Here is a 57,671-nt window from a genome sequence, read left to right as displayed (position 1 = left end):
CGAGGACGACGGCGACCGCGACGGCGGCGCCCAGGGCCGGGCCGAGCACCGTACCGACGCTGAGGGTGTGGGTGTGCCAGCCGAACCCGGCGATGGCGGCGAGGGTGGTGACCGCGACCGCGGGCAGGGCCCAGCGCAGCGGCAGCAGATGCAGCTGGACGAAGAAGAGCGGGAAGGCCACCCAGACGCCGTCCGGGGTGAGGGCCAGCAGAACCAGCCAGACCAGGGCCACGGCGGTGAGCCACAGGGCGGCGGCGCCGGTGGAGGTGCGCAGCCGGGGCAGCCGGGGGCCGGTGACGTAGAGCGCGCACAGCACCACCGCGGCGGCGACCACGGCGGGGGCGTCCGGGGTGCGGTCGGCCACCGCCCGTACGGCGGCGAGCGCGAGCAGCGCGGCCACCATCAGATGCAGGCAGCTGCGCAGGGCACGCAGGACGGGGGTGAGGGAGGGAGCGGTCACGGCTTTTTCGGTCACGGCCCGTCCAGGCTACGGGCCCGCGATGACCGGCGGCATCAATCAAAGGGTTGACCATCGGGCGCACCTTTCGGCGCCGGCGGACCACTCCCCGGCGCGATGCCGCGGCCCCGTCCGGGAGGCGACGGTGGGGGCCAGCCGCCGGGCAGTGGAGCCCGGCGTACCGATCCGAGAGGTGCCAAGCCGGTGTTCGTCGCCTGGAGAGACCTGAGATTCGCGAAGGGGCGGTTCGCCCTGATGGGCACCGTCATCGTGCTGATCACGGTGCTGGTGGGTCTGCTGTCGGGCCTGACGGCGGGCCTGGGCCGGGAGAACACCTCGGCGATCACCGGGCTGCCCGCCGACCATCTGGTGTTCTCTGCGCCCGCCGACGGCGCCGAGCTCGCGTTCGCCGACTCCCGGCTGCCGGAGCGGACCGTCCGGGCCTGGGAGCGGGTGCCGGGCGTACGGCACGCCGAGCCGCTCGGCATCGCGACGACCCGGGCAGAGACGGACGGCCGGACCGCCGCGGTGTCGGCGTTCGGGGTGCGGCCCGGGTCCGGGCCCGCGCCGGAGGGGGTCGGTGACGGTGCGGTGGTGCTGTCCGGGAAGGCGGCCACGGAACTCGGGGTACGGGCCGGCGGACGGCTGACGCTGGGCGGCCGGACGGTCGCGGTCGCGGCGGTGTCCGGCACCGCGATGTACAGCCATACGCCCGTGGTCTGGACGTCGCTGCGGGACTGGCAGCGGCTCATGGGCGGGGCCGGACCGGCGCCCGGTTCCGGCGGGACGGGCGCGGCGGCCCGCGACTCCATGGGCGCGACGGTGCTCGCCCTGTCCACCACCGGCACGTCCGGTCTGCCCGCCGCCGACAAGGAGCTCGGCACACGGACCGTCCCCCTCGGCGACGCCGTGCGGGCCATCGGCTCGTTCACCGCCGAGAACGGTTCGCTGCAGCTGATGCGCGGCTTTCTGTTCGCTATCTCCGCGCTGGTCATCGGCGCGTTCTTCACGGTGTGGACGATCCAGCGCAGCGGCGATGTCGCGGTGCTCAAGGCGCTGGGCGCCTCGACCGGCTCGCTGCTGCGGGACGCACTCGGCCAGGCCGTCGTGCTGCTGGTGGCCGGGACCGGGCTGGGCACCGCCGTGGCGACCGCGGTGGGCGCCTCGATCGGCGGCACCGTGCCGTTCGTGCTCGATGCGCCGACCGTGCTGCTGCCGGCCCTGATCATGATCGCGCTGGGTGCCGCCGGTGCCGCGCTCGCCATCCGCCGTCTCACCTCCGTCGACCCGCTGACCGCCCTGGGAAGTGCCCGATGAGCCTCGAACTGACCGATGTCACCCTCACCTACCCCGACGGCGACGCCCGGCTGACCGCGCTGGACCGGGTCTCGCTGACCGTGCCCCCCGGCGGGCTGACCGCGGTGATCGGGCCGTCCGGGTCCGGCAAGTCCAGCCTGCTCGCGGTCGCCGCGACGCTGATCGGACCGGACCGCGGACGGGTGGTGGTCGACGGTACGGACACCACCGGCCTCGGCCGCGCCGGGCTGACGGCGCTGCGCCGCACCACCATCGGCACGGTCTTCCAGCAGCCGAACCTGCTGCCGGCGCTGACCGCGGCCGAGCAGCTGCAGGTGATGGCCCATCTCGATGGCCGTCCGCCCCGTAAGGCGCGTCCCCGGGCGCTGGAACTCCTGGCGGCGGTCGGACTGGAGGGGCTGGCGGACCGGCGGCCGCATCAGTTGTCGGGCGGCCAGCGGCAGCGGATCAACATCGCGCGGGCGCTGATGAACGCACCCGCGGTGCTGCTGGTGGACGAGCCGACCAGCGCCCTGGACCACGAACGGGGCGCCGCGGTGCTCGCGCTGCTGCGCACCCTCACCCGGGAGCAGGGCACCGCGACGGTGCTGGTCACCCACGACCGGACGCATCTGGACGCGGCGGACGAGGTCGCCGAGATGCGCGACGGCCGCCTCCGCCCGCTGCACGGCGCCCGCCACTGACCCGCGCCCCCGCGGGCCGGGTCCCCGCCCGGCCCGCGGGGCCGTGCGGAGGAACCGGTTCCGTGGAGGGCCTCAGCCGTCGGCGGAGGCCGGGGGCTGGTCGTCCGCCGCGTGCGAGAAGAGTTTGAGGACCGGGACGCCGACCTTGTGCCGGGCGCGGGAGGCCCAGTCGCGGTGGAAGAACTCCTCGACGAAGTGCGGGGTGGTCAGCACGATCACCTCGTCCGCGCTCGTCTCGTCGACCATGGACCGCAGCAGATCCAGCGGATGGTCCTCGACCACCTGCCCGACGGCCTCCGAACCCGCGTCGCGCAGCGCCTGCAGGGTGTGCGCCAGACCGGCCTCGGCGGACACCTCGGGCCGCTCACCGCCCGGTTCCCCGGCCTCCCGTACGGCGTCGTCGAACTCGCCGAGGGCGACGTCGTCGATGGCCCGCAGCAGCACGTCCTGCTTACCGCGCGGCTGCATGAGCACGACGAACGAGATCCGGTCATCGCCGTGCAGAGTGGTCACAAACTCCACGTCGGCGGGCGTCAGAGGCTTCTCGATCATCAATACGCTCGTGAACACGACGGACGCCCTTCTTCTCTTGGGGGCGCCGCATGGAACGGAGCCCGACAGACACCATCCTGCCCCGTCGCCACACGGGACCTGTTGGCTTTTAGTGTGCCCAACGGAAGCAAAGCGGAACAGATAGTTCCGCTGATTGTCAGGACCGACGGTAGCGAGTGAACAGGAACCCGGCCTCTTCCAGCGCCGAGGCCAGGGTGAACCGCTCCGGCACCGCGACGGCGGGACCGTTCATGATCCTCGGCGCGTCGCCCACCGCGACCACCGGCGCCAGCGTCAGACACATCTCGTCCAGCGCATCGGCCGCCGCCAGCTGCCCCAGCAGCCTCGGCCCGCCCTCCGTCAGCAGCCGGTGGTGGCCCCGCCCGGCCAGCACCCCGGCCACCCGGGCCGGGTCGACTCCCAGCCCCTCTCCGGCGAACAGCACCTCGGCGCCCCCCGCGCGGGCCGCTGCCACCCGGTCCGCGGGGGCGCCCGCACCGGTCAGCAGCACGGTGGGCACCAGCGGCTCGGTGAACAGGGGCAGCGTGAAGTCCAGCCCGAGACCCGCGCTCACCACGGCGATGGCGGGAGCCGGACCCTGACCGGCGGCGGCCCGCCGGGCGGCGAACGCCTCCCGGGCGCGGGCCGGCCGGTAGCCCTCCTGCCGCACCGTCTCCGCCCCCACCACCACGGCGTCCGCGAGCCCCCGCAGCACCCCGAAGATCCGCATGTCGGCGGCGCCGGACAGCGGCTGCGAGCGGCCCCCGTGATGGGCCGCGCCGTCCAGGGACGACACCATGTTCGCCCGCAGCCAGCCGGTGCGTCCGGAGCGCGCCGGGTCGTCGGCCGCCGGGTAGGCATAGGCGTCGGCCAGCTCGTCCAGCGTCCACTCGCGGTCCGTGGGGTCGGCCGTCCCCCGCTCCCGGCTGTCGAGGTCAGGGGCCGGTACGGGCGGGGCGGGAAGCGGGAACAGGCGTCGCATGGCGGCAGTGTGACATGCCTCGCCCGCCGGCCGACGGGTACCGCACACGCGATAGGCTGGACGGCTGTGTCGCCTTCCCAGCCCTCCGCCCCGCAGCCCGACCCGACCGCCGGCCCGCCGGCCGACGGGGACGCGGTGCCCGCCGCGCTCACCGCCCGTGCCCCGCAGGTCCCGGCCGACCGCCTGGTCGCCGAGATGGTGCCGCCGCCGCGCTTCCAGGGCGCCCGCTTCGACACCTACATTCCGGACGCGCAGCAGCCCAGCCAGGCCGAGGCCGTACAGGTCCTGAGCGACTTCGCGGACGGCATCGACGGCGGAGGGCCGGCCGCGGGCAAGCGGCGCTGGTTCGCCCGGAAGCCGGCCGCCCCGCAGGGCCCGCGCGGGGTCTATCTGGACGGCGGCTACGGCGTCGGCAAGACCCATCTGCTCGCCTCCCTGTGGCACGCCACCCCCGCCCCGGCCGAACGCAAGGCCTTCGGCACGTTCGTCGAGCTGACCAACCTCGTCGGCGCGCTCGGCTTCCAGCAGACCGTCAAGACGCTCGGCGAGCACAAACTGCTGTGCATCGACGAGTTCGAGCTCGACGATCCCGGCGACACGGTCCTGGTCTCCACCCTGCTCGGCAAGCTGGTGGACTCCGGGGTGGCGCTGGCCGCCACCTCCAACACCCTTCCCGGCAAGCTCGGCGAGGGCCGGTTCGCCGCCGCCGACTTCCTGCGCGAGATCCAGGGCCTGAGCGCCCACTTCCGCCCGCTGCGCATCGACGGTGAGGACTACCGCCACCGCGGGCTGCCCGAGGCCCCGCCCCCGTACGACGACGAGACCGTCACCCGCACCGCGTACCGCACGCCCGGCGCCTCGCTCGACGACTTCCCGTCCCTGCTGGAGCACCTGTCACGGGTCCACCCCAGCCGCTACGGCGCGATGTGCGACGGCATCGAGGCGGTCTGCCTCACCGACGTCCAGGCCGTGCCCGACCAGTCCACCGCGCTGCGGCTGGTGGTCCTGGCCGACCGGCTCTACGACCGTGAGGTGCCGGTGGTGACCTCCGGCAAGGCCTTCGACGAGCTGTTCAGCGACGAGATGCTGCGCGGCGGCTACCGCAAGAAGTACTTCCGGGCGATCTCCCGGCTCACGGCGCTGGCGCGCGACGCGGGCGCCCTGGTGGCCGACGACCGGTAAACGGGACAGCGGCAACACCCGGTTGGTGGCTGTCGGCTGGTTCCCGGCGGCCCGGGCGCGTGGTACACACGAGCGGGTCACGTCACCTGTCCGCCAACAGGGAGTTGCCCATGTCCGCGACACGACGTCAGATCCTGGCAAGAACCGGTGCGCTGGGGGCGGGAATCGCCTTCTCCGGCAGCCTGACCGAGCTCTTCACGGGGACCGCGGCCGCCCAGAGCATGGGGCGGCGTGGCTACGGCCCGCTGGTGCCGGACCCGGACGGTCTGCTCGACCTCCCCCGGGGCTTCCGCTACCGGGTGCTGTCCCGGGAGGGCGACCCGCTGCGCTCGGGAGAGGGCAAGGTGCCCAGCAACTGTGACGGCATGGCTGCGTTCCCCGGCGCTCCCGGCCACCGCGCGGGCACCCATCTGGTCCGCAACCACGAGAACCGTACGAAATCCCGCCAGGCCGTCCCCCGCGTCCGCGATCTGACCTACGACCCCGGTGGCGAGGGCGGCTGTACGGCCCTCGCACTCGACCGGGACAACAAGGTGCTCTCGGAGCGGGTCGCCATCGCCGGCACCTCCACCAACTGCGCGGGCGGCCCCACCCCGTGGAACACCTGGCTGACCTGCGAGGAGACCGAGCGCCGGGCCGGTGAGGAGAACTACACCAAGGACCACGGCTTCATCTTCGAGGTCGACCCGTACGACCCGCGCCGCACCGGAGCCGTCCCGCTGACCGCGATGGGCCGCTTCCAGCACGAGGCGATCGCGGTGGACCCGCACACCGGCATCGTCTACGAGACCGAGGACGCCTTCGAGAAGCCGTTCGGCCTCTTCTACCGCTTCCTGCCCGACAAGCCGATGGGCGGCCGCGGTTCGCTCCGGGCCGGCGGCCGCCTCCAGGCGCTGCGCGTCCCCGGGGTCCCCGACCTGTCGGCCATCCAGCGGCCCGGCACCACCTTCGACCACGTCACCTGGGTCGATGTGCCGGACCCGCTCGCCCGTGAAACCCCGATCCGCTTCCAGGACTTCGGCCCCCAGGGCATCACCCACGCCCAGAAGCTGGAGGGCTGTTACTGGGGCGGCTCCTGCGTCTACTTCATCTCCAGCTTCGCCCACCGCAAGGACGGCTCGGCGGCCGACCACTACGGCCAGGTCTGGAAGTACGACCCCAGGAAGCGACGGCTCACCCAGGTCGTCGTCTTCGGCCCGGACACCGACCTCCAGCTGCCCGGCGAGTCCCCCGACAACATCTGCCTCGCCCCCGGCCGCGGCCTGATGGTCTGCGAGGACGGCGAGGGCGCCCAGCACGTCTTCGGCCTCACCCGCCGCGGCGAGGTCTACGCGATGGCCCGCGGCCGCCAGAACATCGGCACCCCGGACAAGCCGGAGTGGGGCGAGTTCGCCGGCGTCACCTTCTCACCCGACCACCGCACGATGTACGTCAACTGCTATACGCCGGGGACGACGTTCGCGGTTACGGGGCCTTGGGGGCATTGAAGGGTGCTGTGGTGAAAGCCCGTGGGTGGGGGCGGCCCGTCGGGGGGGACCGTCGGGGGCCCGTCGGGGGTGGACCGTTTCGGTGAGCCGGCAGGAACAGGCGGACCGCTCCCCCCCCCACCCCCGAACCCACCCCCGCCCCCTCCCCCGAAGGGGGAGAGGGGGAGGGGGCGGGGGAGCCACCCGCGGGCCGCTGCGGGAGCTGTGATCCACGTACCGGCCGCGGGAGCTGAGGCCCACGTACAGGCCCTCCTCTTCGCCCCGCCTCAGCCGCGTCGCGCGCTGAGGGCGCACGCGGACGCGATGGCGACGGCCGCGATCAGGGCAGTGGCGGCGAGCGGCAGCCAAGGGGTGTTGATCGTCCCGTGGGCGGAGCCGGTGACCAGTCCCGAGACGGCGGCGTTGGCGGGCGAGGCGCCCAGCACCAACAGCAGCAGGGCACCGACCAGTCCCGTCGGGATGCTCCAGCCGGTGCTGCGCAGCACCGGCCAGTTGCTCAGCGCGCCGATGGCGACGCCCATGAGCAGGCACACCAGCGCGGCGAGCAGCCCGGCGAGAGCCGCGGGAAGGACCGGGACGGCCACCCGGTGGTAGGTGGAATGCGGGTCCGACAGCAGCACGGCCACCGTCGTACCGAGCACCCCCAACAGCAGCGCGGAGCCGGCCGCGGTCAGTACACAGGCGAGGTGCACCCGGCCGGGCCCGGCGGCGGCCGCGGCGCAACTACGGGCGGCCGAGGGCTCGTTGGTGACACAGACCCGGGTCAGCCATACCGCGGCCGGCAGCAGCCCTCCGGCGGCGTAGCCGAACGCATCGAGGATCGGGCCACCGCTCTGGACGCCGATCGCCAGCCAGGCTGCGTAGAGGATGACCGGCGGCAGCCAGCGGTGCGAACCGATGAGCAACGCCGTCTGATAGCGGAGAAGAGCGATCACGGAAGGGGAGCCTCATCGGATGCGGCGGCGCCACGGGACGCCGGGGTCGTGTGGGGAGCGGGGGCTTGGCGAGATGCGAAGGCGGTGTCGTCGGCACCAGGCACCGGGCCGGGAACAGCATCAGGAAAAGGACCAGGAACGGGTTCAGGGACAGGGACAGGCCCAGGCCCAGCATCCTGCGGCCATGAACCAACCGCCGTCACCGACCGGATGTGCCACGGCGGCCGGGCGCTGAGCAGGGCGCGCAGCAGGGCGTCGGAGTGGACGGCCGGAACCGTCAGCCGGGTCGTGCCGTCCGGTCCCGGCGTGATCTCCGGTCCGCCGGGCAACTGCGGGGCTCCGGCGGGCGGCAGGCTCCCCGGTGCCCCCTCGGCCTCGATGAGCACCCGGGGACCGGCGACGTCCGTCGTACCGGCCGCCGCCCCGCCCTCCTCATGGATCAGCAGCCGTGCGTCCACCACCCGGTAGCGGGCGTCGGCGCCGCCCGCCAGCCGTTGCGGGTCATGGTCGACGAACACGACGGTGCCGCCGTCCGCGACCCGTTCGGCGACCGCCCGGTCGAGCACCTCGCGCGCGCCCCGGTCCAGCCCGGTCCAGGCCTCGTCCAGAATCAGGAGAGCGGGCTCGGCCAGCAGCGCCTGGGCGACCGCGACCTTCTGGCTCGTCCCCTTGGACAGCTCGGCCAGCCGGGTCCGCGCATGCCCGGCCGCCCCGAAGCGTTCGAGCCACTCGGTGACGCGGCGGGCCGCTTCGGGGCCGCCCAGGCCGTGGATGCGTCCGAGGTGGGTGAGGTAGCCGACGGCGGTGAAGGGCAGGGCGGCCGGGAAGCGTTCGGGCACATAGGCCGTACGCGGACGGCCGGTGATCCGTCCGGTGCTGGGCCGGTCGATACCGGCGAGCAGCCGCAGCAGCGTGGACTTCCCGCTGCCGTTGGTGCCTTCGACGCGCAGCAGCGCGCGCTCGGGCACGTCGAGTTCCACATCCCGCAGCACCCACGGGCCACGCACCCCGTACCGCCGCCCCACCCCGTCCAGCCTCATACGCCCCGGCCCCTCCGCTGTCTCTGGCGGCCCCCGCCACTCACCGCCCCGACGGTAGCCGGACCGACCGCCTTGTGCCCGCCCGGGGCCGCCTCCCCTGCGCGCCACGCACGCCTCAACATCCCCCCACACCGGCGGTGTTGGCCCTCGAAGCCGCCGTACGACGGCCAGGCGCCGGGACCGGGCGGGATCGCAAGAGGACCGGAGCGTGATCGGAGTGGAATCCGGGCGGGACCCGGGCGGGACCGGAGCAGGGGCGCTGTCGGTGGCGGCTGGCAGACTTGTCGGGTGACCAGCACCGAGACCGCCGGACAGTCCGGCAACAGCGCCGAGCGCCCCGTCGAGCACCCGAAGACCGACCCGGACACGGCACCACAGTTCGTCCTGCCGCTCGTCGTACGGATCGAGCGGGACGCGCCGCCGGCCCGGACGGACGCGCTGGAGACGGCGGCGCGGGCGGTGCTGGTGCTGCTGTCGGACGAGCGGTCGGCCGGGGACGGCGAGTGGGCCGCGGCGGTGCGGGACTGGCAGGACGCCCGGATCCGGAAGGTCGTGCGGCGGGCCCGCGGCGCGGAATGGCGGCGCGCCGCGGCGCTGCCGGGCATCACGGTCACCGGCGACGAGGCCGAGGTACGGGTCTTCCCGCCGGTCCCGCTGGACGGGTGGCCCAAGGATCTGGCGCGCCTCCAGGTCTCGGGCACGGAACTGGACGATCCGCAGCCGCCCGGTGCCCCCGCCGCGGGCCCGGTGCTGTGGTTCAGCCCCGAGCTGACGATGTCGGCGGGCAAGGAGATGGCGCAGGCCGGACACGGCGCGCAGTTGGCGTGGTGGGGGCTGTCCGCGGCGGAGCGGGCGGCCTGGCGCGCGGCCGGCTTCCCGCTGTCCGTACGGTCCGCCGACCGCGCGGACTGGGACGCACTCACCCGCAGCGGCCTCCCCGTGGTGCGCGACGCCGGCTTCACGGAGATCGCCCCGGGCTCCTGCACGGTCGTCGCCGACCACCCCGCACTGCGGAGCACGCTGCCGCACACCGGCTGAGGGGGCGAGTGGGAGTGGACCGGCGGGCGACGGCGGACCGCCCTCGGCGCCCGCGCAAACCGGCAGAGGCGGCAGCGGCGACAAGGGCAGCGGTGAAGCTCAAATCAACCTCTGAACTCGGCCGGTGCAGGGTTCGGCCCGGCCGGGTGCGGCATGAGTACCGACACCACGGAGCGAGAGGGGGAGCCATGGAGCGCCTGGGGACGGGTATCGGCTGGCGGCCGGAGATCGCCGCGGAGATCGCGGAGCTGCCCGGGGTGGACTGGGTCGAGGTGGTGGCGGAGAACCTCTGTCCGGGCCATCTGCCGTCAGCCCTGCAGGAGTTGCGCGAGCGCGGCACGACCGTGATCCCGCACGGGGTCTCGCTCGGCCTGGGCGGTGCCGACCGTCCGGACCCCGGCCGCCTCGACGCGCTCGCCGAGCGTGCCGAGGCGCTCGGCGCACCGCTGGTCACCGAGCACATCGCCTTCGTACGGGCGGGCGGCCCGCTCACCGCCTCGCCCCGTATGGAGGCCGGGCATCTGCTGCCCGTGCCGCGCACCCATGACGCCCTGGACGTGCTGTGCGAGAACGTACGGATCGCCCAGGACGCCCTGCCGGTACCGCTGGCGCTGGAGAACATCGCCGCTCTCATCAACTGGCCGGGCGAGGAGCTGACCGAGGGGCAGTTCCTGGCCGAGCTCGTCGAGCGGACCGGGGTGCGGCTGCTGATCGACGTCGCCAACCTCCACACGAACCACATCAACCGGGGCCAGGACCCAGCGGCCGCCCTCGACGAGCTGCCGCTCGACGCCCTCGCGTACGTCCATGTCGCGGGCGGGGTGGAGCGGGACGGGGTGTGGCACGACAGCCATGCCCACCCGGTGAGCCGGCCGGTGCTGGACGTCCTCGCCGAACTGTGCGCCCGCGTCACCCCGCCCGGCGTGCTCCTGGAGCGGGACGACGACTTCCCCGAGGGCGGGGAACTGGCAGGTGAACTCGACGCGATACGCGCCGTGCTGAAGGAGGCCCGCCATGACCAGGCGGCTTGAGGTGGTACCGGACACCGTGCCGCCGGCGGACACCCCGCCGGCGCCGGACGCCCCGCCGCCGACGAACGCCCCATCGGTCACGGACACCGGCACCGGCACCGGCACGAAGGCCGACACCGAAGCCACCGCCACCGCCACCGCCGGCAACGCCGACGCGGCCCGCGAGCGGCTGGCACTGGCGCAGGCCGCGCTGTTGTCCGCGCTGGTCGCCGGGACGCCCGTCCCCGAGGGCTTCGACCCCGCCCGGCTGCGGGTGCAGAGCCGGGCGCTGGCCGCCAAGCGGGCCGCGGTGGTCGCCAAGGTCGCGCCCGAGTTGCCCGAGATCCTCGGCGCGGACTACCGGGCCGCCTTCGCGGACCATGCCCGCAACCGGCCCATGAGCGGCGGCTACCGCCAGGACGCGCTGGACTTCGCGGTGCATCTGCTGAGCCGGGGCCGTCCCGAGGACCCGGTCGCGCGGCGGCAGTTGGCGCGCTGGTGGCGGGAGCGGGCCGGTCCGAAGCCGCCGTCCGCGCACCCCGTGGCGCGGCTGGCACGGGCCGTACAGCGCATCTGGCGCCGGGACTGACCGCGCCCGCCCGACCCTCCGGGTGGTGCCACGTCGCCGCCCGGCCCACCCCCGAACCCATGCCCGCATACTGAGACATTTTGTGGAGGTTGTGGCGGTTGTCGTGGCCTCTCGCATAGGAATTCCGGCATGTGGCTGTCCTTCCTCCTCGTCGCCTGTTCGGCGGCGGTGCTGTCCTGTGCGCTCCTCTGCCGTGCGGCGGTCGCCGCCGCACGCGCCACCCCCGGTCCGGCCCCGCGGCGGGCGCCCGGAACCGTCCCGGACAGGGCCGGTGCGGACCACCGCGGCTCCGGGCTGACCCTGTACGAGATGGCGTACCTCTCCGGCGGCCCGCACCGGCTCGCCGACGTGGTGCTGGTGCTGATGGCCCAGCAGCGGCGGCTGCTGCTGGCCGACACCGGCTGGGCCACCGTCGTCGACCCGGTCGGCAAGGACGCGGTCGAGCGTGCCGCCCTCACCGCCATCGGTCCCGAAGGGCAGCGCCGCATACCGGCGATACGAGACGCCCTGGCCGGTGACGACACGGTGCGGGAGATGGGCGACCGGCTGGTGACCGACGGGCTGGCGGTTCCCGCCGCGGTCCGTCCGGGCGTCGGTGGCGCCGTCCGTCTGGTGCAGGGCGCCACCGTCCTGGTGCTGCTGTGTGCCGCGGCGTCCTGTTGGACGGCACCGGCCGGCGCGGACACCGGGCTGCTGCTGGCCTGGTGCTCGCTGCCGCTGATCATCACCCTCGGCAGCTGGGCCGTGGCCCGCTTCGAACTCCACCCGTACAGCGACTGGGCCACCACCGCCGGCGAACGGCGGCTGCCCCGTACCGGCCGCTCCCCCGCCTCGCCCGCCCTGCCGGCCTCCCTGGTCACTCTTGCCCTCCGCGGCCCCGCCGCCCTCACCGATCCCGCGTTGCGCGCGGCGCTCCACTCTTCCGGGGCATAGCCTCCGACACCGGAGCCAGGTGCTTTACATCGACAATCGCCGCCCCAACTATCCCTTTTGTATGCACACACGAAGGGACGGCCAGTGAGAGCACTTGCGTTGTACGGCACCATCGGGTCGCTGCTGGTGAGCGCCCTCGCCACTGCCCCGGCAGGCGGCGCCACGGGGCCCGCCGCCGCGCCACCCGCACCCGTGGCGCACCGCATCCAGTGGGGGCGCTGTGCGGCGGTGGAGCATCTGCCGTCGTCCGTCGAGTGCGGCAGACTCACCGTTCCCCTCGACTACGCGCGCCCCGACGGAAGGAAGATCCACCTCACCGTCAGCCGGGTCCGCGCCACGGCGCGCGGTGAGCGGCAGGGCGCACTGGTCTTCAACCCCGGCGGCCCCGGTGCCTCCAGCATGGAGTTCCCGCTCTACGGGGCGCTCCCGAAGTGGAGCCGGCTGGCGCGTGCCTATGACTTCGTGGGCTATGCGCCGCGCGGGGTGGGCCGTTCGGCGCCGCTGTCGTGCCAGGACCCCAAGGAGTTCGCCAAGGCGCCCACCGACAGCCGGATGCACCCTGACGCGGCCTTCAAGCGGCGCAAGCGGGCGGAGGCCAAGGAGTACGCCCGCGGCTGCGTCCGCCGGGCCGGCGGGGCCCTGCCGTACTACAACTCCGTCAACAACGCCCGCGACCTGGACATGCTGCGGGCCGCCCTCGGCGAGAAGAAGCTGACGTTCATGGGCGCCTCGTACGGCACGTACTTCGGTGCGGTCTATGCGACGCTCTTCCCCGGCCACGTCCGGCGGATGATCTTCGACAGTGTGGTCAATCCGTCGCCCCGGCAGATCTGGTACCGCAACAACCTCGACCAGGACGTCGCCTTCGAGCGCCGCTGGGGCGACTGGCTGCGCTGGGTGGCCCGGCACGACGGCCGGTACCACCTCGGCACGACCAGGAAGGCGGTGCAGCAGGCCTACGACAAGGCCGCGAGCACGCTGCGCCGCACTCCGCTCAACGGGAAGATCGGCGCCGGCCAGCTGCAGTCGGCGTTCCTCAAGACGGGCTACAACGACGCCTTCTGGCCGATGCGCGCCGAGGCGCTCTCCGGGTATCTGCACGGCAACCCCAAGCCGCTGATCGCCCAGGCGCTGCCCAGGGACACCGGTGCCGCCGCGGAGGAGAACAGCAACGCCGTCTACACGGCGGTGGAGTGCAATGACGCGCCCTGGCCGCACGACTGGCGGACCTGGAACCGGGACAACACCGAGATCGCCCGGATCGCCCCGTTCGAGACCTGGGACAACGCCTGGATGAACCTGCCGTGCGCCTACTGGCCCGGCCACTCGGCGTCGGCCGCGGCCGAACTCCAGGCCGCCGAGCACCGCGCTGACCACCCCGCCGCCGGGCAGGACCTGGCCGATGCCGCAGGCCATGTGGCCAGGACCCAGGTCGACGGCGTGCTCCACGGGCGGCGCGGTCCGCTCGATGTCCACACCGAGCCCGGTGCGCTGCCGCCGGTGCTGCTGCTGGCGGCCGAGCGGGACGCGGCGACGCCGTACCGGGGCGCGCTGGAACTCCAGCGGCGGCTGCCCGGCTCCTCGCTGGTCACCGAGAACGGGGCGGGCACCCACGGCATCGCCTTCAACGACAACGCCTGTGTGACCAAATACGCCGAGGCGTATCTGCTGCACGGGAAGGTCCCGGCGCACCGGGCGTACTGCGCGCCGCGCGCCGAGCCGGTACCGGGCCAGCAGGCGACCCGGGCCCAGCACGCGCTGCCGGGGAAGTAGCCGAGGACCCGCCGCACCGCGGGCCGTCCCCCGAGGGACGGCCCGCGGTGCCGTGTCCGGGCCCCCGGCCGGACCCCCGCGTCCGCTACGCCAGACCCGCGACCAGCTCGGCGACGGGCTTGCGCCGGCCCGTGAAGAACGGGATCTCCTCGCGGACGTGCATCCGCGCCTCGGAGCCGCGCAGGTGACGCATCAGGTCGACGATGCGGTAGAGGTCATCTGCCTCGAAGGCCAGCACCCACTCGTAGTCGCCGAGCGAGAAGGACGGCACGGTGTTGGCGCGCACGTCCGGGAAGCCGCGGGCCATCTTGCCGTGGTCGGCCAGCATCCGACGGCGGTCCTCGTCGGGGAGGAGGTACCACTCGTAGGAGCGCACGAAGGGGTAGACGCTCACATAGGCGCGCGGCTGCTCGTCGGCCAGGAAGGCCGGGATGTGCGACTTGTTGAACTCGGCGGGGCGGTGCAGCGCCATGTTCGACCACACCGGCTCCAGCGCGCGGCCGAGACGGGTGCGGCGGAAGAGGTTGTACGCCTCCTGGAGGGCGTCCGAGCTCTCCGAGTGCCACCAGATCATCACGTCCGCGTCCGCCCGCAGGCCGGACACGTCGTAGGTGCCGCGGACCACCACGTCCTTGGCCGCGAGCTGCGCGAACAGCTCCTCGACCTCGTCGGCGTAGCCGCTGCGGTCCTCCGGCAGCACGTCGCGCAGCTTGAACACGGACCAGAGGGTGTAGCGGATGACCTCGTTGAGGTCCTTGGCCTTCTTGCCGGCGTGCGGCACCTTCTCGGGCGCCGCGGGGGTCTGCGGCGCGGGAGCGGGAGTGGAAGCGTCTGTCATGTCGTCCATTCTCACTCGGCGGGGACGGAGTCCGGCGTCAGGGTGCCGAGGAGCTCGTCGGCGGCGCGGCGCGCCGAGCCGATACAGGCCGGGATGCCGACGCCGTCGTAGACCGCGCCGCACACCCGCAGCGCACCGGGCATCCGGGCGACCGCCTCCCGGATCCTGGCGACCCGGTCCAGATGGCCGACGGAGTACTGCGGCAGTCCGCCCTCCCAGCGGGTGACCGTGCTCGCCACCGGGCGCGCGGTCAGGCCGACCGCCGCGCCGAGGTCGGCGAGCGAGAGGCCGACCAGGTCGGAGTCGTCGCGCTGGAGGTCGGCGGTGTCCTGGTACCTGCCGAGGGAGGTGCGCAGCACGAACAGGCCGGGGTCGGCGGCGCCGATCCAGCCCCACTTGTGGCTGGCGAAGGTCGAGGCCTTGATGTGGCGGCCGTCGACGGGCGGGACGAGGAAGCCGCTGCCGTCCGGCACCCGGTCCAGGTCGGCACGGCGGAAGGCCATGGTGACCAGCGCCATCGAGGCGTAGTCGACGGTGTCCAGCGCGGCGGCCGCGTCGGGGCACCCGTCGCGCAGCAGGCCCGCCGCGGCGCCGGCGGGCGCGGCCAGGACGACCGCGTCGGCCGTGATCGTCCGGTCGCCGAGGCGGATGGACCAGCCCTCGCCCTCGGACCACTGGAGGGCCTCTACGGGGGTGCCGAGGAGGATCTCGCCGCCGGCCCGGCGTACGGCGTCGGCGACAGCGCCCGGCAGCGTCCCGATCCCGCCGTCGATGCCCATGAAGACCGGCGGGGTCCGGTCCGGCCCGCCCGGCGGTGCGGTGGCGGCGGCGCGCGCCTGGATGGCCCGTACGCCCTCGATCAGGGAGCGCTGCGACCGGGCGGCCTCGAAGAGCTGCGGGACGGCGGCGCGCATCGAGATGCGGTAGGCGTCGCCCGCGTAGACCCCGCCGAGCAGCGGTTCGACGAGCCGGTCGACGACCTCCCGGCCGAGCCGCGCGGCGACGTAGGCGCCGACCGCCACGTCTTCCCCGGCCTCGGTCCGCTCCAGCGTCTCGTCCTCGGTGATCCGCACCATCCCCTCCGGGGAGATCACACCGGAGGCGGCGAGCAGACCGAGGTCTCCCGGTACGCCCATGACATGTCCCTTGGGCATCGGGCGCAGCGCGCCGCGGGTCCACAGCGACGCGGTGGCCGTGGCGGGCGGCTGCAGCCGGTCGGCGATGCCGACGGCCCGTGCGAGGTCCACCGCCTCCGGGCGCCTGGCCAGCATCGATTCGGCGCCCAGATCGACGGGGACGTCCGCGATCGCACCGGCGCGCAGCTTGCCGCCGAGCCTGCCGGACGCCTCCAGGACGGTCACCCGGGCGCCGCCTTCGAGCAGACGGTGCGCGGCCGCCAGCCCGGAGATTCCTCCCCCGATGACGACGGCATGGCCGGTCCCGCGGCCCGTACGGCTCTGCGCTGTGCTCATGCCTCCACTCTCTCAGAGCCCACTGACACGACCGTGACCGGATCACGCGGCACGGAGGGCGTCCCGTACGGCCGCGGTCCGCCGAAGGGCCAAGGGGGGAAGGCCACTTCGCGGGGCCACCGGGGTGGTGCCGTCGTGCGCGGTGGCCGTGAGCCCGGGGAGGCGACACCGGGGCGGACGCGGCGGGCGCGCACCGGAGCGCCCGGTGCCGCCTCGGAAGGTGACCGAGAGCCCCGTTGACAGCGGGCAGCGGCGGGCAAAGACTCGTGGTCGGCGGGCGGCGATCTTCGTGCCGCCCCACCGACGTCGAGCCGGGACAGCGAGGACAGCGCCTGATGACCGACCCACACGTACGGGATGTGTACATCGTCGACGCCGTACGGACCCCCGTCGGCAAGTACGGCGGCGCGCTGGCCGGGGTACGGCCCGACGATCTCGCCGCCCATGTGGTCAAGGCCCTGGTGGACCGCACTCCCGGCCTCGATCCGGCGCGCATCGACGACGTCTGCTTCGGCGACGCGAACGGCGCGGGCGAGGACAACCGCAATGTGGCGCGGATGGCGGTCCTGCTCGCCGGGCTGCCGGTGACCGTCCCCGGCGTGACCGTGAACCGGCTGTGCGGGTCGGGCCTGGAGGCGGTCATCCAGGCGTCCCGCGCCATCGCGCACGGCGATGCGCATATCGCGGTGGCGGGCGGCGTGGAGTCGATGAGCCGTGCGCCCTATGTACTGCGCAAACCCGAACGCGCCTTCCCCGCGGGCCATCAGGAGATGTTCTCCTCGACGCTGGGCTGGCGGATGGTCAATCCGCGGATGCAGCCGGAGTGGACGGTCGCGCTGGGCGAGGGCGCCGAGCTGATCGCCGACCAGCACGGCATCACCCGCGAACAGCAGGACGTGTTCGCGCTGGCCAGCCACCAGAAGGCGGTGCGTGCCTGGCAGGAGGGCGCCTACGACGCCGAGGTCGTGCCGCTGCCGGACGTCGAGCTGCTGCGTGACGAGACGATCCGGGAGGCCTCCTCCCTGGAGTCGCTGTCGAAGCTGAAGCCGGTGTTCCGTCCGGCCGGCGGCACGGTCACAGCGGGGAACTCCTCACCGCTCAACGACGGTGCGGCCGCGCTGCTGCTGGTCGATGAGGAGGGGCTGCGGGCCACGGGCCGGGAGCCGCTGGCCCGTATCCGCGCGAGCGCGGTGACCGGTGTCGAGCCGCAGCTGTTCGGCCTGGGCCCCGTGGAGGCGGTGCGGCGCGCGCTGGAGCGGGCCGGGCGCGGCTTCGACGAGGTGGCGGCCTTCGAGCTCAACGAGGCGTTCGCGGCCCAGGCGTTGGGCTGTATCGGGCAGTGGCCGGATCTCGACCCCGCGGTGGTGAATCAGCGTGGCGGCGCCATCGCGATCGGCCACCCGCTGGGCGCGTCCGGCGCCCGTCTCGCGGGCTCGGTGGCCCACCAACTCGCCGCCCTGGGCTCGGGTACCGGCCTCGCCGCGCTGTGCATCGGCGTGGGCCAGGGCCTCGCACTGGTCCTGGAGCGCTGAGCCTCCGCTGCGTGCGGTTGTCGGCCCGGCCGCCCCGCGCGGACGCCGTACGGACCGTAACGTGGCGCCCGCGGCCCGGCGCACCTCCAGGTGGGGCGGCGCCGGCACACTCACCCGTCGCCGCAGCGCAGGACGCGGCGGCACACGACGAAGGGGTACCCGGATGGCGGCGGAACGGCTGGTGGTCGTCGGGGGCGATGCGGCGGGGATGGCCGCGGCATCGCAGGCACGCCGGCTGCGGAAGCCCGACGAGCTGGCGATCACCGCGTTCGAGCGCAGCCACTTCACCTCGTACTCGGCCTGCGGCATCCCGTACTGGGTGGGCGGTGAGGTCGACGGCCCGGACGCGCTGATCGCCCGTACGGCCGAGGAGCACCGCGCCCGGGACATCGATCTGCGGATGCGCACCGAGGTCACCGAACTCGACCTGGACCGCGGCCGGGTGCGGACCCGGGAGCTGGACAACGGCGGCCGGGAGTCGTGGACCGGCTTCGACAAGCTGGTGCTGGCGACCGGCGCCCGGCCGCGCCGCCCCCCTCTGCCGGGGATCGACGCCCCGGGGGTACACGGGGTGCAGAACCTCGACGACGGCCAGGCCCTGCTGGACACCCTCGCCGCGTCGGCCGGCCGTCGGGCGGTCGTCGTGGGCGCGGGGTATATCGGGGTGGAGATGGCCGAGGCGCTGATCCGGCGCGGCTACGCGGTCACCGTCCTGGAGCAGAGCGCCCAGCCGATGTCCACCCTGGACCCGGACATGGGCGCGCTCGTCCATGAGGCGATGTGCGGTATGGGCATCGAGACGGTGCGCGGGGCGACCGTGACCGCGGTGCTGACGGATGCGGAGGGGCGCGCCCGCGCGGTCACCACCGACGACGCCGAGTTCCCGGCGGATGTGGTCGTGCTGGGCATGGGGGTACGTCCCGAGACCTCGCTCGCCGCCGCGGCCGGGCTGCCGCTGGGCGAATCCGGCGGGCTGCTCACCGATCTCGCGATGCGGGTCCGCGGCCAGGACCACATCTGGGCCGGCGGCGACTGCGTGGAGGTCCTGGACCTGGTCTCCGGGCACACCCGGCACATCGCGCTGGGAACCCACGCCAACAAGCACGGGCAGGTCATCGGCGCCAATGTGGGCGGCGGTTACGCCACCTTCCCCGGTGTCGTCGGCACCGCCGTCAGCAAGGTCTGCGATCTGGAAATCGCCCGTACCGGCCTGCTGGAGCGCCATGCGCACGCCGCCGGACTGCGCTTCGTCACGGCGACCGTCGAGGCCACCAACCGCGCCGGCTACTACCCCGGCGCCCGCCCGATGCACGTCAAGATGCTCGCCGAGCGCCGTACGGGCCGGCTGCTGGGGGTGCAGATCGTCGGCCGCGAGGGCGCCGGCAAGCGGGTGGACATCGCGGCGGTCGCGCTCACGGCCGGGATGACGGTGGAGCAGATGACCGCCCTCGACCTCGGTTACGCCCCGCCGTTCTCCCCGGTCTGGGACCCGGTCCTGGTGGCGGCCCGCAAGGCGACCGGCGCCGTACGGGCCGCCGGGGTCTGACACCGCGGTACGGCGGCCCGGCCCGGCGGCCCCGTCCTTCAGCGCGCGGTCTGCGTGTGCACGTACTCGACCAGGCGGGTCAGCGCGTCCGGGTCGGTGGTGGGCAGGACGCCGTGGCCGAGGTTGAAGATGTGGCCTTCCAGGCCGGCGGCCGCGTCGAGGACCTCCCGGGCCTTGGTCTCGACGGCCTCCCGCGGGGCGAAGAGCACGGCCGGATCGATATTGCCCTGGAGCGTCTTGCCGGGACCGACGCGGCGGGCCGCTTCGTCCAGCGGGACCCGCCAGTCGACGCCGACGACATCCGCGCCCGCCTCGCCCATCAGGCCGAGGAGTTCACCGGTGCCGACACCGAAGTGGATGCGCGGGACGCCCAGGCCCTCGACGGCGCGGAAGACCTTGGCGGAGGCGGGCATCACGGAGCGGCGGTAGTCGGCGGGCGCCAGCGCGCCGACCCAGGAGTCGAAGAGCTGCACCGCGCTCGCCCCGGCCGCGATCTGCACCTTGAGGAAGGCGGCGGTGATGTCGGCCAGCCGGTCCAGGAGGTCGGCCCACAGCTGCGGGTCGCCGTACATCATGGCCTTGGTGCGCTCGTGGTTGCGCGACGGGCCGCCCTCGACGAGGTAGCTGGCGAGCGTGAAGGGCGCGCCGGCGAAGCCGATCAGCGGGGTGCCGCCCAGCTCACGGACGAGCATGCCGATCGCCTCGGTGACGTACGGGACGTCGCCGGGCTCCATGGGGCGCAGCCGGTCCAGATCGGCGCGGGTACGGATCGGGTTCTCGACGACCGGGCCGACGCCGGGCTTGATGTCGAGGTCGATGCCGATGGCCTTGAGGGGAACGACGATGTCGCTGAAGTAGATGGCGGCGTCGACGTTGTGGCGGCGCACGGGCTGCAGCGTGATCTCGGTGACCAGATCGGGCCGCATGCACGAGTCGAGCATCGCGATGCCCTCGCGGACCTTGCGGTACTCGGGAAGCGAGCGTCCGGCCTGACGCATGAACCACACCGGCGTGTGCGGCACCGGCTCACGCCGGCACGCCTTGAGGAATGCCGAGTCCTGGGTACCGGCCTGCTGCTGGGGGATGTCGTTGGCGCTCACGCCCCAAATCTTCGCACGACGGCGTACGCGCCGATCGGGGCAGGTGGCCGATATCTCCGCATGCGCCCGGGGGCACCTCCGAATGGGCGACGCGCGCACCGGGTGTCCTCCCCATATGCGGGCCCGGTTCCGCCTAATCTTCCGGGCATGGCTGCGGCTCACGAACACCTCGCGGACAGCGCGGACGACGCCCCGATCCCCTTCCGTCGGGCGGTCGAGGCGCTTCGCGCGGCACGACTGCGGCCGGAGATCGAGATCGATCCGACGCCCGCGCCGAAGCGGCTCGCCCCGTTCGCGTACGCGCTGGAGGCGGCGGTCGTCGACCGCGGCGCGGGTCCGGACGGCGAGGACCGGGATCTGGCGGACGGGCGGCTGGTGGTGCTGCACAACCCGGCCGGGGACGACGCCTGGCAGGGCACGTTCCGTGTGGTGACGCTGGCGCGCGCGGAACTGGAGCCGGAGATGGGCGCCGATCCGCTGCTGCCGGAGGTGTCCTGGTCGTGGCTCACGGGGGCGCTGGACGCGCGCGGGGTGCACTACGGCGCACCGAGCGGCACGGTCACCCGGGCCGGCTCGCACTACTTCGGCGGGCTCGCGGCGCGTGAACCCGCGACCCAGATCGAGATCCGGGCGTCCTGGACGCCGGCCGAGGGCCCCGGCGGGGTGCCGGATCTGGCGGCGCATCTGGCGGCGTGGTGCGATCTGCTGTGCCAGGTGGCGGGCCTGCCGCCGGCCCCGCTCGACATGACGACGCGCGGCGGGGTCGTCCCGCTGCCGCAGCGCCGCGGCGCACAACCGCGCTGAACTCGGCGTTTCCCCGCGGGCGGGCCCAGGTGAGGGTGCCCGCCCGCCGCCGTTCCCGGTGATCGTTCCGCTGCCCGGCCGCGCCGCGCCCGCTTCCGCCGTCTCGCCCCGACCCGGTCCGCTGACGAGGTCCGGGCGGCATCGCGTACGGCTCTGATCACCTCGGTGCGCACTGGGTGCTCACCCTGATCGATCACGCATCCGATTTGCCCGAATTGCCCCTAACTAAATCGTGATCAAAGTCTAAAGTCCCGCCGGATTGCTGCCGAAGAGGTCAGTGACCCTTCAAACACGGATCATTCCGGCTCCCCCCAGCCGGCTCCGTCCCCCGCCACTCCCCCAGGAGGCCCGGTGTCTGTTCTCCTCGAGCAACCTTCGAGCCTGGTCGCCTACCGCCCGAACAAGCCGACGGCCATGGTCGTCGTGGCCGACCCTCGCGTCCGCTCCACCGTCACCCGCCACCTGTGGGCCCTCGGAGTGCGTGACGTGATCGAGGCGTCGTCCATCGCGGAGGCCCGTCCCCGCGTCGGCAACCCGCGCGACATCTGCGTTGCCGACGTCCACCTTCCCGACGGCTCCGGCCTCACGCTGCTGTCCGAGACCCGGGCGGCGGGGTGGCCCAACGGCCTCGCACTGTCCGCGGCCGACGACATCGGCGCGGTACGCAACGCCCTGGCCGGCGGCGTCAAGGGCTATGTCGTCACCGGCACCCGTACCAACCTGGGCCTCCCCGGCCGCCCCGGTGCCTCACCGATCGGCGCCAACGCGGCCCGGATGCAGCGCCGTCCCCCGGGCGCCCCCGGTCACCCGGGCGGCTACCGGGAGCTGTCGGGGCGCGAGGTCGAGGTGTTGCGGCTGGTGGCGGAGGGCCAGTCCAACAAGGCCATCGGCGTCTCGATGGGGCTGTCGGCACTGACCGTCAAGAGCCACCTCGCCCGTATCGCCCGCAAGCTCGGCACCGGTGACCGGGCCGGAATGGTGGCGGTCGCCCTGCGTACCGGCATCATTCACTGACCATCCATACGACCGGCTCGCCCGTCGAGGGAACGTTCCCTCGACGGGCGACGTGCATACACAGATACCCTTGACTGGTGACCGACGCCCAAAAGACCGCAGCAGAGACGACAGAGACGACACTGCGAGCGACCGGAGACTCACCTCCGGACCCCCGACCGGCGCCGGTCCCTCTCCTGGAACCCCGCGAAGGCATCCCCCCGGTGACCGCCACGGACGAGGCGCTCGCCGAGGTCGTGGCCGCCTTCGCGGCCGGTACGGGCCCGGTGGCCGTCGACGCCGAGCGGGCCTCGGGCTACCGCTACGGCCAGCGCGCCTACCTCGTACAGCTGCGCCGCGAGGGCGCCGGCAGTGTGCTGGTCGACCCGGTCGGCTGCCCCGACCTGTCGGCCCTGGGGGAGGCGATCGGCGACGCCGAGTGGGTGCTGCACGCCGCCACCCAGGACCTCCCGTGCCTGCGTGACATAGGGATGGTCCCCGCCCGGCTGTTCGACACCGAGCTGGCCGGGCGGCTGGCCGGCTTCGCCCGGGTCGGCCTGGGCGCCATGGTCGAGAACGTGCTCGGCTTCGCCCTGGAGAAGGGCCACTCCGCCGTCGACTGGTCCACCCGCCCGCTGCCCGAGCCCTGGCTGCGCTATGCCGCGCTCGATGTCGAGCTCCTGGTGGATCTGCGGGACGCGCTGGAGGAGGAGCTGACGCGGCAGGGGAAGCTGGAGTGGGCCCGGCAGGAGTTCGCGGCGATCGCCGCCGCTCCCCCGCCGCCGCCCCGCAAGGACCCCTGGCGCCGTACGTCCGGCATGCACAAGGTCCGCCGGCGCCGCCAGATGGCGGTCGTACGGGAGCTGTGGACGGCCCGTGACCAGGTCGCCCAGCGGCGCGACGTCTCGCCCGGCAAGGTGCTCGGGGACGCCGCGATCGTGGAGGCGGCGCTGAGCCTGCCGCCGAACAGTCACGCGCTGGCGGGGCTGCCGGGCTTCGGCCACCGGATGGGCCGCCGGGCGCTGGAGCAGTGGCAGGCCGCCGTGGACCGCGCCCGTGCGCTGCCCGAGAGCGAGCTGCCGCAGCCCGGACAGCCGCTCAACGGCCCGCCGCCGCCCCGCGCTTGGGCCGACAAGGACCCGGCCGCCGCGGCCCGGTTGTCGGCCGCCCGCGCGGCGGTCACCGCGCTCGCCGAGGAACTGAATCTCCCGCAGGAGAACTTGATCACTCCGGACACGGTGCGCAGGCTGTGCTGGGAACCGCCGGCCGAGCCCACCCGGGCATCGGTCGCCGAGGTGCTGTCCGGCCACGGCGCCCGCCCCTGGCAGATCGAGCAGGTCGCGCCGATCCTCACCGAGGCGCTGCTGACGGACGCCTGCTGACGCGGCTGCCCCGGGCCGGAGTTCCGGACCGGGGCAGTTTGCGGACGGCCGGTCAGTCCTGGTCGACGTGCATCCACAGGACCTTGCGGTTGGTGGCGTCGATCTCGTAGGTGGTCTCGTTCCAGTCGTCGGCGGTCACCACGCCCACCGTCCACGCCACGTCGTCGTTGTCGCCGTGGTCGGCGTCGCCGAGCTCGATGGTCGTGACGGTGCCCTTCGTCTTCTCGGTCGCCGTCTGCGCGGCCTGCTGGGCCGTGACGGTGGCCTTGGACAGCCGGGCGGCCAGTTCCTGCTTGTCGCCGGGGTCGTCCGACTGGGCGCGCGGCTTCTCCGCCGTACCGGAGACCGCGTCGACCCGCACGGCGTACGCCGTCCCGTCGGTCGTCGCGACCACGGTGTCCCAATACGGGCTGGCGGGCGTCCCCTTGAGTTCCGCGGCGATCGCCTCCGAGGACGGGACGGTCGCGATCGCCGCCTTCAGCGCGTGCTCGTAGTCCGTCTTGATCTTGGGGATCAGGGCCTTGCGCTGAGCCTGGTCCGCGCTGAGCGAACCGGTCGGGGAGGCGGGGCCGGTGGCGGGCACCGCCCGTGAGGGACCCGCGCTCTTCTGGGGGCTCGCCGTGTCGTTGCCGCTGCTCCCGCAGCCCGACAGCAGCGCGCCCGCGGCGGCGACGGCACAGACCAGTCCGATCGTGCGCGGCCCCGCCGGACGCCCGCGCCGGACCACGACACCACTCCTCTTCGTATCCATATGTGCACTTTAGGTGTGTGATGGGATGAATTGCGCCAAGACCCGACGGCATTCAGCCCTTTTCGATCACCGGTTTCCACCGGTTGCGGGGCCGCTGCCGAGCCGCCGGAGCATCCACCGGGTGTGACCTTCAACGCTCCGGGCGGTGGGGGTGTGCAGCTTGGTTACCCGTAAGTAGCATGTCGGGGGGAAGCGCCCTCCGGGGCGCCCCGCAGCAGCAGTGCCATCCCGCACCTGGAGGAGAGCCAACGTGCCTCGTACCGCTAGGGACGTCGTCTTCGTCGACGGCGTCCGCACCCCGTTCGGCAAGGCGGGCCCGAAGGGCATCTACCACGAGACCCGCGCCGACGATCTCGTCGTGAAGGCCATCCGGGAGCTGCTGCGCCGCAACCCGGACCTGGACCCCGCGAAGATCGACGAGGTGGCCATCGCCGCCACCACCCAGATCGGTGACCAGGGTCTGACCATCGGCCGCACGGCCGGCATCCTCGCGGGCCTCCCGCAGTCCGTCCCCGGCTACTCCATCGACCGCATGTGCGCCGGTGCGCTGACCGCCGTCACGGCGACCGCCGGCTCCATCGCCTTCGGCGCGTACGACGCCGTCATCGCCGGCGGTGTCGAGCACATGGGCCGCCACCCCATGGGTGAGGGCGTCGACCCCAACCCGCGGTTCGTGAGCGAGAAGCTCGTCGACCAGTCGGCCCTGTTCATGGGCATGACGGCGGAGAACCTCCACGACCGCTACCCGCACATCACCAAGCAGCGCGCCGACGAGTACGCCGTGCGCTCGCAGGAGAAGGCGGCGAAGGCGTACGCGAACGGGAAGATCCAGCAGGATCTGGTGCCGGTCTCGGTGCGCAACACCAACGCGGAGGTCGGCGAGACGGGCTGGGGCCTGGTCACCGCCGACGAGCCGATGCGTCCGGGGACGACCCTGGAGAACCTCGCCGGCCTCAAGACGCCGTTCCGTACCCACGGCCGCGTCACCGCCGGTAACGCCGCCGGTCTCAACGACGGCGCCACCGCCTCGATCATCGCCTCGGAGGACTTCGCCCGGGAGAACGGCCTCCCGGTGAAGATGCGTCTGGTCTCCTACGCCTTCGCCGGCGTCGAGCCCGAGGTCATGGGCTACGGCCCGATCCCGGCCACCGAGAAGGCGCTCGCCAAGGCGGGTCTGGGCATCGAGGACATCAACCTCTTCGAGATCAACGAGGCGTTCGCCGTGCAGGTGCTCGCCTTCCTCGACCACTACGGCATCGCCGACGACGACGCGCGCGTCAACCAGTACGGCGGCGCGATCGCGTTCGGCCACCCGCTGGCCTCCTCCGGCGTGCGGCTGATGACGCAGCTGGCCCGGCAGTTCGAGGAGCAGCCGGAGGTCCGCTACGGCCTGACCACCATGTGCGTCGGCTTCGGCATGGGCGCGACGGTCATCTGGGAGAACCCGAACCACAAGGACGCCGGAGGCGACAAGTGAGCACCACCACCACCGCCGAACTCCTGAAGGGTGCGGCCGAGCTGTTCCCCGACGAGGTCGTCACGTCGGCGCACGTCCGCCACCTCGATCTGCCGTACGGCGCGGGCCGGTTCGCGCTGATCACGCTCGACAACGGCTTCGACCACACCAAGCCGACCACCTTCGGTCCGGGCTCGCTGGCGAACCTCAACGCCGCGCTCAACCAGGTCGAGAAGGAGGCCGCGGACGGCGAGATCGTCGGCGTCGGCGTCACCGGCAAGCCGTTCATCTTCGCCGTCGGCGCCGACCTCAAGGGCGTCGAGCTGCTGAAGCGGCACGAGGACGCGCTGGCCATCGGCAAGGGCGGCCACGAGGTCTTCAAGCGGCTGTCCCAGCTGGCCGTGCCGACCTTCGCGTACTACAACGGTGCCGCGATGGGCGGCGGCGTCGAGGTCGGTCTGCACTGCTCGTACCGCACGGTCTCCAAGGCCGCGCCCGCCTTCTCGCTGCCCGAGGTCTTCCTCGGTCTCGTACCGGGCTGGGGCGGCTGCGCGCTGCTGCCCAACCTGATCGGCGCGGACAAGGCCGTCTCGGTCATCATCGAGAACTCGCTCAACCAGAACAAGCAGCTCAAGGGCCAGCAGGTCTTCGACCTCGGCATCGCGGACGCGATCTTCGAGGGTGCGGACTTCCTGGAGCAGTCGCTGATCTGGACCGCGAACGTCCTCAAGGGCGACGTGAGCGTCGAGCGCCCCGAGGTCGACCGCGGCGAGGCCTGGGACCAGGCCGTCGCCAAGGGCCGGTTCATCGCCGACGGCAAGGTGCACGGCGCCGCCCCGGCCGCCTACCGGGCGCTGGACATCATCGCCGCCGCCAAGGACGGCGACCTGCAGGCCGGTTTCGACGCCGAGGACCAGGCCCTGGCGGACCTGATCATGGGTGGCGAACTCCGCGCCGGCATCTACTCGTTCAACCTCGTGCAGAAGCGCGCCAAGCGGCCGGCCGGTGCGCCGGACAAGAACCTCGCGCGTCCGGTCAGCAAGGTCGGTGTCGTCGGCGCCGGTCTGATGGCCTCGCAGCTGGCCCTGCTGTTCCTGCGCCGCCTGGAGGTGCCGGTCGTGCTGACCGACATCGACCAGGAGCGCGTCGACAAGGGTGTGGGCTATGTCCACGCCGAGATCGACAAGCTGCTCGGCAAGGGCCGGATCAACCAGGACAAGGCCAACCGCCTTAAGGCCCTGGTCTCCGGTGTCCTCGACAAGGCCGAGGGCTTCTCCGACGCCGACTTCATCATCGAGGCGGTCTTCGAGGAGATCGGCGTCAAGCAGCAGGTGTTCGCCGAGGTCGAGGCCGTCGCCCCGGCGCACGCGATCCTCGCCACCAACACCTCCTCGCTGTCGGTCACCGAGATGGCGTCGAAGCTGAAGCACCCCGAGCGGGTCGTCGGCTTCCACTTCTTCAACCCCGTCGCGATCCTCCCGCTGCTGGAGATCGTGCGCGGCGAGAAGACCGATGACGCCTCACTGGCCACCGCGTTCGGTGTCGCCAAGAAGCTGAAGAAGACCGCGGTGCTGGTGAAGGACGCCCCGGCGTTCGTCGTCAACCGCATCCTGACCCGCTTCATGGGCGAGATCCAGAACGTCATCGACGAGGGCACCCCGGTCGAGACCGCCGAGAAGGCCATCGAGCCGCTCGGTCTGCCGATGTCGCCGCTGGTGCTGCTGGAACTGGTCGGCCCGGCGATCGGTCTGCATGTCTCCGAGACCCTGAACGGTGCCTTCCCGGACCGCTTCAAGGTGTCCCCGAACCTCAAGGCCGTCGTCGAGGCGGGCAAGCGCGGCTTCTACGTCTACGACTCCGGCAAGCCGGAGCTGGACCCCGAGGTCGCCGCGCTCCTCAAGCAGGGCGATGTCGTCCTGACCGAGGAGCAGGTCCGCGACCGCGTCCTGGACGCGGTGGCGCAGGAGATCGGCCTGATGCTGGACGAGGGCGTGGTCGCCGAGGCGCAGGACATCGACCTGTGCCTGATCACCGGCGCCGGCTGGCCCTTCCACCTGGGCGGCATCACGCCGTACCTGGACCGGGCCGGTGTCTCCGAGCGGGTGCGGGGCAAGAAGTTCCTGGCCCCTGGCATCGCGAGCGTGCCCGCGTAACGGTGCACGACTGACAGCGGATTGCGCGGGCCGGCTCGGCGGAGCCGGCCCGCGCTTCCGTGTGCCGGGGCCGGCAGCGGTCCGGCGTGGGAGGGTGGCGCCATGGATTCCTTGGTCATTGTCGATGCCGCGAACGTCGTCGGCTCGGTGCCCGACGGCTGGTGGCGGGACCGGCACGGCGCGGCGGAACGGCTGCGCGACGCGCTGCCCCGCTACACCGCCGAGGGGCTGCCGGGGCTGCTGGCGCCGCCCCTGGAAATGGTGCTGGTGGTGGAGGGCGCGGCGCGTGGGGTCGCGTCCGTGGAGGGCGTCCGGGTGGTACCGGCGGACGGCAGCGGCGACGACCGGATCGTGCAGCTGGTCACGGACGAGGGCGGTGGACGCGACTGCCTGGTGATCACCGCGGACCGCGCACTGCGCGAGCGCGTCCAGGCTTTGGGCGCCCGGGTGACGGGGCCTCGGGCGGTGTGGGGGCGGGGGCGCGGCGGGGGCGGCTCGGTCTAGGCAGTCCGTCAGGCATCGAAGCTGCGGCGGGCGCCGCCGGTGGTCAACGGACCGGCGGCGCCCCGTTCCGGTCAGGAGCAGCGCTTGTAGAAATGCTGCCAGCCGTCGCCGGGCATGGCCGGCGGCTCGGCCGGGGTCCCGAACTCGCCGTACTTCACCTGCAACTCGTAGTTGTACGCCCCCGGGCCGCTGCCCGGCTTGGTCAGGCGCACGTCCCGCTCCAGCGACCCGTCACCGGCGTTGTTGAGGATCGCGAGGTCCGGGTACGCGTCGCCGCCGTAGTTGGCGATCCGGAGCTGCTTTGCCTCGCCGTGGTCGCCGATGTCGGAGTGCCGGGCCTTGGCGGAGCCCAGGTTCGACCGCTTCAGCGGGCCGGGGCGGTACTCCGCGACGCGTGCCGTCGAGGGGTCGTCCCCATCGGCCGGCGTGACGAGATTGACGACCATGTCCAGGGTGCCGTCGCGCTGGAAGTCGGCGACCGCGGCGGACGCGATCTCCCCCTTCTTGGCGCCCAGCAGTTGGCTGACGGCCTGCTTCTTGCCGAACGAACCGTCCGGGTTCCCCCACTGGACGGTCATCTTGGTGCCGGTGTGCCCGGGGTTGCTGATCTTGTCAGGGCGGCGGTCACCGTCGAGATCGCCGACCAGCGTCGTGGCATCGGCCAGGCACGGGGCCGTCGCCGTAGCGGCCTTGCCGGCCCGTGCCGCACCGCCCGAGGCGGCCGCACCGGCCTGGTGGCCGACAGCGGTCAGGGGCAGGGCGACAGCCGCGACCGGCACGGCGATCAGACGTAAATGCTTACGAAGCATCTCCAACTCCTCACATCGTTGTTGCGAGGTGAGATACCGCAAATGCCCCGGACGTTCATGCCCGGATCGGCGTATTACGGAATCGTGACGTGCGAACGGGCTTGCCGGAAAACCCGGTTGCCGGGCGCACCGCACTCGTCCGCCGCGCCGCGGTCGATGTCAGTGGTGGCTGACAGTATGGCGATCATGAGCCGGATCATTTCGTTCAACACCGCCGACAAAGCCGACGTCGTGGCCTTTCTCGGGGCCGCCGGAAAGCTGACGCCTGACCAGCAGCGCAACCTCGACGTCATGCGGGAGCTGGCGCAGGCCGATCAGCGCGACCTCGACCATCAGGGCCTCGACTGGGGTCTGTCCATCCCGGAGGCGCTCGACCATCTCGTAGCCGGTCATGCCAGTTCAGACGCCGAGTACGCGGCCGCCGCCTACTACAGCGCCCTCCAGCGCATCATCGACCGCAATGGCTCCGACCCCTCCGACCTGGGTGTGTACTCCAAGCCCAGCACCTTCTTCGGCCTGCTGGACGAGGAGCTGCGCCGGCTGGGCGTGAGCGCCGATCTGCTGCTGCACGACCACCTCTTCTCCGGGCCCCCCGAAGAGATCCCCTTCTTCATCCCGTACCCCGTGGACGGCCCGCACATCGGCATGTTCCCACTGGCCAAGGCCAAGCCCGCCGCGGACGCCTACCGCGCGGTCCTGGACCGGCTGGACGGTTTCACGTATGAACTCCAGCTGCTCATCGAGAAGTTGGAGTTCGAGCACACTGAGTGGGAGTTCGCCACGAAGAACCTCGACTGGTACACCCAGGACACCATCTTCTTCTCCATCAGGGGCTGACCCGTACGGACAGCCGGGGGCGCCTAGCATTCCCCCATGATTCCCTTACGTGCCGAACTCTCCCTCGGCGGGCGCCGCTTGTCCTACCTGGACTTCGGTGGGCCCGGCCGCCCCCTGGTCGCGCTGCACGGCCATATGTCCGAGGGGGCCGGCTTCGCCGCCGTGGCGCGGGAGCTGGCCCCCGAGTGGCGGGTGATCGCACCGGATCAGCGCGGCCACGGTGACTCGGACCGTGCCGCCGACTACACCCGTGAGGGATACGTCGCCGATGTCGCGGCACTCCTCGACCATCTCGGCCTGGCGCGGGTGCCGCTGCTCGGGCACTCTCTCGGCGGTATCAACGCCTATCAGTTCACCGCCCGTCACCCGGACCGGGTGAGCGCGCTCGTCAACGCCGAGGGGCCGGCCGAGGTGGTCCCGGACGACGCCAACCCGGTGCGTTTCGTCAGCCGGTTGCCGTACTTCGCGGCCACCCGTGAGGAACTGCTCGACGGCCTCGACTGGATGGCCCCCTACTGCGCGGACGGCCTCCGCCGGGGCCCGCACGGTGGTTGGCGGCTCGGCTTCCACCCGCAAGACCTCGCCGAGTCCGATGCGCGGGCGGTCGGCGACCACTGGGCCGACTGGACGGACGGCGGCTGCCCCGCCCTGCTGATCGTCGGCTCCCACGGCATCATTCCGGCGGAGCAGGCCCGCGCCATGGCGGAACGCCGTCCCGGCACCCGCGTCGTCCGGCTGGCGGGCGGCCACTTCGTCCACACCGAGGATCTGACGGGGTTCGCACGGGTCGTGCGGGAGTTCCTCGCCTCCCATCTGCCGGGGACGGCGTAGGGCGAGGCCTGTGGCCCACGGCGAAGCCCCCGGGTACGGCGAGTCGCCCGGCCCACGGCAGGGCCCCGCACGCCAAGCCGCCGGCACGGACGCACGGACGCACGCCGAGGCCCCGTACACCGCGCTGTCGCGGGGTACGGGGCCGGGCAGAAGACAGCGGAGACTCGGGGCCGTTGGTCGGCCGTCAGCCGCCGGGCTTGCCGTTGCGGAGGCCGAGGCGGCTGTGTGAGCGGCCGTAGAGGAAGTAGATGACGAAACCGGCCACCATCCAGATGGCGAACCGGACCCAGGTCTCGGCGGGCAGATTGAGCATCAGCCACACCGAGGCCGCGATGGAGAGCACCGGCACCAGCGGTACCAGCGGAGTGCGGAAGGACCGCGGCAGATCGGGCCGGGAGCGGCGGAGCAGGATGACGCCGACGGCGACCACGACGAACGCGAACAGGGTGCCGATGTTGACCAGTTCGGCGAGTTCGTCGATCGAGGTGAAGCCGGCGACGACAGCGACGACGGCACCCAGCACGAGGGTGGACCGATAGGGGGTGCCGTACCGCGGGTGGGAGCGGGAGAAGCCGCGCGGCAGCAGCCCGTCCCGGCTCATCGCGAAGAACACCCGGCTCTGGCCGAGCAGCAGGATCAGACAGACCGAGGTCAGACCGATGGCGGCGCCGAAACTGATCACGCCCGCGAAGAAGGGCTGACCGAGGTCCTTGAAGGCGTCGGCGAGCGGGGCGTCGGTGGAGAGCTTGCTGTATTTCTCCATGCCGGTCACGACGACCGACACGGCCACGTAGAGCAGCGTGCAGATGGCCAGGGAGCCGAGGATGCCGCGCGGCACGTCACGCTGCGGGTGGCGGGTCTCCTCGGCGGCGGTGGCGACGATGTCGAAGCCGATGAAGGCGAAGAAGACCACGGCCGCGGCGGCGAAGATGCCCATCAGCCCGAAGTTGGCGGGGGTGAAGCCGAACATCAGCTGGGCCAGCGGCGCGGCCAGTCCGCCGCCGGCTTCGACGGGCTCGCTGGGCGGGATGAACGGTGTGTAGTTGGCGCCGCTGATGAAGAAGGCACCGGCGACGATGACCAGCAGCACGACGGTGACCTTGATCCCGACGACCAGCGTCGTCACCCGCGAGGACAGCTTCATCCCGAGCACGAGGATGCCGGTGATCGCCAGTACGAGGAGGAAGGCGAGCAGATCGAAGCCGAACTGCCCCTCATGGGTGCCGGACAGCCCGACGGGCAGATGCAGCCCGGCGCTGTCCAGCAGGGATCGCACATAGCCGGACCAGCCGACCGCGACCACCGCACAGCCCAGGGCGAGTTCCAGGATCAGGTCCCAGCCGATGATCCAGGCGGGGAGTTCGCCCAGCGAGGCGTAGGCGAAGGTGTAGGCCGAGCCGGCGACCGGCACGGTGGAGGCGAACTCCGCGTAACACAGCGCCGCCAGCGCGCAGACCACGCCCGCGACGACGAAGGACAGGGCGACGGCGGGGCCGGCCTGTTCCTTGGCGATTTTTCCGGTCAGAACGAAAATGCCGGTGCCGATGACGACACCGACACCGAAGACGGTCAGATCGAGCGCCGACAGGGATTTCTTGAGCGCGTGCTCCGGCTCCTCGGTATCGAGGATCGACTGCTCCACGGACTTCGTCCGGAACAGACCGCGATTGCGGCGTGAATCATGTGGTGTGCCGTGCTGTGTGCTCATGGGCGAACCTCCGCCTGGACGACCCTCGCAACTCTCCTGAACTGACCGAGTCTCCGCAATGTGTGGAAACAGTCAGCTTCGGCGGGGCCTCCGGGCGGCGGGGAATCACCCGATGGGATGCGGCCGTACGTATGCCGATGGGCCGGGCGGCACATCCGTAGGGATGACCGGCCCGGCCCATCGTGCCGTCCGCGGGATCAGTCGCGGGTGGCCTCGGCCGGCTCGGCCGCGCCCTCGCGGGCGGCCTCCGGGGCGTCCGCGGTGTCGTCCCCGGCCGAACGGAGCGGGGACTGGGAGAGCCCGTCGATCTTGGAGACCAGACCGGTCACCTGGCGGGCGATGTCCGGCGCGGTGAGCCCGATCTCCGCCATGACCTCCTTGCGGGAGGCGTGGTCGAGGAACTGCTCAGGGATACCGAAGTCGCGCAGCGGCAGGTCCACCCCGGCGTCGCGCAGCGCCTGCGCGACGGCCGAACCGACGCCGCCGGAACGGATGTTGTCCTCGACGGTGACCACGACCCGGTGCTTGGCGGCCAGGCCCGGCAGCGCCGCGTCGACCGGCTTGACCCAGCGCGGGTCGACGACGGTGGTCGAGATGCCCTGCTTGTCCAGGAGATCGGCGATCTCCAGGCACATCGGGGCGAGCGCGCCGACCGAAACCAGGAGGACGTCGGGCCGGGTGACGCCCTCGGCGGGCTCGCGCAGCACGTCCATGCCGCCGACCCGTCCCAGCGCCTCGACGGCGGGGCCGACCGCGCCCTTGGAGTAGCGCACCACGGTGGGCGCGTCGTCGATCTCGACGGCCTCCCGCAGCTGGGCGCGGACCTGGTCGGCGTCGCGCGGCGCGGCGATCCGCAGACCGGGGACGACCTGCAGGATCGACATGTCCCACATGCCGTTGTGCGAGGCGCCGTCGGTGCCGGTGATGCCGGCCCGGTCCAGTACGAAGGTGACCCCGCACTTGTGCAGCGCCACGTCCATCAGCACCTGGTCGAAGGCGCGGTTGAGGAAGGTGGCGTAGACGGCGAAGACCGGGTGCAGACCGCCGGTGGCCATGCCCGCGGCGGAGACCGCGGCGTGCTGCTCGGCGATGCCGACGTCGTAGACGCGGTCGGGGAAGGCCTTGGCGAACTTGTCCAGTCCGACGGGCTGGAGCATGGCCGCCGTGATGGCGACGATGTCCTTGCGCTCCTTGCCCAGCTCGACCATCTCGTCGCCGAAGACGGACGTCCAGTCCTTGCCGCCCGAGGAGAGGGGCAGGCCGGTGTCGGGGTGGATCTTGCCGACGGCGTGGAAGCGGTCCGCCTCGTCCTGGAGGGCGGGCTGGTAGCCGCGGCCCTTCTCGGTGAGGCAGTGGACGATGACCGGGCCGCCGAAGCGCTTGGCGCGCGTCAGCGCGGACTCCAGCGCCTCGATGTCATGACCGTCGATCGGGCCGACGTACTTGAGGCCCAGGTCCTCGAACATGCCCTGCGGCGCGATGAAGTCCTTCAGGCCCTTCTTGGCGCCGTGCAGGGTCTCGTAGAGCGGCTTGCCGACGACGGGCGTGCGCTCCAGCAGGTCCTTGCCACGGGCGAGGAAGCGCTCGTAGCCGTCGGTGGTGCGCAGGGTCGCCAGGTGGTTGGCGAGGCCGCCGATGGTCGGGGCGTAGGAGCGCTCGTTGTCGTTGACGACGATGACGAGCGGGCGGTCCTTGGCGGCGGCGATGTTGTTGAGCGCCTCCCAGGCCATGCCGCCGGTCAGCGCGCCGTCACCGATGACCGCGGCGACCCGGTCGTCGCAGCCGCGTACCTCGTTGGCCTTCGCGATGCCCTCGGCCCAGCCGAGCACCGTGGAGGCATGGCTGTTCTCGATGACGTCGTGCTCGGACTCGGCACGGGACGGGTAGCCGGACAGGCCGCCCTTCGCCTTGAGCTTGGTGAAGTCCTGACGGCCCGTGAGCAGCTTGTGGACGTAGGACTGGTGCCCGGTGTCGAAGAGGACCTTGTCCTTCGGGGAGTCGAAGACACGGTGCAGGGCGATGGTCAGCTCGACCACGCCGAGGTTCGGGCCGAGGTGGCCGCCGGTCTTGGACACCTCATCGACAAGGAAGGTACGGATCTCCCCCGCCAGCTGGTCGAGCTGCTCCGGGTCCAGTCGGTCCAGATCGCGCGGTCCCCTGATACGGGACAGCAACGCCCTCCCGTCGCCCGCCACCGCCCCGGCCGGACGCGCTTTGCGCGGCACCTCCTGCACCCCTGCCTCCTTGCTGCTTGCTGCCGTGGATCGAGCTTGCCGATCAAACGAGTCTAATGTTGCGTCCGCCGCGGCGACGCCCGGGCCTTGCGATGTATGTCACTCGGGTGACACGGGCTCCGGCACGCCGCACGGCGTACGGCGCCGCACGCGGACCGGCCCCCACCGGATGATGCCCGGTGGGGGCCGGCGCCGTCGGACGGCTGCCGCGATCAGGTGCGTCCGGCCGTCTTCTGTGTCCGGCGGGAGACCGAGTCGATGACCACGGCGGCGAGCAGCACCGCGCCGGTGATCATGTACTGGATCTCGCTCGCCATGCCGAGCAGGTTCAGGCCCTGCTGGATCGACTGGATGACCAGCATGCCCAGCAGCGCGGACCAGATCTTGCCACGGCCACCGAAGAGGCTGGTACCGCCGATGACCGCCGCCGCGATGACATTCATCAGGGTGTTGCCGGCGCCCAGGTTCTTGGTGGCGCCGCCGGAGAGGCTGGCGATGAACAGTCCGCCGAAGGCCGCGAGCATGCCGGAGACGGCGAAGACGCTGATCCGGATCTTGTTCACATTGATACCGGCGCGGCGGGCCGCCTCGGCGTTGCCGCCGACCGCGAAGATCTGCCGGCCGTAGGTGGTACGGCGCACCACGAAGTCGGCGATGACCAGGACCGCGAGGAACAGCACCAGGGCCAGCGGCAGACCGCGGGCGCCCGGCGGCTCGTTCAGGACGTAGGCGACGACGAAGGAGAGCACCGCGACCACGCCGGTGCGCAGCAGCACCTCGCTGAGCGGGCGGGACGGCAGGGCGGCGGCCCGGCGGCGCTTGCTGTCCAGCAGCAGCGAGCCGGCGTAGGCGAGGACCGCGACCAGCGCGAGGCCGTAGGCGGCGCCCTTGTCCTCGAAGTAGTAGCCGGTGAGGTTCTCCACGACGCTGCCGCTCGGCGTGTTGATGGAGCCTTCCTTGCCCATCATCCAGATCTGCAGGCCGCTCCACCCGAGGAAACCGGCCAGCGTGACGACGAACGCCGGCACCCCGATCTTGGCGAAAAAGAACCCGTGCAGGGCGCCGATGGCCGCACCGGCCGCGATGGCGATCAGCACCGCGAGCCAGTCGTTGACGCCATGGGTGACGCTGAGCACGGCCCACACTGCCGCGCCGACACCCGCCACCGAGCCGACGGACAGATCGATCTCGCCGAGCAGCAGCACGAAGACGATGCCGACGGCCATGATGCCGAGGCCGGAGGTGTAGACGCCGATGTTGGCGAGGCTGTCGGCGGACAGGAAGCTGCTGTTCTTGAGCTGGAAGATGACCGCGATGACGACCAGGCCGATGACGACCGGCAGCGAGCCCAGCTCACCGCCGCGCACCCGGCGCTTGAAGTCGTTGAGATAACCGGCGAAGCCCTGCTCACGGACGAGCAGCCGGGGGTCGACGGCGGCCGCCTGGACGGCTTCCGCTGCGGGGGCGTCCGTGGCCGGGGCGTCCGTGGTCTCCGCGTCCTCGCCCGCCGCGGGCTCCTTGGTGAGGTCGCTCATGCGCCGGCCTCCTTCTTCACCTGGTCCGTACGCGCCTTGCGGCGGGTGACGGCGTTGTCCGAGGCGCCGGTGATGGCGGCGATGATCTCTTCGTGGGAGGTGCCCTCGACGTCGAAGACACCGTTGTTGCGGCCCAGCCGCAGCACCGCGACCCGGTCCGCGACGGCCTGCACATCGGCCATGTTGTGGCTGATGAGGATGACGCCCAGGCCGCGCTCCCGCAGCCGCTCGACGAGGTCGAGGACCTGCGCGGTCTGCTCGACGCCGAGCGCGGCGGTGGGCTCGTCGAGGATGACGACCTTGGGCTCGCCGATCAGCGCACGGGCGATGGCCACGACCTGCCGCTGACCACCGGAGAGCGCCGCGACGGGGATACGGACGCTGGGGATGCGGATGGACAGGGTGTCCAGCAGCTCCTTGGCCCGCTTCTCCATGGCGATCTCGTCGAGGACGCCGACGGTGCGGGTCTCGTTGCCGAGGAAGAGGTTGGCGACGACATCGAGGTTGTCGCAGAGCGCGAGGTCCTGGTAGACGGTGGCGACGCCGAGTTCCTGGGCGTCGTGCGGCTTGTTGATGCGGACCGTCTCGCCCTGCCATTCGATGGCGCCGTCGTCGACCGGGTGGACGCCCGAGATGGTCTTGACCAGGGTGGACTTGCCGGCACCGTTGTCGCCGACCAGGGCGACCACCTCACCGGGGTGGATCTCCAGGGTGACGTCCGTGAGTGCCTGGACGGCGCCGAACCGCTTGGAGATTCCGCGCAACGCCAGCACGGGCGGAGCGGACACGTGAATCATCTCCTTCGCCGCCGTCACAACGGCGGGAATGGTGGTGCGTGGAGCGGGGGGCTCGCGAGGGACGGTCCGGCGCCCGGGGCGGGGTGGCACGGGGCGGGTGGGGACCGGTGGGGATGTGGGGCGGGGCCGCGGGACGGTGCCGCGCGGCCCCGCCCGGCCGGGGACCTGGGGCCGGGGGGCCAGGGGCGATGGGCCCTGGAACCGGGGAGCCGGGGAGCCGGCGCCGGAGGGCCCGGGGCCTTACTTGATGCCGGCCGCCTCGCAGGCCTTCTTGGCGTCGCCGGTGCAGATCTGGCTCGCCTTGTAGACCTTGTCCTTGAGGATCGTGGACGCGATGTTGTCCTTGGTCACGATCTGCGCGTCGTACAGCTTGGCCGGGATGTCCTTGACCTCGCCGCTGAGACTGTCGACCTTGGTGTCCGTCAGGGAGTCGATCTTCCCGCCCTTGAGCAGCTTGACGGCGATCTCGGCCGTGGAGTCGGCCTGCGGCTTGATCTGCTTGTAGATCGTGAACGCCTGCTCGCCCTTGAGGATGCGCTGCAGACCCGCCAGCTCGGCATCCTGGCCGCCGACCGGGACCTTGACGCCCTTCTGCTTGAGGGCGGTGATGATGCCGCCGGCCATGCCGTCGTTGCCGGAGTAGACGCCCTGGAAGCCGTCCTTGCCGAGCGAGTCGAGGGCGGCGCCCATCTTCTTGTTGGCCTCGTCCGGCGACCAGTCCGGGATGTCCTGCTCGTACGCGATCTTCTTGACCTGCTTGTCGAGGACGCTGTGGGCGCCCTTCTTGAAGAACGGCATGTTCGGGTCGGTCGGCGAACCGTTGATCATGACGACATTGCTGTCCTTGGCCTTGTCGCCGAGCGCCTTGACCAGCGCCTCGCCCTGGAGGCGGCCGATCTTCTCGTTGTCGTAGGACACGTAGGCGGAGATGTTGCCCTCGGCCAGCCGGTCGTACGCGACGACCTTGACGCCCTTCTTGGCGGCCTGGTTCACCCAGGACTTGGTCGCCTTGTAGTCGACCGCGTCCAGCACGATCACCTTCACGCCCTGGGTGATCAGCGCGTCGAACTGCTTCTTCTGGTTCTCGGTGTCCTGCGAGGCGTTGTTGTACCGCACCTTGCAGTCGCTGCAGAGCGCCCGGATCTTCGACTCGATGAGCGGGCGGTCGAAGGTCTCGTAGCGGGTGGTCTTGTTCTCCGGCAGCAACAGACCGATCGTCTTGTTGTCGCCGCCGCCCGCCTTGTCGCCGTCACCGGCCTTGCCGCAGGCGGCCACGGAGAGGGCCATCGAGACGGCGGCGGTGCCTATGACGACGCGACGCGTCCAAACGTTCATGGGGTTGCCTCCCTGACGAGGCCGCGTCGTGCGGCCGAGGTGGCTGGAAGTCAACTCGGCCGCCCGTCGACCGTCAAGGAGTAAATCCTTAACGAGATGACAACGGTGCCATGCGTTAGCTGCGTGAACTCATTGCATTCAGGCCAGGGCGGGAGCGTCCGCCGGCTGACCGCCGTCGAGCAGCGTCGAATCGCCCATCTCGCTCAGCACCAGCGCCAGCGCGCCGAGCACCTCCGCCCGGCCCCCGAGGGTGCCGGGGACGATGCCCAACTGCCGTGCCGCGCTGGGGATCGCGTACCGCGACACCGACTCACGGATCGGCGCGAGAACCAGCTCACCGGCCTCGGCGAGATCCCCGCCGAGCACCACCCGGCTGGGATTGAGCAGATTGCACAGATTCGCCACGCCACTGCCGATATAGCGCCCCACATCCGCAATGACCCGGCGGCAGCCCGGGTCGCCCTCACGGGCCAGCTGGACCACCCGGGCCATGGTCAGATCGGGCCCGTGGCTGGGCTGCAGCAGCGGGAGGACGTACCGGGCCGCGGTGAAGGTCTCCAGGCAGCCGCGGTTGCCGCAGCGGCACACCGGACCGGCCTCGTCCAGCGTGATGTGCCCGATCTCGCCCGCCGTGCCGCCCGGTCCGCGGTAGATCTGCCCGCTGATCACCAGCCCGGCGCCGACACCGCTGGCGACCTTGATGTACGCCAGGTCGGCGGCCCCGCGGCCACCGCCCCAGACCAGCTCGCCCAGCGCGCCGAGGTTGGCGTCGTTGTCGACGTGCACGGGCACCCCGAGGCGCCCGGACAGCTCCTGGCCGGGGTTCGTGCCCGTCCAGCCCGGCAGGATCGCCGTGGAGCCGAGCGTCCCGGATTCCACGTCGATGGGCCCCGGCACGCCCAGGCCGACGCCGACGACCTTGCCGGCGTCGATCCCGGTGGCCGCGATCAGCCGGTTGACCAGCTGTTCCGCCCGGTCGAAGCCCTCTGCGGCGGAGGCGTCCACATCGATCGGCTCGGCCTCCTCGGCGAGTACCTGGTGGGCGAGGTTGCCGACCGCCACCCGCAGATGGGAATGCCCGAAATCGACCCCCACGACGATGCCCGCGTCACCCGAGAGCGAGACGCTGCGCGCCCGGCGACCGCCCGCCGAGGTCGGCGTCACCTCAACGGTTCCGCCGTCCTTCAACTCGCGAACGATGTTGGAAACGGTGGCCGCGGACAGCCCCGTGCTCCGGGCGATCTCCGCCTGCGTGAGTGAGCCCGCCATACGCACCGCGCGTACGACCCGCTCCAGATTGGCCCGGTGCAGCGAGGACTGCGAGCCAGGAGTCTCCATCGACTCATCCACTCCCGTCTGGGGCCGCGGGCGCCTCCCAGCGGCAGCTGAGGAGGCTCCACGACCGCCCGCCGACCGCACCCACATCGTCGGGGGGCGGCCATCGATTCAACATGTGAACCCTAAGCAGAACGCCAGCCGGGAAGTCTCGTCAAGGCGTTGAGTCCGGCATGATCGGGAAGCGGCTGTTCCGGGCGGCGGCGGAGGCGGCTCTTCCGCCGGGGAGCCGCCTCGGGGCCGCTGGGGAGTCGCCGTGGAGCCGCCCCGAGGTGTACACGGCGGCACACGAAGGTGGCGCGAATCTTTCGGCGGGCGGACGGAGAGGGCGGGCGGCCAGGGGGAGCGGCCGGGCCGCACCGGATTCCCGGAACGCCCACCACCGTGGATCGCCTCCCGGCCCGCTCCCCTACTTCAGCGCGCCGGCGGTCAGACCGGCCACCACCTGCCGCTGGAACACGATGTACGCGCCGAGCACCGGCAGCATCGCGATCGTCAGCCCGGCGAACAGCCCGGACCAGTCCCCCTTGTAGCCCTGACTCACCGCCAGGGCCACCAGCCCCTGCGTCAGCATCTTGCGGTCCGGGTCACCGACATTGAGCACCGTCGGCAGCAGGTACTGGTTCCACTGCCCGAGGAAGTTGAAGATTCCGACGCTGATCAGGCCGGGCTTGGCCATCGGCAGCATCACCTGGAAGAAGGTGCGGGTGTGCGAGGCGCCGTCGATGAGCGCCGCCTCGGCCACCGACGTCGGCAGCGTTCTGAAGAATCCGCTGAGGAAGAAGACCGTGAACGGCAGCGAATAGGCGATATAGACCAGGATCAGCCCGTGGTAGGTGTCCAGCAGCGCCATGTTCTTCATGACGAAGAACAGCGGGACCAGCGCCAGGATGACCGGGAATCCCATGCCGCCCACGAACAGGAAGTACACGAAGCGGTTGCCCGGGAAGTCGAAGCGGGCCAGGACATACGCCGCCATCGCGCCCAGCAGCATCGTGCCGATCAGCGAACCACCCACCACGATCAGCGAGTTGAGGAAGTACTGGCCCATGTGCGCCTTGTCCCAGGCGCGTGACCAGTTGTCGAAGTGCAGGACCGACGGCAGCCCCCAGGGCGAGCCGAAGATCTCGGTGTCGTCCTTGAAGGAGCTGACCACCGCCCAGAGCAGCGGCAGGGTGACCAGCAGGCCCCAGATCACCAGCACACCGTGCGAGAAGACATGGAGGACCCTGCCCTCACCGCTTCCGCGGCCGGGGCCGGCGCCCTCCGTCCGCCGCGTTCCGCCCCGGGGGCCCGGCAGTCGCGAGGCGCCCGGAGGCGGGGCGTCCTCCTTCGTCACCCCCGGGAGGTCCGCGGGATCTGTCTGCGCACTCATCAGAACTCCAGTCGCTCGCGCCGCCCCAGCCGCATGACGACGGCCGAGAAGACGAGGGTCACGATCAGCAGGGAAACGCCGATGGCGGTCGCATATCCGGCCTGACCGTCACGGAAGGTCTTCTGGTACACGTACAGCGGAAGGACCTCGGTGGAATAGTCGGGACCGCCCGGACCGACGCTCATGATCTGCACGAAGGCGAATGCCGATACGTCCAGGGCGAGGATGCCCATATAGATCCAGCCGGTCTGGACGGTGTCCCACAGCAGCGGCAGGGTGATCCGGAAGAACGTGTTGAAGCGGTTCGCGCCGTCCAGCAGCGCGGCCTCGTAGAAATCCTTCGGAATGGAGCTCATTCCGGCGGAGAACAGCACGACATAGAAGCCGACATTCGCCCACACCATCGCGGCCATCACACACCACAGCGCGAGCTGCGGATCGCCCAGCCAGTCCGGCTGCACCTGGTCGAGCCCGATCGCGTCGAGGAAGGCGTTGAGCGCGCCGCTCTCCGGGTTGTAGGCGAACTGGAAGAGCAGCGCGACGATCGGGACCGACAGCACCTGCGGGAAGAAATAGAGGATTTTGTAGGTGCCCGAGCCGCGCACCCCGCCGATGACCGCCTTCCTCCGGCGACGGCCACCGACGTTGAGCATGAAGGCGAAGAAGAGCCCCAGCGACAGCGTCACCACCGGCAGGAGCAGCAACAGGGTGACGCTGTTGGCCACGGCGGACCAGAAGACCCCGTCCCGGAACAGGCGCGCATAGTTGTCGAAGCCGACCATCTTCAGGTCCGGACTCAGCCCGGTCCAGTCCGTGAAGGAGTAGTAGATGGCCTGCACGAAAGGCGAGATCACGAAGATCGCGTAAATCGCCAGCGGGAGGACCAGGAACCCCGCGATGAAACGGTACTTACCGTGTTTCATGACTACCGATCCCGTTCTCTGCCTGCGGGTGCCGCCGCCGGTGCGGCATCGAACTCCTCGGTCAGCGCTTGTACTTCTTCACGCTGGAGTCGTCGCGGGTGTCGTCCGCATACTTCTGGATCTTCTTGATGGCCTCGTCGGGAGTCAGCCGGCCGGCCATCATTTCGCCCAGCGCGCCGACCCCGATCCGCTCCTTCTGGAGCGCCACATACCAGTCCTGCAACCGCGGATTGACGATGTTCTCCCCGGCCTTCTGGAGCGCGGCCTGCGCCGAGGCCAGGCCCGGCGGGAGCTTCAGCCCCTCGGTGCCGCCGTTGAGCGAGGTGAGGGAGGAGACCTGCCGGATGAAATTCTGCGAGGACTTCTTGCTGAGCATGATGCGCAGCAATTCCATACCGCCCTCGGCGTTGCGGGCCTTCCGCGGCACGATGTACGGCTCGCCGCCCGAGGCCCAGATGGTGCCGTAGGGCATCTTGTCGGAGGACGACAGGCTGGACGGCGCGCCGACCGCGAGATCGAAGTGCGGGTTCTTCGCGATCTGCTTGGCCGACTCGTTCTCCACCCAGGAACCGTTCGGGATGAACAGCGCCTTGCCCTCGGCCCATGCCTTCTGCGACTGGAGGTGGTCGAGGCCGGGCGAGCCCTTGAGGACATAGCCCTTCTTGTAGAGCTCGTAGTAGGCGTCGAAGGCCGCCTTGACCGCCGGGTCCTTCCAGGCGTTCGGCTCCAGATTGTCAATCTTCCGCAGGACCTCCGCACCACCGATCTTGGCGATGAACGGGTAGAGGCTGAAGGGAAGGTAGTACGGGTACTTGCCCGGGTACGTCCAGCCCGCGACGCCCTTCTTCTTGGCCTTCGCGCAGAGGGCCAGCATGTCGTCCCAGGTCTCCGGGTATTCCGCGTCCAGCTTCTGCAGATTGCTCCGGGAGTACCAGACACCGTAGACCGTGTACGCGTAGTAGAGAATCCAGGTTTCCTCGCCGCCGAACTGGCCCATTTCGACGACGCCGGGGCGCAGGGTGTCCCGCACCTTCTTCTTCGGGTCGTCGACGGAGGGGGCGTCGAGCAGCGCGGTGAGGTCGGTCAGCTGGTCCTTGGCGACCAGGGTGCCGAAGTCCATCTGTTCCGCACCGGAGTTGTCGACCAGGTCCGGAGGGTTTCCGCCGTTGAAACGCGGCTGGAGCGTCGACTGGATCTTCTGCGTCGACGAGAGCTTCACCTTGCCGTCGGCCTTCGGGAAGGCCTTCAGGTATTCGCCCTGCGCGTCCTTGGCGTACTTGTCGCCGAATCCGCCGTCGAAGATGACGACATCGAGACCGGCCGACTCATTGACCGCGAGCGGATTCCGGTCCGACTTCTTTCCCTTTTCCACCTTGTTGTCGCTGTCGTCGCTGCCCCCGCTCGCGCACGCCGACAGCATTCCCATGGCCGGTACGGCGACGATCCCCAGGGCCGCGGCCCGCTTGACCAGATCGCGTCGGTTGAATGCAGAGGTGGATCCCATGCTCAAGTCCTCGCCTTCTTCAGGACTCAGGCGGTGTACCGGAGCCGCCCCGGCACCGCGGGTCAGATGAAGCTGAGTTGTACGGGATGTGCACCGGGCGAGCCAGAGAAGTGCGGGGCAGTCCTGCGCCCCGCCTTCCCCTGGATCCGCGGCCTCGGCCGTACGGCCGGTCGGACGCCGACAGGTATAGTCCACTTCCGGCCGCAGGGGAAGATCGGGTGCAGCGCGGGCGGCAGTCTTTCCCTAGTTGAGACCTCCCCGGTATGCGGGGATTCGTCCGGCCGCTCCCGGGCGGGCCGTCCGGGCGACACGACCGGCACACCGATCTCGGCGTCACCCTTGACACCAAAGTCCCCACGCACCTTACTTATCTCTGTTCATCTCGGCGCCATGTAACTGACAACGATGTCAATCTCGTTGAGAGGGCTTGCGTGCGGCTCAGACACCGGCACCGTCCATCGCGGGGGATCGCCCGCCCCGTCGCCCTCGCGGCGGCCGCTCTGCTCATCATCACCGCGCCCGGCCCGGCCCAGGCCGCGCCACCCCAACCGCCCGGGGCAAAAACGGAGTTCAGCTCCTCGTTCGAGTCCGGCCAACCGCGGCCGGACTGGACCGACACCGTCGACACCGGCCCCGACGGAAAACCCCGGACCTCCGGCGTCACCCCGGAGACCGGCCCGGCGGCACCCGGCATGACCACCGGGACCGGCACCGGCCCCGGCGACTCCCCCACGGCCAAGGCGCACGCCGGCTTCACCGGCGGGCACGCGCTGCGCTACGCCGGCACCCACACCGCCACCGGCCACGGCTACTCGTACAACAAGATCTTCGACGTCAATGTCCCGGTCACCGCGGCCACTTCGCTCTCGTACAAGATCTTCCCCGAGATGGCGAAGAGCGATCCGGACTACCCGGCGACCCATGCCGCCGTCGATCTGGCCTTCACCGACGGCACGTACCTCAGCGAGCTGTCCGCCGTCGACCAGCACGGCGCGCCGCTGACGCCCCGGGGCCAGGCCGCCGCCAGGACGCTCTACGTCAACCAGTGGAACCACCGGGAGGCGCGGATCGGCGCGATCGCCGCGGGCAAGACCGTCGACCGGATTCTGGTCGGCTATGACGCACCGTCGGCACCCCGGACCGCACCGGCCTTCCGCGGCTGGGTCGATGACCTCACCCTCGCGCCGAAGCCCCCGGACAAGCCGCTCGCCCATCTCTCCGACTACGCCGTCACCACCCGCGGCACGCTCTCCAGCGGCAGTTTCTCGCGCGGCAACACCTTCCCCGCCACCGCCGTCCCCAACGGTTTCAACTTCTGGACCCCGGTCACCAACGCGGGCTCCGCCGACTGGCTCTACGAGTACGCGCGGAAGAACAACGCCGACAACCTCCCCACCCTCCAGGCGTTCAGCGCCAGCCACGAGCCCAGCCCGTGGATGGGTGACCGGCAGACCTTCCAGGTCATGCCGTCCGTCGCGGCCGGTACCCCGGACGCCTCACGCACCGGCCGGGCGCTGCCGTTCCACCACGCCAACGAGACCGCGAAGCCGCACTACTACGGCGTGACCTTCGACAACGGCCTCAAGACGGAGATCACCCCCACCGATCACGCCGCGCTGATGCGCTTCACCTTCCCCGGCGACCGGGCGAGCCTGATCTTCGACAACGTCAACAACAAGGGCGGGCTGAGCCTGGACACCGGGCGGGGGACCGTCACCGGCTATTCGGACGTCAAGAGCGGACTGTCCGTCGGCGCCACCCGGCTGTTCGTCTACGGGGTCTTCGACGCGCCGGTCACCGGCGGCGGCAGGCTGGAGGGCGGGGGAGGCAAGGACGTCACCGGCTACCTCCGCTTCCGGCCCGGTGCGGACCGCACGGTGACCATGCGGATCGCGACCTCGCTGGTCGGCGTGGACCAGGCGAAGGCGAATCTGACCCGGGAGATCCCCGACGGCGCGACCTTCGCCGGCATCAGGGACCGGGCCCAGTCGCAGTGGGACGACCTGCTGGGCCGTATCGAGGTCGAAGGCGCGAGCCGCGATCAGCTCACCACCCTCTACTCCAGCCTCTACCGCCTCTATCTCTACCCCAACTCAGGCTTCGAGCAGATCGGTTCGCGCCGCCGCTACGCCAGCCCGTTCTCGCCGCAGACCGGCCAGGACACCCCGACGCACACCGGATCGAAGATCGTCGACGGTGAGGTGTATGTCAACAACGGCTTCTGGGACACCTACCGGACCACCTGGCCCGCCTATTCGCTGCTCACCCCGAAGCGCGCGGGGAAAATGGTCGACGGCTTCGTCCAGCAGTACAAGGACGGCGGCTGGATCTCCCGCTGGTCCTCGCCCGGTTATGCGGACCTGATGACCGGGACGAGTTCCGATGTGGCGTTCGCCGACGCCTACGCCAAGGGCGTGGAATTCGACGCGCAGGCGGCCTATGCCGCGGCCGTGAAGAACGCGACCGTTGCCCCACCGCACCCCGGAGTCGGCCGCAAGGGCATGACCACTTCCCCCTTCCTCGGCTATACGAGCACCGACACCCGCGAGGGCATGTCCTGGGCGCTGGAGGGATATCTCAACGACTTCGGTATCGCCCGTATGGGCAAGGCGCTGTACGAGAAAACCAAAAAGCCCCGCTACAAGGAGGAATCCGCCTATTTCCTGGGCCGCGCCCAGAACTACGTCAAGCTCTTCGACGACAAGGTCGGCTTCTTCCAGGGCAAGGACGCCGGGGGCACCTGGCGGCTGCCGCCCGGCATCTTCGACCCCCGTGTCTGGGGCCACGACTACACCGAGACCAACGCCTGGACGTACGCCTTCACCGCGCCCCAGGACACCCGGGGCCTGGCCAACCTCTACGGCGGCCGCGCGTCCCTGGCCAAGAAACTGGATACGTACTTCGCCACACCGGAGACCGCGTCCAAGGAATTCGCCGGCTCCTACGGCCAGGTGATCCATGAAATGACCGAGGCCCGCGACACCCGCATGGGCATGTACGGGCACAGCAATCAGCCCTCGCATCACATCGCCTATGTCTATGACGCGGCGGGGCAGCCCTGGAAGGCCCAGGCAAAGGTCCGGGAGGCGCTGTCCCGGCTCTACCTCGGCAGTGAGATCGGCCAGGGATATCCGGGCGACGAGGACAACGGCGAGATGTCCGCCTGGTACGTCTTCAGCGCGCTCGGCTGCTATCCGCTGGTGATGGGCCAGGGCGAATACGCGGTGGGCTCCCCCCTCTTCACCAAGGCCACCGTCCATCTGGAGAACGGACGCGATCTCGTCGTCAACGCCCCCCGCAACACCGCGCGCAACGTCTATGTCCAGGGCCTCCGGGTGAACGGCACACCGTGGAACTCCACCGCACTGCCGCACCGGCTCCTCGCCCGCGGCGGCACGCTGGACTTCACCATGGGCGACCGGCCGTCCGCGTGGGGCACCGGGCCGGACGACGCCCCGACCTCGATCACCCGCGACGACAAGGTCCCCACACCCCCGGCTGACGTCACCGACCCGGCCGACGGACCGCTCTTCGACAACACCTCCACCACGACGGCCGCACTCACCGGCACTCCCGTGGACCTCACCCGCCCCACACGGGTCAGCTCGTACACCCTCACCTCGGCGGACCGGACCGCGGCGCCGGGCGGCTGGACGCTGGAGGGCTCCGAGGACGGGAAGCGGTGGACGCGGCTGGACCACCGCGGCGGCGAGTCCTTCACCTGGGATCACCAGACCCGCGTCTTCGGTATCAGCCGGCCGGGCAGCTACCGGCACTACCGGCTGGTGCCCGACGGCACGGGCACCCTCGCCGAGATCGAGCTGCTCGGGTCGCCGTAGTCGTCAGGCAGCCGCCGCCCACCCGAATCGGATACGCGGACGGGCCGCACCCCCTCGGTCGAGGGAGTGCGGCCCGTCCTGCTGCCGCGGAGGACTTACTTGCGGATCAGCGAGCGCAGCACGTACTGCATGATGCCGCCGTTGCGGTAGTAGTCCGCCTCGCCGGGGGTGTCGATGCGGACGACCGCGTCGAACTCGACGCCGCTGTCCGTGCTCACCTTGACCGTGCGCGGCGTGGTGCCGTCGTTCAGCTCGGTCACACCGGTGACGGAGAAGGTCTCCTCGCCGGTCAGGCCCAGGGACTCGGCGGTCTGGCCCTCGGGGAACTGCAGCGGCAGAACGCCCATGCCGATGAGGTTCGAGCGGTGGATGCGCTCGTAGGACTCGGCGACGACGGCCTTGACGCCGAGCAGCGCGGTGCCCTTGGCCGCCCAGTCGCGGGACGAACCGGAGCCGTACTCCTTGCCGGCCAGGATGACCAGCGGGGTGCCGGCGGCCTGGTAGTTCTGCGACGCGTCGTAGATGAAGGAGACCGGAGCCGCGTCAGCAGTCGCAGCCTGGGTGAAGTCGCGGGTGTAGCCGCCCTCGGTGCCCGGCGCGATCTGGTTGCGCAGGCGGATGTTGGCGAAGGTGCCGCGGATCATGACCTCGTGGTTACCACGGCGCGAGCCGTAGGAGTTGAAGTCACGACGCTCGACGCCGTGCTCGGTGAGGTACTGACCGGCCGGGGTGTCGGCCTTGATCGCACCGGCCGGGGAGATGTGGTCGGTGGTGACGGAGTCACCCAGCTTGGCCAGCACGCGCGCACCGGCGATGTCCTGGACCGGCGACGGCTCCATCGCCATGCCCTCGAAGTACGGGGGCTTGCGCACGTAGGTGGACTGCGGGTCCCACTCGAAGGTGTTGCCGGTGGGGATCGACAGCGCCTGCCACTGGGCGTCGCCCGCGAAGACGTCCTGGTAGGACTTGTTGAACATGTCCTCGCCGATGGCGTTGGCCACGACGTCGTTGACCTCGGCCTCGGACGGCCAGATGTCCTTGAGGTAGACCGGGTTGCCCTCGGTGTCGGTGCCGAGCGCGTCCTTGGTGATGTCCACCTTCATCGAACCGGCGAGGGCGTACGCGACGACCAGCGGCGGGGATGCCAGGTAGTTCATCTTGACGTCGGGGTTGATCCGGCCCTCGAAGTTGCGGTTACCGGAGAGCACCGAGGTCACGGCCAGGTCGTGGTCGTTGACGGCCTTGGAGACCTCCTCCGGCAGCGGGCCGGAGTTGCCGATGCAGGTGGTGCAGCCGTAGCCGACGAGGTTGAAGCCGACCTTGTCGAGGTACGGGGTCAGCCCGGCCTTGTCGAAGTAGTCGGTGACGACCTTCGAGCCCGGGGCGAGGGTGGTCTTGACCCACGGCTTGCGGGTCAGGCCCTTCTCCACGGCCTTCTTCGCGACCAGCGCGGCGGCGACCATGACGTACGGGTTCGAGGTGTTGGTGCAGGAGGTGATGGCCGCGACCGTCACCGCACCGTGGTCGATCTCGTAGGTCGAGCCGTCGGGGGCGGTGACCGTGGTCGGGCGGCTGGGTACACCGTTGGTGGCGGCCGGGGCGTCGGAGGCCGGGAAGGACTCCTCGCCCGCCTCGTCCGCGTCGGAGACGTAGTTGAGGACATCGCGCTCGAACTGCGTGGCGGCCTCGGCCAGGACGATGCGGTCCTGCGGACGCTTCGGGCCGGCGATCGACGGGACGACCGTCGACAGGTCCAGCTCCAGCTTCTCGGAGAAGTCGGGCTCGGCGGCCGGGTCGAGCCAGAGGCCCTGCTCCTTGGCGTACGCCTCGACCAGCGCGACCTGCTGGTCACTGCGGCCGGTGAGGCGCAGGTAGTTCAGGGTCTCGTCGTCGATCGGGAAGATCGCGGCGGTGGAGCCGAACTCCGGCGACATGTTGCCGATGGTGGCGCGGTTGGCGAGCGAGGTGGCGGCCACGCCCTCGCCGTAGAACTCGACGAACTTGCCGACGACACCGTGCTTGCGCAGCATCTCGGTGATGGTGAGCACCAGGTCGGTCGCGGTGGTGCCCGGCTTCAGCTCACCGGTCAGCTTGAAGCCGACGACGCGCGGGATGAGCATGGAGACCGGCTGGCCCAGCATCGCGGCCTCGGCCTCGATGCCGCCGACGCCCCAGCCCAGCACACCGAGGCCGTTGACCATGGTGGTGTGCGAGTCGGTGCCGACGAGGGTGTCGGGGTAGGCCTGGCCGTTGCGGACCATGACCGTGCGCGCCAGGTGCTCGATGTTGACCTGGTGGACGATGCCGGTGCCCGGCGGGACGACCTTGAACTCGTCGAAGGCGGTCTGGCCCCAGCGCAGGAACTGGTAGCGCTCCTTGTTGCGGCCGTACTCCAGCTCGACGTTCTGGCCGAAGGCGTCCTTCGTGCCGAACTTGTCGGCGATGACGGAGTGGTCGATGACCAGCTCGGCCGGCGCCAGCGGGTTGATCTTCGCCGGGTCGCCGCCCAGCTCCTTCACGGCCTCACGCATGGTCGCGAGGTCCACGACACACGGCACACCGGTGAAGTCCTGCATGATCACGCGGGCCGGCGTGAACTGGATCTCCTGGCTGGGCTGGGCCTGGGAGTCCCAGCCGCCGAGCGCCCGGATGTGGTCGGCGGTGATGTTCGCGCCGTCCTCGGTGCGGAGCAGATTCTCCAGCAGCACCTTCAGGCTGTAGGGAAGACGCGCGGCGCCTTCGACCTTGTCCAGCCGGAAGATCTCGTACGACTCGTCGCCCACCTGCAGCGTGCTGCGGGCGTCGAAGCTGTTCGCCGACACGACAGTCTCCTTCATGCATGAATTCGCGCGTACCACCGCAATGCTGCCGTCACCGTCCTTGCCCCATCCGCTAAGGTGAGCCTAAGTTAGGTACGCCTTACTGGCGCGGCCGCGGTACGCCTCTCGGCAGATATCTCGATGTCGAGATAACTCTAATACATCGACGCGTCCTGGTCATGCCCTGCCCGGGGTGATCTCTCGCAGCGGAGGCTGAGCGTTCTCAGCGAAGACCGGTGACCGCTGGGCTTTCTCAGCGAGGGCTGCGTGGCTGCCTGAGGAGGCCGTGCGGGAATCCCGTTCCCGGCGACGTCGATCCGGACTCCTTCGACGAGAGCGAGAGCCGCTCCGCCTGCCCGGTACCGTGGCTTCGCATGACCGACTCCGAGATCGACATCACCGCGGGCCTGGTCCACGACCTGCTGCAGGAGCAGCACCCGGACCTTGCGGAGCTAGCCCTCCGCGAAGTGGCGGGCGGATGGGACAACCAGCAGTGGCGCCTTGGGGACGAGCTGGCCGTGCGCATGCCGCGCACGGAACGCGCCCCGGATCTCCAGCGCAAGGAGTGCCGATGGCTGCCCTTCCTGGCCCCGCGCCTGCCGCTCCCGATTCCGGAGCCTGTGCGGACCGGTGAACCGTCCGCGCGCTTCCCCAGGCCCTGGACCATCATGACGTGGGTTCCTGGCGAGCCACTGGACCACACCTCGATCAGCCGCGGCGACCACGCGGCCGACACGCTGGCGGGCTTCCTCAGGGCGCTGCATAGGGAGGCGCCCGCCGAGGCGCCGACCAGTCCGGACCGCGGCGCTCACCCCGAGAAGTACACGGACGGTTTCGACCACTTCTTTCAAGCCGTTGCCCCCGGCAGCATTGCCGACGAGGTCCGGGCCGTCTGGGATGACGCCGTCGCGGCCCCGGAGTGGGAGGGCCCGCAGGTATGGGTGCACGGTGACCTTCATCCCGCAAATGTCGTCGTCTCGGACGGGACGCTCTCGGGCGTGATCGACTTCGGTGACATGTTCGCCGGCGACCCGGCGTGGGACCTCGCGGCCGCCTGGGTGGTCCTTCCCGCGGGCGCCGCCTCCCGGTTCTTCGACGCGTACGCGCATGCGGACGAGGCGACGATCCGGCGCGCCCGCGGGTTGGCTGCTCTGAAAAGCCTGTTCCTCATGCTGATGGGCCGGAACGGAGATCGGGGCCTTCCTGGTGGCAAGCCGGCATGGGGGCCTGCAGGCCGGGCAGCGCTCGATCGTGTTCTGAGATGCGGTTTGACGTAGCCACGGGGCGGAGGAGCGTCAGCGGGCCCCGACTCCCAGGGAGCAGATTTCGCGCAGCCGCACGCGGCGCAAACGGAGCGACCGGGGCCATCCCGGGCCCGGGATGAACTCTCCATGACCTCTCGGCGGCGGATCTGCGCGTCGCCGTCGTGCTCCCCGCCGCCGCCCGGGAAAGTAACGGTCAGGCCCCCATGTCACATCCCGCCGGGCTCAGCCGTCGTACGTGTGCAAGCACCGACCGGCATAAGGAGATCATCATGAGCGCTCGTTTGGACGTCTTCAGCAGCCCGACCGTTGGCAAGGTCTTCAAGCACATCATCGCGGCAGGCAAGGCCCTCGAGGACTCGACGCTGCCGGCCACGACACAGGAGCTGGTGAAGCTCCGCGCCAGCCAGATCAACGGATGCGGCTTCTGCACCGATATGCACAGCAAGGACGCCGCCGCTGCCGGTGAGACCTCGGTACGTCTCAACCTGGTCGCGGCATGGCGGGAGGCCACGGTCTTCACCGAGGCCGAGCGGGCCGCACTGGAGCTGGCGGAGCAGGGCACCCGTATCGCGGATGCGGCCGGCGGGGTCACGGACGAGGCCTGGGCGAACGCCGCCAAGCACTACGACGAGGAGCAGCTGGCCGCCCTGGTCTGCGGGATCGCCCTGATCAACGCCTTCAACCGGGCGAACGTCATGATCCAGCAGCCTGCGGGCGACTATCGGCCGGGGCAGTTCGCGTAGCCGGGGGTCCGGCGGGAGGTCCTTACGGGAGGTCCCGGCGGGAGTGCCTGGCCGGGACCGTCCGGCCGGGACCGTCGCCGGGGCCGTTGGTGCCCGGCGACGGTCCCGGCGGGGCGCAGCATGCACGCACCGGGTCCCCTCGCGGGTCCGGTGCGTCGCTGTGACCGGTCGGACGTGGGGGGGGCGCCCGGCCGGTCACGCTTGTCGGCGTACGCCGCTCTCCTCCCCCTCCTTCTCCCTCCTCCTCTCCCCCCTCTCTCCTCCCTCTCCTCTCCCTGCCCTCCCCAATGGCGTGCTCGGTCACATGCCTTCTATGGACGGCCTGTTGGACAATGAGCCGCGCCTTCGGGAATTCCGCACGCGGCGCTGGCTGCGGCTCCTAGGCTGACGCCGTGACGGCCACTCCGGAACCTGTGCGCCCCTGTCCGTCCTCGCCCACCGCCGGCGGCCCCCGTGCTGCCGACCCGGCGCCGGCCGACCGACCGCCTCCCTTCCCGCCCCTCTGGCGCGACCGGCGGTTCGTCCTGCTGTCCTCCGCCCGCACCATCTCGGTCCTCGGGAACGGCTTCGCCCGGGTGGCGCTGTCCTTCGCGGTTCTGGCGCTGCCGGGGGCGGGCCCAGGGCAGCTGTCACTGGTACTGGCATGTCAGGCGGTGCCGCAGCTGCTGTTCGTCCTCGCCGGCGGGGTAATCGCGGACCGGATGTCGCGCTCCCGGCTGATGATCGTCAGCGATCTCGTCGGCGCCGCCGCGTACGCCGCTCTCGCCGCGATGGTGCTGACCGGGCATGCCCCTCTGTTGGCGCTCTGCGCACTGGCGGCGCTGGCGGGCACGGCCACCGCACTGTTCGCGCCCGCGATGGACGGTGTCATTCCGCTGCTCGTACCCGCCGAGCGGCTGCAACGGGCGAACGGGCTGCTGCGGGTCGGCATGAACAGCTCGATGCTGCTCGGGCTCGCGCTGTCCGGTGTGGCGGTCGCCGTCGTCGGCGCGGGCTGGGCGCTGGCGCTCAATGCCGCGTCGTTCGTGGTGAGCGCGCTGCTGATCCGGGGCCTCCGGCTGCCCGCGCGGGCCCGTACGGGGTCGTCGGGGTGGGCCGATCTGCGGGATGGCTGGCGGGAGTTCGCCGGGCGGCAGTGGCTGTGGGTGGTCGTCGCGCAGTACTCGGTCGTCGTCGCCGCCCTCAATGCCAATGCCGGTGTGCTCGGGCCGCTGGTGGCCGAACACGAGTTGGGCGGGGCACGGTCCTGGTCGCTGATCGTCGCCGCACAGGCGCTGGGCACCATTACGGGCGCCGGGCTGGCCGCCCGCATCCGGGTGCGCCGGCCGGTGTTGATCGCCGTACTGGCCACCTTCCCGCTGGCGCTCCCGATCGCGCTGCTCGCCGTGCGGGCGCCGGTGCCGTGGATCGCGCTCACCATGTTCGGCTCGGGCATCGCCGCCGACATCTTCGGGGTGCTGTGGGCGACCACCCTCCAGCGGGAGGTCCCGGAGGCGGCGCTGTCCCGCGTCAGCTCGTACGACTGGTTCGGGTCACTGGCCTTCGCGCCGCTCGGGCTGCTGATCGCCGGTCCGGTCGCGGCACGGATCGGCATCGGTCACGCGCTCGCCGGCTGCGCCGCCCTGATCGTCGTCGCCTCGGCCGCCGCCCTGCTCTCCCCTCAGGTACGCGGCGTCCGCACACCGGGTCCGTCGTCAACGGACGGGGAGGGGCAGTGAGGAGGGGCAATGCCGGCGAGCCCCCACACTGCGACACGCCCCACCGGCCGCTCCCTACCGTCCTCCTCCGCCCTACCGCCCCGCGAGCCCCAGCCGCACCACCGTCACGATCTCCTCGTCGGAGAGCCCCAGATGGCGAGCCTCGGCGATCAGTCGCTCGGCGGTTTCGCCGAGGCGGGCGCGGGCGGGGGCGGCGTTGCCGATGACCACCGCGCCGCGGCCGCGGCGGAGTTCGATCAGGCCCTCGTCCTTGAGGCGCTGGTAGCCGCGCAGCACGGTGTGGACGTTCACGCCGAGGGACGCGGCGAGTTCGCGGGCGGCCGGCAGCCGCTCCCCGGTGGGCACCGTGCCGTCGGCGATGGCGCCGCGGACCGAGGCCGCGATCTGGTCACCGAGTGGAACGGACGACCCGGGGTCGACCTGGAAGAGCACCTCAGTCTCCTTGCTGCGCCCGCGCGCGGTCCGTATACGTGTTGAGCAGTGCGGCAGCCGTCGCGGCATCGTCGACCGTCACCGCGAATTCCCTGCCGTCGGTCAGCCGTACCACGATGCCGTCGCCCGAGCGCAGCACGAGGCCGCTGGCGCCGGACCGGATGCGGTAGCCCCAGCCGCCGAACTCGGCGAAGCAGGCGATCCGTCGGCTGCCGGCCTCGGCGATGCGGTCCAGCGGGATGCGCCGCAGACGGAGGCGGCCGGGCAGCAGCGTCGGAGCCAGGGCCAGTCCGCGGCGGTCCACGGTGACCCGTACCGAGGCCAGCGGCAGCACCGCGGCGCCGCCGAGCAGTAGTCCGGCGGCGGAGAACCAGTCGGCGAGCAGGCCCACGACGAGCCCGGCGGCGAGCAGCAGCACACCCAGCGCAACCAGGGGGGTGGAGCTGATGGTGCGTGACCAGCCCGCGGTCGTACCGTCGGGGAGGTCCAGCCGGGGTGTGGCACCGGGGGCCCGCCGGGGCCGCGCGGGCACCGACCCGGCGAGCAGCCGCCCGAGCGCACCGGCGAGCAGCGCCACACCGAGGTCCACGGCCATCTGCCACCGCGACGTCCGGACCGCCGAGGCATCAGCGACACCGGCGTTGGCGAGCAGTGTCATGCAGAGCGCGTAACCGAGCGCGGCGGCGGTGGCGTAGCAGCCGGCGATCAGCCACGGCACGTCGGGGGCGGACACCCGCAGCTGGACGAGCAGGCCGAAGACGCAGCCGAGAACGAGGAGTACGGCGAGGGAGCCGACCAGAAACCCCTGGACGGAGGAGTAGTCGTTGACACCCCCGCCACCGCCGAAGTGACTGGCCAGCGGGTCGGGCAGCCGGTCGGCCACCCCCACGTAGACACCTGCGAACGCCGCGATCGCGACCAGAAACGGGATGACGGCGACCCAGGTCCGCGCAGTGACGGTCAAGGGCGCGGCGGAGCGTATGACACTCTTCATGACCACCTCTCAATTGTTCGCATAGTAATAGAACTATTCGGCGCGCCGCAATTGCGTACCCATCTCATATCTGAGATACGGTCACCCCATGGCAGACGACTACCTCGTACGTATCGGCAAGCTCATCCGGGACGCCCGGCAGCATCGTGGCTGGACACAGACGCAGCTTGCGGAGGCTCTGGGCACCAGCCAGAGTGCGGTCAACCGCATCGAACGCGGGAATCAGAACATCAGTCTTGAGATGATCGCCCGTATCGGCGAGGCCCTCGACAGCGAAATCGTCTCGCTCGGCTACGCCGGGCCGATGCATCTGCGGGTGGTCGGCGGACGCCGGCTGTCCGGCAGCATCGACGTGAAGACGAGCAAGAACGCCTGTGTCGCGCTGCTCTGCGCGACGCTGCTCAACGCCGGCCGCACAACTCTGCGCCGGGTGGCCCGGATCGAGGAGGTCTACCGCATCCTCGAAGTGCTCGGCAGCATCGGCGTACGGACCCGGTGGATCAACGACGGCAACGACCTGGAGATCGTCCCGCCCGCCGAACTCGACCTCGCCTCGATGGACACCGAGGCGGCCCGACGCACCCGCAGCGTCATCATGTTCCTCGGCCCGCTCCTGCACCGGATGGACCACTTCAAGCTGCCGTACGCGGGCGGTTGCGACCTCGGCACCCGGACCGTGACCCCGCACATGACGGCGCTGCGCCACTTCGGCCTGGAGATCACCGCGACCGACGGCACCTACATCGCCGAGGTGGACCGCAGCGTCGCCCCCAAGCGCGCGATCGTGCTGACCGAGCGCGGCGACACCGTCACCGAGAACGCGCTGCTCGCCGCCGCCCGGCACGACGGCGTCACGGTCATCCGGAACGCCTCCTCCAACTACATGGTCCAGGACCTCTGCTTCTTCCTGGAGGAGCTGGGCGTCCGGGTCGACGGCATCGGCACCACCACGCTCACCGTGCACGGCGCCGCGCACATCGAACGTGATGTGGACTTCGCTCCGTCGGAGGACCCGGTCGAGGCAATGAGCCTGCTGGCGGCGGCGGTTGTCACCGAGTCCGAGCTGACGATCCGCCGGGTCCCGGTCGAGTTCCTGGAGATCGAACTGGCCGTCCTGGAGGAGATGGGCCTCGACCACGAACGCAGCACGGAGTACGCGGCGGACAACGGCCGCACCCGGCTCATCGATCTGACGGTCCGCCCCTCCAAGCTCCAGGCCCCGATCGACAAGATCCACCCGATGCCCTTCCCGGGCCTCAACATCGACAACGTACCCTTCTTCGCGGCCATCGCGGCCAGCGCCCAGGGACAGACCCTCATCCACGACTGGGTCTACGACAACCGCGCCATCTACCTCACGGACCTCAACCGCCTCGGCGCACAGGTCAAACTCCTCGACCCGCACCGCGTCCTGGTCGACGGCACCACCCGCTGGCGCTCCGCGGAAATGATGTGCCCCCCGGCCCTCCGCCCCGCCGTCGTCGTCCTCCTGGCCATGATGGCCGCAGAGGGCACCTCCGTACTCCGCAACGTCTACGTCATCAACCGCGGTTACGAGGACCTGGCGGAACGGCTCAACTCGATCGGCGCACAGATCGAGATCTTCCGGGACATCTGAGGGGCGGGTGCCACCGCACCCTTTCTGACCTGCGTAAGTACGGGCCAGGAGGGGGTGCGGCGGTTTCTCTTGGACTTCTACGGGACTTTTCGCTACTGACCCGGACGCCGAGGGCTGTGGGCAACCACCTGGCCGGCACCACGAGGTGACCAATGCCCACCGCGTGCTGACCTCCGAGGGCAAGGCCTCGGACGGGTTCCGCTGGACGTCTCCGGGCACGGGCGCAGCGGCACGGCGGAGGTAGTGTTCGCGCACCTCGCGGCGCGTGAGCCCTTCACCGAGCGCGGGCTGCGCACCGAACTCCTGTGACGCCTCCGTGAGTTGAAGGGCGTCGACCAGCAAGATGACAGATCCTCGATCGCCCTCACCGCCTCGTCCGCGCCCCACATCGAAGGAGCGAACCGACCCGGAAAGCAGGAAAGCCCCGCACCATAAGGTGCGGGGCTTTCCCACAATGATTGTTCGGCGGCGTCCTACTCTCCCACAGGGTCCCCCCTGCAGTACCATCGGC

The 57,671-nt window shown here is 71.2% G+C and carries 44 protein-coding genes and 1 pseudogene (1 of these 45 running past the window's edge); 23 read left to right on the top strand and 22 right to left on the bottom strand.

The features are described 5' to 3' along the window. Positions 1-403, bottom strand: partial view of a sensor histidine kinase gene (locus ACFW5B_RS08675; protein ID WP_386435761.1) — the beginning only. Its footprint begins 755 nt before the window's first position; the window shows 403 of its 1,158 coding nt (coding positions 1-403); it begins with the start codon at positions 401-403; its stop codon lies beyond the left edge, outside the window. A 258-nt stretch (positions 404-661) separates the two neighbouring features. Between ACFW5B_RS08675 and ACFW5B_RS08670 the strand changes: the two genes are divergently transcribed. Both ACFW5B_RS08670 and ACFW5B_RS08665 read left to right on the top strand, forming a co-directional pair. Next, a complete protein-coding gene (locus tag ACFW5B_RS08670; protein ID WP_386435323.1) occupies positions 662-1,774 on the top strand; it encodes an ABC transporter permease in 1,113 nt (370 codons plus the stop codon). Further along, entirely contained in the window at positions 1,771-2,457 is a 687-nt protein-coding gene (locus tag ACFW5B_RS08665) for an ABC transporter ATP-binding protein (RefSeq protein WP_386435320.1), read from the top strand. The genes ACFW5B_RS08670 and ACFW5B_RS08665 overlap by 4 nt, the downstream gene beginning before the upstream one ends. Before the next feature lie 72 nt (positions 2,458-2,529). Here ACFW5B_RS08665 and ACFW5B_RS08660 read toward each other — a convergent pair whose 3' ends face one another. Together ACFW5B_RS08660 and ACFW5B_RS08655 are read right to left on the bottom strand one after the other, a co-directional pair. Then, positions 2,530-3,027 (bottom strand): indole-3-glycerol phosphate synthase, encoded by a 498-nt coding sequence (locus ACFW5B_RS08660; protein ID WP_386435317.1) that lies wholly within the window; start codon positions 3,025-3,027, stop codon positions 2,530-2,532. A gap of 139 nt (positions 3,028-3,166) precedes the next feature. After that, positions 3,167-3,991 (bottom strand): dihydrofolate reductase family protein, encoded by an 825-nt coding sequence (locus ACFW5B_RS08655; protein WP_386435314.1) that lies wholly within the window; start codon positions 3,989-3,991, stop codon positions 3,167-3,169. A 66-nt stretch (positions 3,992-4,057) separates the two neighbouring features. Here ACFW5B_RS08655 and zapE point away from each other — a divergent pair, with 66 nt between their 5' ends. Both zapE and ACFW5B_RS08645 read left to right on the top strand, forming a co-directional pair. Continuing rightward, on the top strand, positions 4,058-5,173 hold the full coding sequence (zapE, locus tag ACFW5B_RS08650) for a cell division protein ZapE (protein WP_386435311.1): 1,116 nt from the start codon (positions 4,058-4,060) through the stop codon (positions 5,171-5,173). Positions 5,174-5,283: 110 nt separating this feature from the next. Further along, positions 5,284-6,660: an alkaline phosphatase PhoX gene (locus ACFW5B_RS08645; protein WP_386435309.1), complete on the top strand. Its 1,377-nt coding sequence runs from the start codon at positions 5,284-5,286 to the stop codon at positions 6,658-6,660. A gap of 266 nt (positions 6,661-6,926) precedes the next feature. Here ACFW5B_RS08645 and ACFW5B_RS08640 read toward each other — a convergent pair whose 3' ends face one another. Further along, a complete protein-coding gene (locus tag ACFW5B_RS08640; protein ID WP_386435307.1) occupies positions 6,927-7,595 on the bottom strand; it encodes an ABC transporter in 669 nt (222 codons plus the stop codon). Next, complete coding sequence (locus ACFW5B_RS08635) at positions 7,592-8,635, bottom strand: ATP-binding cassette domain-containing protein (RefSeq protein WP_386435304.1); 1,044 nt, start codon at positions 8,633-8,635, stop codon at positions 7,592-7,594. Before ACFW5B_RS08635 ends, ACFW5B_RS08640 begins: the two co-directional genes overlap by 4 nt. 288 nt (positions 8,636-8,923) lie before the next feature. On the opposite strand from ACFW5B_RS08635, the gene ACFW5B_RS08630 reads away from it, so the two are divergent. From ACFW5B_RS08630 to ACFW5B_RS08615, 4 genes and pseudogenes are all read left to right on the top strand, one after another. Beyond that, positions 8,924-9,673: a peptidyl-tRNA hydrolase gene (locus ACFW5B_RS08630; protein WP_386435301.1), complete on the top strand. Its 750-nt coding sequence runs from the start codon at positions 8,924-8,926 to the stop codon at positions 9,671-9,673. A 188-nt stretch (positions 9,674-9,861) separates the two neighbouring features. Next, positions 9,862-11,272, top strand: a pseudogene (locus tag ACFW5B_RS08625) (DUF692 domain-containing protein). A gap of 129 nt (positions 11,273-11,401) precedes the next feature. Next, on the top strand, positions 11,402-12,205 hold the full coding sequence (locus ACFW5B_RS08620) for a TIGR04222 domain-containing membrane protein (protein WP_386435298.1): 804 nt from the start codon (positions 11,402-11,404) through the stop codon (positions 12,203-12,205). A gap of 84 nt (positions 12,206-12,289) precedes the next feature. Continuing rightward, a complete protein-coding gene (locus ACFW5B_RS08615) occupies positions 12,290-13,978 on the top strand; it encodes an alpha/beta hydrolase (protein ID WP_386435295.1) in 1,689 nt (562 codons plus the stop codon). A gap of 85 nt (positions 13,979-14,063) precedes the next feature. On the opposite strand, the gene hemQ is transcribed toward ACFW5B_RS08615, so the two are convergent. Further along, a complete protein-coding gene (gene hemQ, locus ACFW5B_RS08610; protein WP_386435293.1) occupies positions 14,064-14,825 on the bottom strand; it encodes a hydrogen peroxide-dependent heme synthase in 762 nt (253 codons plus the stop codon). Between the two features lie 2 nt (positions 14,826-14,827). Continuing rightward, complete coding sequence (hemG, locus tag ACFW5B_RS08605) at positions 14,828-16,288, bottom strand: protoporphyrinogen oxidase (protein ID WP_386435290.1); 1,461 nt, start codon at positions 16,286-16,288, stop codon at positions 14,828-14,830. 335 nt (positions 16,289-16,623) lie between these two features. Here hemG and ACFW5B_RS08600 point away from each other — a divergent pair, with 335 nt between their 5' ends. Then, positions 16,624-17,820 (top strand): thiolase family protein, encoded by a 1,197-nt coding sequence (locus tag ACFW5B_RS08600; protein ID WP_386435288.1) that lies wholly within the window; start codon positions 16,624-16,626, stop codon positions 17,818-17,820. A 163-nt stretch (positions 17,821-17,983) separates the two neighbouring features. Beyond that, entirely contained in the window at positions 17,984-19,366 is a 1,383-nt protein-coding gene (locus ACFW5B_RS08595) for an FAD-dependent oxidoreductase (RefSeq protein ID WP_386435285.1), read from the top strand. Positions 19,367-19,404: 38 nt separating this feature from the next. On the opposite strand, the gene hemE is transcribed toward ACFW5B_RS08595, so the two are convergent. Continuing rightward, positions 19,405-20,466, bottom strand: coding sequence for a uroporphyrinogen decarboxylase (hemE, locus tag ACFW5B_RS08590; protein WP_386435282.1), 1,062 nt, complete (start codon positions 20,464-20,466; stop codon positions 19,405-19,407). A gap of 147 nt (positions 20,467-20,613) precedes the next feature. Between hemE and ACFW5B_RS08585 the strand changes: the two genes are divergently transcribed. The 3 genes from ACFW5B_RS08585 (at position 20,614) to ACFW5B_RS08575 (ending at position 23,645) form a co-directional block, all read left to right on the top strand. Next, entirely contained in the window at positions 20,614-21,270 is a 657-nt protein-coding gene (locus ACFW5B_RS08585; RefSeq protein ID WP_386435279.1) for a DUF3000 domain-containing protein, read from the top strand. A gap of 351 nt (positions 21,271-21,621) precedes the next feature. Further along, on the top strand, positions 21,622-22,284 hold the full coding sequence (locus tag ACFW5B_RS08580) for a response regulator transcription factor (RefSeq protein ID WP_018088879.1): 663 nt from the start codon (positions 21,622-21,624) through the stop codon (positions 22,282-22,284). Positions 22,285-22,361: 77 nt separating this feature from the next. Continuing rightward, entirely contained in the window at positions 22,362-23,645 is a 1,284-nt protein-coding gene (locus ACFW5B_RS08575) for an HRDC domain-containing protein (RefSeq protein ID WP_386435275.1), read from the top strand. Between the two features lie 52 nt (positions 23,646-23,697). Here ACFW5B_RS08575 and ACFW5B_RS08570 read toward each other — a convergent pair whose 3' ends face one another. Continuing rightward, the gene (locus ACFW5B_RS08570) at positions 23,698-24,396 is read right to left on the bottom strand and encodes a PepSY domain-containing protein (protein WP_386435272.1); all 699 of its coding nucleotides are present in this window, start codon (positions 24,394-24,396) and stop codon (positions 23,698-23,700) included. 250 nt (positions 24,397-24,646) lie between these two features. On the opposite strand from ACFW5B_RS08570, the gene ACFW5B_RS08565 reads away from it, so the two are divergent. The 3 genes from ACFW5B_RS08565 to ACFW5B_RS08555 all read left to right on the top strand — a co-directional run bounded on the left by ACFW5B_RS08565 (position 24,647) and on the right by ACFW5B_RS08555 (position 28,509). Beyond that, a complete protein-coding gene (locus ACFW5B_RS08565; protein WP_386435270.1) occupies positions 24,647-25,873 on the top strand; it encodes a thiolase family protein in 1,227 nt (408 codons plus the stop codon). Further along, a complete protein-coding gene (locus ACFW5B_RS08560; protein ID WP_386435267.1) occupies positions 25,870-28,005 on the top strand; it encodes a 3-hydroxyacyl-CoA dehydrogenase NAD-binding domain-containing protein in 2,136 nt (711 codons plus the stop codon). Before ACFW5B_RS08565 ends, ACFW5B_RS08560 begins: the two co-directional genes overlap by 4 nt. Positions 28,006-28,107: 102 nt before the next feature. Continuing rightward, positions 28,108-28,509 carry an NTP pyrophosphohydrolase gene (locus ACFW5B_RS08555; protein WP_386435264.1) on the top strand — a complete coding sequence of 134 codons (402 nt, stop codon included), beginning with the start codon at positions 28,108-28,110 and terminating at the stop codon, positions 28,507-28,509. A gap of 71 nt (positions 28,510-28,580) precedes the next feature. Here ACFW5B_RS08555 and ACFW5B_RS08550 read toward each other — a convergent pair whose 3' ends face one another. Beyond that, positions 28,581-29,318, bottom strand: a complete 738-nt coding sequence (locus ACFW5B_RS08550; RefSeq protein WP_386435262.1) for an FG-GAP repeat domain-containing protein — start codon at positions 29,316-29,318, stop codon at positions 28,581-28,583. Positions 29,319-29,504: 186 nt separating this feature from the next. Between ACFW5B_RS08550 and ACFW5B_RS08545 the strand changes: the two genes are divergently transcribed. Further along, the gene (locus ACFW5B_RS08545) at positions 29,505-30,155 is read left to right on the top strand and encodes a hypothetical protein (protein ID WP_386435259.1); all 651 of its coding nucleotides are present in this window, start codon (positions 29,505-29,507) and stop codon (positions 30,153-30,155) included. A 36-nt stretch (positions 30,156-30,191) separates the two neighbouring features. Continuing rightward, entirely contained in the window at positions 30,192-30,986 is a 795-nt protein-coding gene (locus ACFW5B_RS08540) for an alpha/beta fold hydrolase (RefSeq protein ID WP_386435256.1), read from the top strand. A 184-nt stretch (positions 30,987-31,170) separates the two neighbouring features. On the opposite strand, the gene ACFW5B_RS08535 is transcribed toward ACFW5B_RS08540, so the two are convergent. The 9 genes from ACFW5B_RS08535 to ngcE form a co-directional block, all read right to left on the bottom strand. After that, positions 31,171-32,694, bottom strand: coding sequence for an amino acid permease (locus ACFW5B_RS08535; RefSeq protein ID WP_386435253.1), 1,524 nt, complete (start codon positions 32,692-32,694; stop codon positions 31,171-31,173). Between the two features lie 197 nt (positions 32,695-32,891). Continuing rightward, on the bottom strand, positions 32,892-34,928 hold the full coding sequence (gene dxs, locus ACFW5B_RS08530; protein WP_386435250.1) for a 1-deoxy-D-xylulose-5-phosphate synthase: 2,037 nt from the start codon (positions 34,926-34,928) through the stop codon (positions 32,892-32,894). Positions 34,929-35,140: 212 nt separating this feature from the next. Further along, entirely contained in the window at positions 35,141-36,463 is a 1,323-nt protein-coding gene (locus ACFW5B_RS08525; protein WP_386435247.1) for a sugar ABC transporter permease, read from the bottom strand. Next, complete coding sequence (locus ACFW5B_RS08520) at positions 36,460-37,260, bottom strand: ATP-binding cassette domain-containing protein (RefSeq protein ID WP_386435244.1); 801 nt, start codon at positions 37,258-37,260, stop codon at positions 36,460-36,462. The genes ACFW5B_RS08525 and ACFW5B_RS08520 overlap by 4 nt, the downstream gene beginning before the upstream one ends. Positions 37,261-37,500: 240 nt before the next feature. Beyond that, positions 37,501-38,595, bottom strand: coding sequence for a substrate-binding domain-containing protein (locus tag ACFW5B_RS08515; protein WP_386435241.1), 1,095 nt, complete (start codon positions 38,593-38,595; stop codon positions 37,501-37,503). Positions 38,596-38,733: 138 nt separating this feature from the next. After that, complete coding sequence (locus tag ACFW5B_RS08510; RefSeq protein ID WP_386435238.1) at positions 38,734-39,933, bottom strand: ROK family protein; 1,200 nt, start codon at positions 39,931-39,933, stop codon at positions 38,734-38,736. Positions 39,934-40,339: 406 nt separating this feature from the next. Next, positions 40,340-41,305, bottom strand: coding sequence for a carbohydrate ABC transporter permease (locus ACFW5B_RS08505; protein ID WP_386435234.1), 966 nt, complete (start codon positions 41,303-41,305; stop codon positions 40,340-40,342). Next, positions 41,305-42,228, bottom strand: a complete 924-nt coding sequence (locus ACFW5B_RS08500; RefSeq protein WP_386435231.1) for a carbohydrate ABC transporter permease — start codon at positions 42,226-42,228, stop codon at positions 41,305-41,307. The genes ACFW5B_RS08505 and ACFW5B_RS08500 overlap by 1 nt, the downstream gene beginning before the upstream one ends. 61 nt (positions 42,229-42,289) lie before the next feature. After that, positions 42,290-43,732 (bottom strand): N-acetylglucosamine/diacetylchitobiose ABC transporter substrate-binding protein, encoded by a 1,443-nt coding sequence (gene ngcE / locus ACFW5B_RS08495; RefSeq protein WP_386435228.1) that lies wholly within the window; start codon positions 43,730-43,732, stop codon positions 42,290-42,292. Positions 43,733-44,163: 431 nt separating this feature from the next. Between ngcE and ACFW5B_RS08490 the strand changes: the two genes are divergently transcribed. Beyond that, entirely contained in the window at positions 44,164-47,571 is a 3,408-nt protein-coding gene (locus ACFW5B_RS08490) for a GH92 family glycosyl hydrolase (RefSeq protein ID WP_386435225.1), read from the top strand. Between the two features lie 95 nt (positions 47,572-47,666). Here the strand turns inward: ACFW5B_RS08490 and acnA are convergent, their stop codons facing one another. Further along, positions 47,667-50,393, bottom strand: a complete 2,727-nt coding sequence (gene acnA / locus ACFW5B_RS08485) for an aconitate hydratase AcnA (RefSeq protein WP_386435222.1) — start codon at positions 50,391-50,393, stop codon at positions 47,667-47,669. Between the two features lie 371 nt (positions 50,394-50,764). Between acnA and ACFW5B_RS08480 the strand changes: the two genes are divergently transcribed. The 3 genes from ACFW5B_RS08480 (at position 50,765) to ACFW5B_RS08470 (ending at position 54,116) form a co-directional block, all read left to right on the top strand. Continuing rightward, positions 50,765-51,667 (top strand): aminoglycoside phosphotransferase family protein, encoded by a 903-nt coding sequence (locus tag ACFW5B_RS08480; RefSeq protein ID WP_386435219.1) that lies wholly within the window; start codon positions 50,765-50,767, stop codon positions 51,665-51,667. Positions 51,668-51,924: 257 nt separating this feature from the next. After that, on the top strand, positions 51,925-52,398 hold the full coding sequence (locus ACFW5B_RS08475; protein ID WP_386435216.1) for a carboxymuconolactone decarboxylase family protein: 474 nt from the start codon (positions 51,925-51,927) through the stop codon (positions 52,396-52,398). A 392-nt stretch (positions 52,399-52,790) separates the two neighbouring features. Continuing rightward, positions 52,791-54,116 (top strand): MFS transporter, encoded by a 1,326-nt coding sequence (locus tag ACFW5B_RS08470; protein ID WP_386435212.1) that lies wholly within the window; start codon positions 52,791-52,793, stop codon positions 54,114-54,116. A gap of 72 nt (positions 54,117-54,188) precedes the next feature. Here the strand turns inward: ACFW5B_RS08470 and ACFW5B_RS08465 are convergent, their stop codons facing one another. Together ACFW5B_RS08465 and ACFW5B_RS08460 are read right to left on the bottom strand one after the other, a co-directional pair. Then, positions 54,189-54,548 (bottom strand): GntR family transcriptional regulator, encoded by a 360-nt coding sequence (locus ACFW5B_RS08465; protein ID WP_386435209.1) that lies wholly within the window; start codon positions 54,546-54,548, stop codon positions 54,189-54,191. Position 54,549: 1 nt separating this feature from the next. Further along, positions 54,550-55,542: a DUF1648 domain-containing protein gene (locus ACFW5B_RS08460; RefSeq protein ID WP_386435206.1), complete on the bottom strand. Its 993-nt coding sequence runs from the start codon at positions 55,540-55,542 to the stop codon at positions 54,550-54,552. Positions 55,543-55,630: 88 nt separating this feature from the next. Between ACFW5B_RS08460 and ACFW5B_RS08455 the strand changes: the two genes are divergently transcribed. Further along, positions 55,631-57,160, top strand: a complete 1,530-nt coding sequence (locus tag ACFW5B_RS08455; RefSeq protein WP_386435203.1) for a helix-turn-helix domain-containing protein — start codon at positions 55,631-55,633, stop codon at positions 57,158-57,160. Positions 57,161-57,671: the final 511 nt, after the last annotated feature.

This window comes from Streptomyces sp. NPDC058773, assembly GCF_042746015.1.
Taxonomy (GTDB): domain Bacteria; phylum Actinomycetota; class Actinomycetes; order Streptomycetales; family Streptomycetaceae; genus Streptomyces.
This window is presented reverse-complemented; position numbering and strand designations above follow the sequence as displayed.

Coding starts and splice junctions, on each gene's coding strand:
- ACFW5B_RS08620 (WP_386435298.1), top strand. CDS start 11,402: ATGTGGCTGTCCTTCCTCCTCGTCGCCTGTTCGGCGGCGGTGCTGTCC.
- ACFW5B_RS08455 (WP_386435203.1), top strand. CDS start 55,631: ATGGCAGACGACTACCTCGTACGTATCGGCAAGCTCATCCGGGACGCC.
- ACFW5B_RS08585 (WP_386435279.1), top strand. CDS start 20,614: ATGGCTGCGGCTCACGAACACCTCGCGGACAGCGCGGACGACGCCCCG.
- ACFW5B_RS08475 (WP_386435216.1), top strand. CDS start 51,925: ATGAGCGCTCGTTTGGACGTCTTCAGCAGCCCGACCGTTGGCAAGGTC.
- ACFW5B_RS08515 (WP_386435241.1), bottom strand. CDS start 38,595: ATGAACGTTTGGACGCGTCGCGTCGTCATAGGCACCGCCGCCGTCTCG.
- ACFW5B_RS08535 (WP_386435253.1), bottom strand. CDS start 32,694: ATGAGCACACAGCACGGCACACCACATGATTCACGCCGCAATCGCGGT.
- hemQ (WP_386435293.1), bottom strand. CDS start 14,825: ATGGACGACATGACAGACGCTTCCACTCCCGCTCCCGCGCCGCAGACC.
- ACFW5B_RS08635 (WP_386435304.1), bottom strand. CDS start 8,635: ATGAGGCTGGACGGGGTGGGGCGGCGGTACGGGGTGCGTGGCCCGTGG.
- ACFW5B_RS08555 (WP_386435264.1), top strand. CDS start 28,108: ATGGATTCCTTGGTCATTGTCGATGCCGCGAACGTCGTCGGCTCGGTG.
- ACFW5B_RS08645 (WP_386435309.1), top strand. CDS start 5,284: ATGTCCGCGACACGACGTCAGATCCTGGCAAGAACCGGTGCGCTGGGG.
- ACFW5B_RS08510 (WP_386435238.1), bottom strand. CDS start 39,933: ATGGAGACTCCTGGCTCGCAGTCCTCGCTGCACCGGGCCAATCTGGAG.
- hemG (WP_386435290.1), bottom strand. CDS start 16,288: ATGAGCACAGCGCAGAGCCGTACGGGCCGCGGGACCGGCCATGCCGTC.
- ACFW5B_RS08665 (WP_386435320.1), top strand. CDS start 1,771: ATGAGCCTCGAACTGACCGATGTCACCCTCACCTACCCCGACGGCGAC.
- ACFW5B_RS08600 (WP_386435288.1), top strand. CDS start 16,624: ATGACCGACCCACACGTACGGGATGTGTACATCGTCGACGCCGTACGG.
- ACFW5B_RS08480 (WP_386435219.1), top strand. CDS start 50,765: ATGACCGACTCCGAGATCGACATCACCGCGGGCCTGGTCCACGACCTG.
- ACFW5B_RS08460 (WP_386435206.1), bottom strand. CDS start 55,542: ATGAAGAGTGTCATACGCTCCGCCGCGCCCTTGACCGTCACTGCGCGG.
- ngcE (WP_386435228.1), bottom strand. CDS start 43,732: ATGGGATCCACCTCTGCATTCAACCGACGCGATCTGGTCAAGCGGGCC.
- ACFW5B_RS08540 (WP_386435256.1), top strand. CDS start 30,192: ATGATTCCCTTACGTGCCGAACTCTCCCTCGGCGGGCGCCGCTTGTCC.
- ACFW5B_RS08520 (WP_386435244.1), bottom strand. CDS start 37,260: ATGATTCACGTGTCCGCTCCGCCCGTGCTGGCGTTGCGCGGAATCTCC.
- ACFW5B_RS08545 (WP_386435259.1), top strand. CDS start 29,505: ATGAGCCGGATCATTTCGTTCAACACCGCCGACAAAGCCGACGTCGTG.
- ACFW5B_RS08500 (WP_386435231.1), bottom strand. CDS start 42,228: ATGAAACACGGTAAGTACCGTTTCATCGCGGGGTTCCTGGTCCTCCCG.
- ACFW5B_RS08550 (WP_386435262.1), bottom strand. CDS start 29,318: ATGCTTCGTAAGCATTTACGTCTGATCGCCGTGCCGGTCGCGGCTGTC.
- ACFW5B_RS08505 (WP_386435234.1), bottom strand. CDS start 41,305: ATGAGTGCGCAGACAGATCCCGCGGACCTCCCGGGGGTGACGAAGGAG.
- ACFW5B_RS08525 (WP_386435247.1), bottom strand. CDS start 36,463: ATGAGCGACCTCACCAAGGAGCCCGCGGCGGGCGAGGACGCGGAGACC.
- ACFW5B_RS08655 (WP_386435314.1), bottom strand. CDS start 3,991: ATGCGACGCCTGTTCCCGCTTCCCGCCCCGCCCGTACCGGCCCCTGAC.
- ACFW5B_RS08570 (WP_386435272.1), bottom strand. CDS start 24,396: ATGGATACGAAGAGGAGTGGTGTCGTGGTCCGGCGCGGGCGTCCGGCG.
- ACFW5B_RS08595 (WP_386435285.1), top strand. CDS start 17,984: ATGGCGGCGGAACGGCTGGTGGTCGTCGGGGGCGATGCGGCGGGGATG.